The 55,625-nt window shown below is 57.5% G+C and carries 59 protein-coding genes and 1 tRNA gene (2 of these 60 cut by a window edge); 26 read left to right on the top strand and 34 right to left on the bottom strand.

Annotation, left to right across the window (positions count from 1 at the left end; translation table 11 throughout):
* Positions 1-367, bottom strand: partial view of a septum site-determining protein MinD gene (minD, locus tag ACZ3HH_RS15385; protein ID WP_447959858.1) — the 5' portion only. The gene continues 446 nt to the left of window position 1, outside the view; only the first 367 of its 813 coding nucleotides appear in the window; its start codon is at positions 365-367; its stop codon lies off the left edge, out of view.
* 200 nt (positions 368-567) lie between these two features.
* On the bottom strand, positions 568-1,305 hold the full coding sequence (minC, locus tag ACZ3HH_RS15380; protein ID WP_465805680.1) for a septum site-determining protein MinC: 738 nt from the start codon (positions 1,303-1,305) through the stop codon (positions 568-570).
* Positions 1,306-1,423: 118 nt separating this feature from the next.
* Between minC and ACZ3HH_RS15375 the strand changes: the two genes are divergently transcribed.
* Positions 1,424-2,356 carry a lipid A biosynthesis lauroyl acyltransferase gene (locus ACZ3HH_RS15375; RefSeq protein ID WP_465805679.1) on the top strand — a complete coding sequence of 311 codons (933 nt, stop codon included), beginning with the start codon at positions 1,424-1,426 and terminating at the stop codon, positions 2,354-2,356.
* Between the two features lie 35 nt (positions 2,357-2,391).
* Positions 2,392-3,564, top strand: a complete 1,173-nt coding sequence (locus tag ACZ3HH_RS15370; protein WP_465805678.1) for a patatin-like phospholipase family protein — start codon at positions 2,392-2,394, stop codon at positions 3,562-3,564.
* Positions 3,565-3,682: 118 nt separating this feature from the next.
* Here the strand turns inward: ACZ3HH_RS15370 and ACZ3HH_RS15365 are convergent, their stop codons facing one another.
* From ACZ3HH_RS15365 to puuE, 7 genes are all read right to left on the bottom strand, one after another.
* Positions 3,683-4,468 (bottom strand): outer membrane protein OmpK, encoded by a 786-nt coding sequence (locus tag ACZ3HH_RS15365; protein WP_465805677.1) that lies wholly within the window; start codon positions 4,466-4,468, stop codon positions 3,683-3,685.
* A gap of 516 nt (positions 4,469-4,984) precedes the next feature.
* A complete protein-coding gene (locus tag ACZ3HH_RS15360; RefSeq protein WP_465805692.1) occupies positions 4,985-5,128 on the bottom strand; it encodes a hypothetical protein in 144 nt (47 codons plus the stop codon).
* Between the two features lie 165 nt (positions 5,129-5,293).
* A complete protein-coding gene (locus ACZ3HH_RS15355) occupies positions 5,294-6,592 on the bottom strand; it encodes a urate hydroxylase PuuD (RefSeq protein WP_465805676.1) in 1,299 nt (432 codons plus the stop codon).
* 50 nt (positions 6,593-6,642) lie between these two features.
* Entirely contained in the window at positions 6,643-7,146 is a 504-nt protein-coding gene (locus ACZ3HH_RS15350; RefSeq protein WP_007898831.1) for an ureidoglycolate lyase, read from the bottom strand.
* Positions 7,147-7,305: 159 nt separating this feature from the next.
* On the bottom strand, positions 7,306-8,301 hold the full coding sequence (alc, locus tag ACZ3HH_RS15345) for an allantoicase (RefSeq protein ID WP_030131652.1): 996 nt from the start codon (positions 8,299-8,301) through the stop codon (positions 7,306-7,308).
* 88 nt (positions 8,302-8,389) lie between these two features.
* Positions 8,390-8,905, bottom strand: coding sequence for a 2-oxo-4-hydroxy-4-carboxy-5-ureidoimidazoline decarboxylase (uraD, locus tag ACZ3HH_RS15340; protein WP_465805675.1), 516 nt, complete (start codon positions 8,903-8,905; stop codon positions 8,390-8,392).
* Positions 8,902-9,828, bottom strand: a complete 927-nt coding sequence (gene puuE, locus ACZ3HH_RS15335; RefSeq protein ID WP_465805674.1) for an allantoinase PuuE — start codon at positions 9,826-9,828, stop codon at positions 8,902-8,904. Before puuE ends, uraD begins: the two co-directional genes overlap by 4 nt.
* A 435-nt stretch (positions 9,829-10,263) precedes the next feature.
* Here puuE and uraH point away from each other — a divergent pair, with 435 nt between their 5' ends.
* The gene (gene uraH, locus ACZ3HH_RS15330) at positions 10,264-10,617 is read left to right on the top strand and encodes a hydroxyisourate hydrolase (protein WP_258696832.1); all 354 of its coding nucleotides are present in this window, start codon (positions 10,264-10,266) and stop codon (positions 10,615-10,617) included.
* A gap of 182 nt (positions 10,618-10,799) precedes the next feature.
* Here the strand turns inward: uraH and ACZ3HH_RS15325 are convergent, their stop codons facing one another.
* From ACZ3HH_RS15325 to ACZ3HH_RS15315, 3 genes are all read right to left on the bottom strand, one after another.
* Positions 10,800-11,426 carry a LysE family translocator gene (locus ACZ3HH_RS15325; protein ID WP_367372313.1) on the bottom strand — a complete coding sequence of 209 codons (627 nt, stop codon included), beginning with the start codon at positions 11,424-11,426 and terminating at the stop codon, positions 10,800-10,802.
* A gap of 79 nt (positions 11,427-11,505) precedes the next feature.
* Positions 11,506-12,855, bottom strand: coding sequence for an NCS2 family permease (locus ACZ3HH_RS15320; protein ID WP_007940825.1), 1,350 nt, complete (start codon positions 12,853-12,855; stop codon positions 11,506-11,508).
* Between the two features lie 318 nt (positions 12,856-13,173).
* Positions 13,174-13,620, bottom strand: a complete 447-nt coding sequence (locus ACZ3HH_RS15315; RefSeq protein WP_465805673.1) for a MarR family winged helix-turn-helix transcriptional regulator — start codon at positions 13,618-13,620, stop codon at positions 13,174-13,176.
* 82 nt (positions 13,621-13,702) lie between these two features.
* On the opposite strand from ACZ3HH_RS15315, the gene ACZ3HH_RS15310 reads away from it, so the two are divergent.
* On the top strand, positions 13,703-14,869 hold the full coding sequence (locus tag ACZ3HH_RS15310) for an aminotransferase-like domain-containing protein (RefSeq protein WP_465805672.1): 1,167 nt from the start codon (positions 13,703-13,705) through the stop codon (positions 14,867-14,869).
* 196 nt (positions 14,870-15,065) lie between these two features.
* On the opposite strand, the gene ACZ3HH_RS15305 is transcribed toward ACZ3HH_RS15310, so the two are convergent.
* The 5 genes from ACZ3HH_RS15305 to ACZ3HH_RS15285 all read right to left on the bottom strand — a co-directional run bounded on the left by ACZ3HH_RS15305 (position 15,066) and on the right by ACZ3HH_RS15285 (position 17,838).
* Entirely contained in the window at positions 15,066-15,437 is a 372-nt protein-coding gene (locus tag ACZ3HH_RS15305) for a glutathione S-transferase N-terminal domain-containing protein (protein ID WP_048394407.1), read from the bottom strand.
* A 101-nt stretch (positions 15,438-15,538) separates the two neighbouring features.
* Positions 15,539-16,084, bottom strand: coding sequence for a GTP cyclohydrolase I FolE (folE, locus tag ACZ3HH_RS15300; protein WP_007898818.1), 546 nt, complete (start codon positions 16,082-16,084; stop codon positions 15,539-15,541).
* Between the two features lie 77 nt (positions 16,085-16,161).
* Complete coding sequence (locus ACZ3HH_RS15295; RefSeq protein WP_007898817.1) at positions 16,162-16,719, bottom strand: Smr/MutS family protein; 558 nt, start codon at positions 16,717-16,719, stop codon at positions 16,162-16,164.
* 75 nt (positions 16,720-16,794) lie between these two features.
* A complete protein-coding gene (locus tag ACZ3HH_RS15290) occupies positions 16,795-17,115 on the bottom strand; it encodes a hypothetical protein (protein ID WP_460147080.1) in 321 nt (106 codons plus the stop codon).
* 132 nt (positions 17,116-17,247) lie between these two features.
* Positions 17,248-17,838: a cysteine hydrolase family protein gene (locus ACZ3HH_RS15285; protein ID WP_367372312.1), complete on the bottom strand. Its 591-nt coding sequence runs from the start codon at positions 17,836-17,838 to the stop codon at positions 17,248-17,250.
* Positions 17,839-18,076: 238 nt separating this feature from the next.
* Here ACZ3HH_RS15285 and prmB point away from each other — a divergent pair, with 238 nt between their 5' ends.
* Complete coding sequence (prmB, locus tag ACZ3HH_RS15280) at positions 18,077-18,985, top strand: 50S ribosomal protein L3 N(5)-glutamine methyltransferase (RefSeq protein ID WP_123496334.1); 909 nt, start codon at positions 18,077-18,079, stop codon at positions 18,983-18,985.
* A 126-nt stretch (positions 18,986-19,111) separates the two neighbouring features.
* Here prmB and ACZ3HH_RS15275 read toward each other — a convergent pair whose 3' ends face one another.
* Both ACZ3HH_RS15275 and ACZ3HH_RS15270 read right to left on the bottom strand, forming a co-directional pair.
* Positions 19,112-19,903: a hypothetical protein gene (locus ACZ3HH_RS15275; RefSeq protein WP_465805671.1), complete on the bottom strand. Its 792-nt coding sequence runs from the start codon at positions 19,901-19,903 to the stop codon at positions 19,112-19,114.
* 96 nt (positions 19,904-19,999) lie between these two features.
* Positions 20,000-20,998, bottom strand: a complete 999-nt coding sequence (locus tag ACZ3HH_RS15270) for an alpha/beta hydrolase (protein WP_465805670.1) — start codon at positions 20,996-20,998, stop codon at positions 20,000-20,002.
* 84 nt (positions 20,999-21,082) lie between these two features.
* Between ACZ3HH_RS15270 and aroC the strand changes: the two genes are divergently transcribed.
* The 5 genes from aroC (at position 21,083) to mtnC (ending at position 25,403) form a co-directional block, all read left to right on the top strand.
* On the top strand, positions 21,083-22,174 hold the full coding sequence (gene aroC, locus ACZ3HH_RS15265; protein ID WP_465805669.1) for a chorismate synthase: 1,092 nt from the start codon (positions 21,083-21,085) through the stop codon (positions 22,172-22,174).
* Between the two features lie 177 nt (positions 22,175-22,351).
* Positions 22,352-23,497, top strand: coding sequence for an MFS transporter (locus ACZ3HH_RS15260; RefSeq protein WP_465805691.1), 1,146 nt, complete (start codon positions 22,352-22,354; stop codon positions 23,495-23,497).
* On the top strand, positions 23,494-24,135 hold the full coding sequence (locus tag ACZ3HH_RS15255) for a methylthioribulose 1-phosphate dehydratase (protein WP_465805668.1): 642 nt from the start codon (positions 23,494-23,496) through the stop codon (positions 24,133-24,135). Before ACZ3HH_RS15260 ends, ACZ3HH_RS15255 begins: the two co-directional genes overlap by 4 nt.
* A gap of 34 nt (positions 24,136-24,169) precedes the next feature.
* Positions 24,170-24,715: a 1,2-dihydroxy-3-keto-5-methylthiopentene dioxygenase gene (locus ACZ3HH_RS15250; RefSeq protein ID WP_465805667.1), complete on the top strand. Its 546-nt coding sequence runs from the start codon at positions 24,170-24,172 to the stop codon at positions 24,713-24,715.
* A 4-nt stretch (positions 24,716-24,719) separates the two neighbouring features.
* Positions 24,720-25,403 (top strand): acireductone synthase, encoded by a 684-nt coding sequence (mtnC, locus tag ACZ3HH_RS15245; RefSeq protein ID WP_465805666.1) that lies wholly within the window; start codon positions 24,720-24,722, stop codon positions 25,401-25,403.
* A 190-nt stretch (positions 25,404-25,593) separates the two neighbouring features.
* Here the strand turns inward: mtnC and ACZ3HH_RS15240 are convergent, their stop codons facing one another.
* On the bottom strand, positions 25,594-25,872 hold the full coding sequence (locus tag ACZ3HH_RS15240; RefSeq protein ID WP_008005638.1) for a DUF3509 domain-containing protein: 279 nt from the start codon (positions 25,870-25,872) through the stop codon (positions 25,594-25,596).
* A 353-nt stretch (positions 25,873-26,225) separates the two neighbouring features.
* Here ACZ3HH_RS15240 and ACZ3HH_RS15235 point away from each other — a divergent pair, with 353 nt between their 5' ends.
* The 10 genes from ACZ3HH_RS15235 to ACZ3HH_RS15190 all read left to right on the top strand — a co-directional run bounded on the left by ACZ3HH_RS15235 (position 26,226) and on the right by ACZ3HH_RS15190 (position 35,577).
* A complete protein-coding gene (locus ACZ3HH_RS15235) occupies positions 26,226-28,064 on the top strand; it encodes a long-chain-acyl-CoA synthetase (RefSeq protein ID WP_465805665.1) in 1,839 nt (612 codons plus the stop codon).
* 127 nt (positions 28,065-28,191) lie between these two features.
* Positions 28,192-28,710: an ankyrin repeat domain-containing protein gene (locus ACZ3HH_RS15230; protein WP_465805664.1), complete on the top strand. Its 519-nt coding sequence runs from the start codon at positions 28,192-28,194 to the stop codon at positions 28,708-28,710.
* Positions 28,711-28,938: 228 nt separating this feature from the next.
* Positions 28,939-29,469: a hypothetical protein gene (locus ACZ3HH_RS15225; protein ID WP_465805663.1), complete on the top strand. Its 531-nt coding sequence runs from the start codon at positions 28,939-28,941 to the stop codon at positions 29,467-29,469.
* 83 nt (positions 29,470-29,552) lie between these two features.
* Positions 29,553-29,744: a PLDc N-terminal domain-containing protein gene (locus ACZ3HH_RS15220; protein ID WP_038979785.1), complete on the top strand. Its 192-nt coding sequence runs from the start codon at positions 29,553-29,555 to the stop codon at positions 29,742-29,744.
* Between the two features lie 263 nt (positions 29,745-30,007).
* Entirely contained in the window at positions 30,008-30,883 is an 876-nt protein-coding gene (gene speE / locus ACZ3HH_RS15215; RefSeq protein ID WP_052963708.1) for a polyamine aminopropyltransferase, read from the top strand.
* A gap of 222 nt (positions 30,884-31,105) precedes the next feature.
* Complete coding sequence (locus ACZ3HH_RS15210; protein ID WP_038979787.1) at positions 31,106-31,339, top strand: hypothetical protein; 234 nt, start codon at positions 31,106-31,108, stop codon at positions 31,337-31,339.
* 214 nt (positions 31,340-31,553) lie between these two features.
* Positions 31,554-31,895, top strand: a complete 342-nt coding sequence (locus tag ACZ3HH_RS15205; protein ID WP_008005633.1) for a ribonuclease E inhibitor RraB — start codon at positions 31,554-31,556, stop codon at positions 31,893-31,895.
* Between the two features lie 503 nt (positions 31,896-32,398).
* Complete coding sequence (locus ACZ3HH_RS15200; RefSeq protein WP_038979788.1) at positions 32,399-33,808, top strand: circularly permuted type 2 ATP-grasp protein; 1,410 nt, start codon at positions 32,399-32,401, stop codon at positions 33,806-33,808.
* A 12-nt stretch (positions 33,809-33,820) separates the two neighbouring features.
* On the top strand, positions 33,821-34,771 hold the full coding sequence (locus ACZ3HH_RS15195) for an alpha-E domain-containing protein (protein ID WP_030131627.1): 951 nt from the start codon (positions 33,821-33,823) through the stop codon (positions 34,769-34,771).
* Complete coding sequence (locus ACZ3HH_RS15190; protein WP_048394414.1) at positions 34,768-35,577, top strand: transglutaminase family protein; 810 nt, start codon at positions 34,768-34,770, stop codon at positions 35,575-35,577. Before ACZ3HH_RS15195 ends, ACZ3HH_RS15190 begins: the two co-directional genes overlap by 4 nt.
* A 171-nt stretch (positions 35,578-35,748) precedes the next feature.
* Here the strand turns inward: ACZ3HH_RS15190 and ACZ3HH_RS15185 are convergent, their stop codons facing one another.
* Positions 35,749-36,576 carry a c-type cytochrome gene (locus ACZ3HH_RS15185; RefSeq protein WP_465805690.1) on the bottom strand — a complete coding sequence of 276 codons (828 nt, stop codon included), beginning with the start codon at positions 36,574-36,576 and terminating at the stop codon, positions 35,749-35,751.
* A 645-nt stretch (positions 36,577-37,221) separates the two neighbouring features.
* Between ACZ3HH_RS15185 and ACZ3HH_RS15180 the strand changes: the two genes are divergently transcribed.
* The 3 genes from ACZ3HH_RS15180 (at position 37,222) to ACZ3HH_RS15170 (ending at position 41,426) form a co-directional block, all read left to right on the top strand.
* Positions 37,222-38,427, top strand: a complete 1,206-nt coding sequence (locus ACZ3HH_RS15180; RefSeq protein WP_465805662.1) for an acetyl-CoA C-acetyltransferase — start codon at positions 37,222-37,224, stop codon at positions 38,425-38,427.
* Between the two features lie 24 nt (positions 38,428-38,451).
* The gene (locus ACZ3HH_RS15175; protein WP_465805661.1) at positions 38,452-40,596 is read left to right on the top strand and encodes a 3-hydroxyacyl-CoA dehydrogenase NAD-binding domain-containing protein; all 2,145 of its coding nucleotides are present in this window, start codon (positions 38,452-38,454) and stop codon (positions 40,594-40,596) included.
* A gap of 95 nt (positions 40,597-40,691) precedes the next feature.
* Entirely contained in the window at positions 40,692-41,426 is a 735-nt protein-coding gene (locus ACZ3HH_RS15170; RefSeq protein ID WP_465805660.1) for an amidotransferase, read from the top strand.
* A 106-nt stretch (positions 41,427-41,532) separates the two neighbouring features.
* Here ACZ3HH_RS15170 and ACZ3HH_RS15165 read toward each other — a convergent pair whose 3' ends face one another.
* From ACZ3HH_RS15165 to ACZ3HH_RS15155, 3 genes are all read right to left on the bottom strand, one after another.
* A complete protein-coding gene (locus ACZ3HH_RS15165; protein WP_465805659.1) occupies positions 41,533-42,504 on the bottom strand; it encodes a magnesium and cobalt transport protein CorA in 972 nt (323 codons plus the stop codon).
* A gap of 145 nt (positions 42,505-42,649) precedes the next feature.
* Positions 42,650-43,372, bottom strand: a complete 723-nt coding sequence (locus ACZ3HH_RS15160) for a lysophospholipid acyltransferase family protein (protein WP_465805658.1) — start codon at positions 43,370-43,372, stop codon at positions 42,650-42,652.
* 214 nt (positions 43,373-43,586) lie between these two features.
* Positions 43,587-44,276: a crotonase/enoyl-CoA hydratase family protein gene (locus tag ACZ3HH_RS15155; protein WP_008073002.1), complete on the bottom strand. Its 690-nt coding sequence runs from the start codon at positions 44,274-44,276 to the stop codon at positions 43,587-43,589.
* Between the two features lie 308 nt (positions 44,277-44,584).
* Between ACZ3HH_RS15155 and ACZ3HH_RS15150 the strand changes: the two genes are divergently transcribed.
* The 3 genes from ACZ3HH_RS15150 to ACZ3HH_RS15140 all read left to right on the top strand — a co-directional run bounded on the left by ACZ3HH_RS15150 (position 44,585) and on the right by ACZ3HH_RS15140 (position 47,825).
* Positions 44,585-44,674, top strand: a tRNA-Ser gene (locus ACZ3HH_RS15150).
* Positions 44,675-44,953: 279 nt separating this feature from the next.
* The gene (gapS1, locus tag ACZ3HH_RS15145) at positions 44,954-46,549 is read left to right on the top strand and encodes a GapS1 family protein (RefSeq protein ID WP_465805657.1); all 1,596 of its coding nucleotides are present in this window, start codon (positions 44,954-44,956) and stop codon (positions 46,547-46,549) included.
* A 331-nt stretch (positions 46,550-46,880) separates the two neighbouring features.
* Positions 46,881-47,825, top strand: a complete 945-nt coding sequence (locus tag ACZ3HH_RS15140; RefSeq protein ID WP_465805656.1) for a hypothetical protein — start codon at positions 46,881-46,883, stop codon at positions 47,823-47,825.
* A gap of 187 nt (positions 47,826-48,012) precedes the next feature.
* On the opposite strand, the gene ACZ3HH_RS15135 is transcribed toward ACZ3HH_RS15140, so the two are convergent.
* The 10 genes from ACZ3HH_RS15135 to ACZ3HH_RS15090 form a co-directional block, all read right to left on the bottom strand.
* Positions 48,013-48,702 (bottom strand): hypothetical protein, encoded by a 690-nt coding sequence (locus tag ACZ3HH_RS15135; protein WP_465805655.1) that lies wholly within the window; start codon positions 48,700-48,702, stop codon positions 48,013-48,015.
* 291 nt (positions 48,703-48,993) lie between these two features.
* Positions 48,994-49,605, bottom strand: a complete 612-nt coding sequence (locus tag ACZ3HH_RS15130) for a hypothetical protein (protein ID WP_465805654.1) — start codon at positions 49,603-49,605, stop codon at positions 48,994-48,996.
* A gap of 29 nt (positions 49,606-49,634) precedes the next feature.
* The gene (locus tag ACZ3HH_RS15125) at positions 49,635-50,801 is read right to left on the bottom strand and encodes an Arm DNA-binding domain-containing protein (protein WP_465805653.1); all 1,167 of its coding nucleotides are present in this window, start codon (positions 50,799-50,801) and stop codon (positions 49,635-49,637) included.
* A gap of 297 nt (positions 50,802-51,098) precedes the next feature.
* The gene (locus ACZ3HH_RS15120) at positions 51,099-51,365 is read right to left on the bottom strand and encodes a hypothetical protein (protein ID WP_465805652.1); all 267 of its coding nucleotides are present in this window, start codon (positions 51,363-51,365) and stop codon (positions 51,099-51,101) included.
* 77 nt (positions 51,366-51,442) lie between these two features.
* Entirely contained in the window at positions 51,443-51,739 is a 297-nt protein-coding gene (locus ACZ3HH_RS15115) for a hypothetical protein (protein WP_428633207.1), read from the bottom strand.
* A gap of 26 nt (positions 51,740-51,765) precedes the next feature.
* Positions 51,766-54,480 (bottom strand): toprim domain-containing protein, encoded by a 2,715-nt coding sequence (locus ACZ3HH_RS15110; protein WP_465805651.1) that lies wholly within the window; start codon positions 54,478-54,480, stop codon positions 51,766-51,768.
* Between the two features lie 6 nt (positions 54,481-54,486).
* A complete protein-coding gene (locus ACZ3HH_RS15105) occupies positions 54,487-54,720 on the bottom strand; it encodes a hypothetical protein (RefSeq protein ID WP_465805650.1) in 234 nt (77 codons plus the stop codon).
* Positions 54,721-54,795: 75 nt separating this feature from the next.
* Positions 54,796-55,167, bottom strand: a complete 372-nt coding sequence (locus ACZ3HH_RS15100; RefSeq protein ID WP_465805649.1) for a hypothetical protein — start codon at positions 55,165-55,167, stop codon at positions 54,796-54,798.
* Entirely contained in the window at positions 55,164-55,454 is a 291-nt protein-coding gene (locus ACZ3HH_RS15095) for an Ogr/Delta-like zinc finger protein (protein ID WP_305426049.1), read from the bottom strand. The genes ACZ3HH_RS15100 and ACZ3HH_RS15095 overlap by 4 nt, the downstream gene beginning before the upstream one ends.
* Positions 55,455-55,464: 10 nt before the next feature.
* Positions 55,465-55,625: the 3' portion of a hypothetical protein gene (locus tag ACZ3HH_RS15090; protein WP_305426051.1), read on the bottom strand. It continues 31 nt past the right edge of the window; 161 of the gene's 192 nt are visible here — the last part of the coding sequence; its start codon lies off the right edge, out of view; the stop codon is at positions 55,465-55,467.

The following is a 55,625-nucleotide window of genomic DNA, read 5'->3' as shown; positions in this document are numbered from 1 at the left end:
CTGCCGGAGAATCGCAGACCACGAATTCGAAGTCTTCTTTGAGCTGCATCAGGACCTTTTCGACGCCTTCCAGGGTCAGCGCGTCTTTATCGCGAGTCTGACTGGCGGCCAATACGTATAGGTTTTCCAGACGCTTGTCTTTGATCAGAGCCTGTTGCAGGTTGGCTTCGCCGTTTACCACGTTGACGAAGTCATACACCACGCGGCGTTCGCAACCCATGATCAGGTCGAGGTTACGCAAACCAACGTCGAAGTCGACGATTACTGTTTTGTGACCACGCAAAGCGAGGCCGGTACCGATAGCGGCGCTGGTGGTGGTCTTACCCACACCACCCTTGCCGGATGTAACCACGAGAATCTTGGCCAAGGTGTTTTACCCCTAAGGAAAAGGACGTTTAGCCCCTGAAAAACATCTCTTGAAAAACTACTGCAGTCGGACAGCCTTGGCTGGAATCCGGTTCTGAGCGGCGTTTACCCCCGGTAAACACTGCTTTTAGCCTTTTTCCTACTTCGTTTGAGCCGTTTTCGCTACGTTTTAGAGATGCTTGGAAAATGCGGCAGTATCCGTTAAAGCCGAATGATGTTCAACACGTCGCCCGACAGGCTGACTTGTACGCCCGCGCCCCACAATGGATCACGACGCAGATCCTCGGAAACCTTGTAGTGCCCGGCGATGGAGACCAGTTCAGCGGTCATTTGCTGACAGAAAATCCTGGCTTTCGTGTCACCTTTGACGCCGGCCAAGATACGACCGCGCATCGCGCCGTATACATGGATGTTCCCATCGGCGAGAAGTTCCGCCCCCGGGCTGACCGACGAAATCACCACCAAATCGCAACCCTGGGCATAAATCTGCTGGCCACCGCGTACCGGCGAGGTAATGATTTTGGTTGGTTTGATGGTCGGTTCCGGTGGTTTCTCCGGCTTTTTCGTCACGATGCCTTCGTTGGGATCGAGGGGGCGTTCCCGGGCGCCGGACGGCGGCAGCACCGGCAAATCGACGGCAATAGCGGCGGCAATGTCTTCGATGCGGCTGGCCCGGATCGCCAGGGTGCGCAGGCCATGCTGGCGGCAGATGCGCATCAGCCCTGGAAGATCGACCGAGCCTTCGCTGGCCGGAAGTTTGTCCAGGGCCAGTACCAGCGGCGCGTTGCTGAAAAAGTTGGGCGCCTGGGCGACCTTGGCGGCCAGTTGTCGATCAAGGTTCTCAAGGTCGTTACGGGCCAGTTCCAGCACCGTAATGGCGAGCATGCTGCCCTTTAACTGGAACACGGGATCTTGGTCTAGCGGTTCGGTTTGGCTCATGGTCGGCATACAACGGCTTGTCACTAAAAGTGCCGAGACTTATAACGAGAACGCCCGCAGGCCGCAAGCCGGGTCGAACGATGTAGAATGCGCGGCCACTGTCTTGACGGAACCTTTAATGGATCGCCCGCGTTTTCGAACAGCATTTCTTTCTCCACGTTTCTGGCCGCTGTGGTGTGGCTTGGGGCTGTTGTGGCTGATTGTGCAGCTGCCGTATCCGGCGCTGCTGTCGATCGGTCGCGCTTTGGGCGCATTGATGTATCGGGTGGCCGGCGACCGACGGCGCATTGCCAAGCGCAATCTCGAGCTGTGTTTCCCTGAAAAGTCCGCTGCCGAGCGCAAGCGCCTGCTCAAGGAAAACTTCGCCTCCACCGGCATCGCCTTCCTGGAGATGGCCATGAGCTGGTGGTGGTCGCGCAAGCGTCTGGCGAAATTGGCCCATGTCGAAGGTCTGGAGCATTTGAAGCAGGCCCAGCGCGACGGCAAGGGTGTGATTCTGATGGCCGTGCATTTCACCACGCTTGAGATCGGCGCGGCGCTGCTCGGTCAGCAGCACACCATTGATGGCATGTACCGCGAACACAAGAATCCGCTGTTCGACTACATCCAGCGTAGTGGTCGCGAGCGGCACAACCTCGACTCGCTGGCGGTGGAGCGCGACGACGTGCGCGGCATGCTCAAACTGCTGCGGGCAGGCCGGGCGATCTGGTACGCACCGGATCAGGACTACGGCGCCAAACAAAGTATCTTCGTGCCGCTGTTCGGGATTCAGGCGGCGACGGTCACCGCCACCAGCAAGTTCGCGCGGCTGGGCAAGGCGCTGGTAGTGCCGTTCACCCAGCAGCGCCTGGCTGACGGCAGTGGTTATCGGTTGGTGATTCATGCGCCGCTCGAGGGCTTTCCCGGCGAGACGGAAGAGGCTGACTGCATCCGGATCAACCAGTGGGTCGAGAGCGCGTTGCGCGAGTGTCCGGAGCAATACCTCTGGGCACATCGCCGCTTCAAGACCCGTCCACCGGGCGAACCGAAGCTGTACGCCAAACGCGGTTGAGTCACCGATCCCTTTAAGCACCATGGAGTGTTGCGATGAGTTCTGCTGAACCGGTTACAGGGTTGATACTTTCCGGCGGCGGGGCTCGGGCGGCTTATCAGGTGGGCGTGCTGGCGGCGATTGCCGAGCTGCTGCCGGTGGGGGCGGCGAATCCGTTTCCGGTAATCGTCGGCACCTCGGCCGGTGCGATCAACGCGGTCAGCCTGGCCAGCGGGGCAATGGACTTTCGTGGCGCGATTCAGCGTCTGACCGCCTTCTGGCAAGGTTTCCGCAGCCATCTGGTGTTGCGCAGCGACTGGCCGGGGGTGATCCATCAAGCCACCCGTTTTGTCAGTCACAATCTGATGGGGATTGGCGCTCCGGTGCCAGTGGCCCTGCTCAACAGCTCGCCGCTGCGCGGTTTGCTCAACGACAAACTGCACATGTCCGGGATTGCCGAGGCCATCGCACAAAAGCAATTGAAGGCGGTAGCGGTCACGGCGTTTGGCTATGAGTCCGGTCAGGCCGTCACGTTTTATCAGGGGGGCGGCACCATCGAGTCCTGGTTGCGCCATCGGCGAATCGGCGTGCCGACACAATTGAGCGTCGACCATTTGCTGGCCAGTTCGGCGATTCCGTTGCTGTTTGCGCCAGTGAAAATCGGCGAAGAATATTTCGGCGATGGCGCGGTACGCCAATCGGCACCGATCAGCCCGGCCCTGCACCTGGGTGCCAGCCGCGTGCTGGTGGTGGGCGTCAGCGGCAACCCGCGCGGGGTCGACCCGCAACAGCCACTACTACGCGCCTACACCGGTCAGCAGCCGACCTTGGCACAAATCGGCGGGCACATGCTCAACAGTACGTTCATTGACAGCCTGGAAAGTGATATCGAGTTGCTGCAGCGTCTGAATCAGTTCAGCCATCTGCTGCCCGACGGCACACCGAGTCGTGCATTGGGAGCAGCGCCAGTGGAGGTGCTGGTGATTTCGCCGAGTCAGCCGATCGATGAAATTGCGGCGCGGCATCGCCAGGAATTACCGGCGGCCTTGCGTCTGTTTTTGCGCGGGCCGGGGGCGACCAAGACCAGCGGGGCGGGGGTGCTGAGTTATTTGTTGTTCGAGGCGGGGTATTGCAGCGAGTTGATCGATCTGGGGCGGCGCGATGCGTTGGCCAAGCGGGATGAGCTGTGCCGGTTTCTGGGGTTGGTGGAGCCTGCGGTTTCGGCTTGAGATTTGCGGTGCGGCTATTCGCGGGCAAGCCACGCTCCCACAGGTTTTGTGTCGTTCGCCGATGATGTGAACGACACAGAACCTGTGAGAGCGTGGCTTGCCCGCGATGCTTTTGCGATCAGAAGTGGAACTTCACCAGGAAGCTCGTGTTGCTCTGATCGGTCTTGAAGTACTGGCTGTCCTTGATCCCGTACTTGTCTGACCAGTAGTCGTACTCGACACCGACGTACAACTGCTTCTCGCCTATGTTCAGGGCTTTACCCAAGTCGTATTTGACCTGTGGGTTGAAGTGCAGGTTGGCGTGGTAGGTGCCTTTGCTGTTCTGGTCGTTGTCGACTACCCAGTCCATGAAACCATCGATCAGGATGTTCGAATCGCCCACGGGAATGGTGTAGGACCAGACCGGGGTGATCTGCCAGACGTTGTCACCCGGGCGACTGCCTTCGGTGTGACGCTGGTAGAAGTTCAACTGGAAGTAGTCGAACCCGGGAATTGCCAGGTCGAAACCCGGACCGATCAGGTAGGACTCGGTATCGCCTTCACCGAACTCGTACGTCATGGCCAGCAGCACGTCTTTGACCGGGCCGAATTCGATCTTCTGGTCGAGGACCTTGCCCAGCGAAATACGTGGCTGGAACTCCCCGTAATAGGTGTTTGGGCCGGCGTTGAAGTCCTTCTCGCCGTTGTAGAAAATCTTGTCGACGAAGAAGAAGTTATCCCCGTACTTCCAGGCATCGGCGTGCTCGAAGGTGACGGTTTGCTGAATGCGCGGGTTGACCTGGAAGTCCTTGCCATAGAGGTAGGTCAGGCTGTTGTTCTGCCATTGCAGCAAGTCGCCGGCCATTGCCTGGCCCCCGGCCAGCAAGGATCCCGCGAGCATCAGGCTGGTGCACGTACGTTTCATTCGGTTGCTCCCAAAAAGTAGGTGGTTCCACGTTATTTTTCTAAGGTCGGCGCTCTGGTGTGGCGCCTTTTCTTGCTGCTGTAAAAAATCATCCAGTCGGTCAGCTTTGATGCTGTTAGCAAGAGCTGAGCCAAGGCTTTCGAAAAGCAAAAAAATGCCCGTTCGGCTGTTCGAAAACAGTCGATTGAGCGTCATTTCAGGGTGCCTTGGTACGGTCCAGAGCCGGGGTAAGTTGGCTTTCTGGTCAGGAATTAATTTCGCGCTTTTTTTTAGACCGAACTCGAGCGGGCGCGGAGAATACTGACTCCCGCGCCATGGCTCAAGTGCCCCGCAACAGAGCGTCGGGGACAGGTTTGGGGCATGGTTGTCGGCGATCAGCCTGGCGTCGCTAAACGACAGGCTTGTCTGGGTACGAATCATCTGTTGCTCCCTCTTGTTTTTATTGTTTGAGGCGCAGGCAGCCACCCCTGTGGGAGCGAGCAGGCTCGCTTCCACAGGGGGTGTGTCTTTACGGTGTCAGTGCGGGTGGGCGTGGCAGTGGTTGATGGCCGCGCCGTACATCAGTAGAACGTGTTGCAGACCGACCAGGATCAGTTGCAAAAGGGGTAAGCGCTGAATGGCGGGTGCGTCGGGGATGCGGGCTTCGGATAGCTCGGACATGCAACACCTCGGATCTTTTTTATTCTTGTGATTTACAGCTGCAGTGCTGCTGGCAGCTGTTTTCTAATCAGGTGGACCGCGTTGCGGCCAATCGCAGGCAAGCCAGCTCCCGCACAGGCAATGCAAACCCTGTGGGAGCGGGCTTGCCCGCGATGCTTTTGCTACTTAGTGGGTTTGGGCTCCCTGAACAATCCACGCACCGATCAGGTCACGCTCCTGCTGGGTCATCTGGGTGATGTTGCCCAGTGGCATGATCTGGCTGGCAACAGCCTGGGCCTGGATGCGCGGGGCCTGGAGCTTGATTTGTTCAGGCGTATCGAACATCACCCCGGCCGGCGCCGCGCTGAACAGCGGGCTGGTCGGTTTGGCCGAATGGCACACGGCGCAACGTTCCTGGATCACGCTGTGAACCTTGTCGAACGATGGCCCCTGATTGGACGCCTGAGCCGGTTCAGCAGCCGGCGCCGCTTTTGCCGCTTCAGGTTTGGCGCCACCCCCGAGGGCGGTTTCCGGCAGCGGCTGGTACTCGATGGTCCCAGGCGCCTTGGCTACTTCAGGTGCGCTGGACATCGGCGCCGGCCCGGTCACGTAGGCCAGACAAATCATGCCGACCGCCGCAACGGGCAGGGTCCAGGCAAACTTGTGGCTGTCGTGACGGGTGTTGAAGTAGTGACGCACCAACACCGCCAGCACCGCGATCCCGGCCAGGATCAGCCAGTTGTATTGGCTGCCGTAGGTGCTCGGGAAGTGGTTGCTGATCATGATGAACAGCACCGGCAAGGTGAAGTAGTTGTTGTGACGCGAACGCAGCAAACCTTTGGCCGGCAGGGCCGGATCGGGCGTGCGATTCTCGGCGATCGCCGCCACCAAGGCGCGCTGCGCCGGCATGATGATGCGGAACACGTTGCCGACCATGATGGTGCCGATGATCGCGCCGACGTGCAGGTATGCGCCACGACCGCTGAACACTTTGCTGAAGCCGTAAGCAGCGCCGATGATCAGCACGAACAGGATGACGCCGAGCAGGGCAGGGCGTTTGCCCAAGGCCGAGTCGCAAAGGAAGGAGTAGACAAACCAGCCGACGAACAGCGAACCGATGCCCAGCAGAACACCTTCAGGGCCGGTCAGGCTGCTGCCCGGAGCCAGCAAGTACAGCGTCGGGTTGGAGTAGAACACCACGCACAGCAGCGCGACCCCCGACAGCCAGGTGAAGTAGGCTTCCCATTTGAACCAGTGCAGGTTGTCCGGCATGGTCGGTGGAGCCAGTTTGTATTTTTCCAGGTGGTAGATACCGCCGCCATGGATCGCCCACAAATCGCCCGCCAGCCCGTTTTTCGGATTGACCCGATTGAGGTTGTTTTCCAGCCAGACGAAATAGAACGACGCGCCGATCCAGGCCACGCCAGTAATCATGTGAACCCAGCGCACGCTCAGGTTCAGCCATTCCAACAGATGTGCTTCCACAGTCTTTACCTCTCGCCTGTCACTCTGTTGTCGAGTGATCAGACCTTCTCTTATTGGTGGGGGGCGAGGATCAAACGCTCATCCTCTTTGAAAAAATGCTCATCGCAGTTATTGCCTGTGCCACTGCGATCAACCACCAGGAAGTCATCCCGCTTTTCGATCGTCAGCACCGGATGGTGCCAAACGCCGCGATGGTAATTAATGCCCTGCCTGCCGTTGGTGACGAAGGCGCGGACCAAGCCTGATACAGGTTCATCGCCAAGTGGCGCGACCACGATCAGAAAGGGGTTGCCGAGCAGTGGAATGAAAGCCTGGCTGCCCAGCGGGTGACGCTCCAGCATGCAGACGGTCAGCGGCATGTCCTGCGCGTCGGCGCGGAAGATGCTGATGATCGCCTTGTCCTCTGGCGTAGCGGTTTCCACCGTCGCCAGTTTGTGAAAGCGCATGGTCGAACCGTTGTTGATCATGAAGTGATCGCTGCCGTCGGTTTCGATCACGTCACCGAAAGGGGCGAAGGCTTCTTTGGTCAGCGGTTCAATCGTCAATGTGCGCATGCTGGTCTTCTTTTCCGAATTCTGTGTTGTTTGTTCTGCTTTTGTGGCGAGGGAGCTTGCTCCCGCTGGAGTGCGCAGCACTCCCAATTCTTTTTAAACAAAGAGCGGGGCCGCTTCGCAGCCCAGCGGGAGCAAGCTCCCTCGCCACAGGTTCAGCGCTTATTTCGCGACCTTGCCCAATACCCGCAGGCGACTCACACCACCGTCCGGGAACACATTCAGGCGGATGTGGGTGATCGGGCCCAGCGCCTTGATCTGCTCGGCGAAGGTGTGTTCGGCGTGCATTTCCAGCTTCTGGCTTGGCAGCAGTTCGCGCCAGAACAGCGATTGGGTTTCGATCTGGCTGTCGGTGCCGCCCTTCACGAACGCGCCCTGGATCGAACAGGTGTCCGGGTAGTTGCCTTTGAAGTGCAGGGTGTCGACGATGACTTTCTCGATCTCGCCCGCATGGCCCAGCGCGACGATCACCCAGTCATTGCCCGGCGTACGACGACGCGCAGTTTCCCAGCCGTCGCCCATGTTGATGCCACGACCCGGGTTGAGGATGTTGCTCATGCGGCCGAAGTGTTCGTCGGAGCAGGCCAGCGCACGGCCACCGTTCAGGGCTGCGGCCAGATCGACTTGTTCGTTGTCGCCAACAGCTGACCAGTCGCGGAACGGAATGCCGTACACACGCAGACGGGCCACGCCACCATCCGGGTAGATGTTGAAGCGCAGATGGCTGAACGCCTGATCGTTGTTGATTTCGTGGTAGTGGTGGCTGTTGCCTTGCAACTCGACGGCCGACAGCACTTCAGTCCACTGGGTGTTTTCGTCCGGCTCGCCCGAGGCCAGGAAGCAAGCTTCCAGCGAAGCCGACGGCGGGAAGTTGCCGGTGAAGAATGAAGTGTCGATGTCCACGCCTTTGATCGAGCCCGGTACACCCAGGCGGATCACGGCGCTGTCGTAGCCTTCGAAGCGCTTGCGGCGCGACTCCCAGCCGTCCATCCACTTGCCGTTGTCATCGAACACGCCCTCCTTCCACACGGCCGGGGTCGGTTGGAACAGACGGTTGGCGTCTGCGAACCAGTCATCGGTGACCGAGATGATCTTGGTGCCCAGACGGGCGTCGGCCAGGTTGACGAACTTCTCGAAAGGTACGGCGTAAGCTTTCATTCTTCTTGTCTGCCTTTAATAAGTTGGCTTGGGATGCTCTCAGGGCCCTGGGCGATTTGTGCGTTCAATTCCGCTCGGGCCAAGGTCGCTATAGGGTCAGTAATCGGAACAACGCGATCTTGTTGATCTCCGCCAGCGCGCATTTGAATTCGGTATCTGCCGAGTTGTGAATGCGCGTTTCGAACGCCGCGAGGATCTGATGCCGGTTGCTGCCTTTTACCGCCATGATGAAGGGAAACTTGAACTTGGCTTTGTAGGCGTCGTTCAGCTCGGTGAAGCGAGAAAACTCTTCGGCCGTGCATTGGTGAATACCCGCGCCAGACTGTTCTTCAGTGCTGGCAGCGGTAAGCTGGCCCTGGACGGCGGCTTTGCCGGCCAGGTCCGGGTGAGCGTTGATCAGGGCCAGTTGGCTTGTGTGATCAGCGCTCAACAAGATGTCGCTCATGCGCTGGTGCAGGGTTTCGATCTCGTCGATCGAAGCGTCCTGACCCAGGTCGAAGGCCTTCTCGGCCACCCATGGCGAATGTTCGTAGATGTCGGCGAAGGCGGCGACAAACGCGTCGCGGCCCAAGGTCGATGGCTTCAGGGTTTGGAAGTGGCTCATTTCGCGGCCCCTTGATACGGGTGGGTTTGGTGCCAGTGGCGAGCGATGTCGACGCGACGGCTGAACCACACCTGTTCATGACTTTTAGCGTATTCGATAAAGCGTTTGAGCGCGGCCAGACGCGCCGGACGGCCGATCAGGCGGCAGTGCAGGCCGATCGACAACATCTTCGGTGCTTCGGCGCCTTCGGCATACAGCACGTCGAAGGCGTCTTTGAGGTATTCAAAGAAATCGTCGCCCTTGTTGAAACCCTGGACCTGGGTGAAGCGCATGTCGTTGGTGTCCAGGGTGTAGGGGATCACCAGATGCGGCTTGCCAGTCGGGTTGTTCGGTTCCCAGTAGGGCAGGTCGTCGTCGTAGGTGTCGCAGTCGTAAAGGAAGCCGCCTTCTTCCATCACCAGCCGACGGGTGTTCGGGCCGGTGCGGCCGGTGTACCAGCCCAGTGGGCGCTCGCCGGTGATTTCGGTGAGGATGCGAATCGCTTCAAGCATGTGCTCGCGTTCCTGCGCTTCGTCCATGTACTGGTAGTCGATCCAGCGATAGCCGTGGCTGCAGATTTCATGGCCAGCATCGACCATGGCGCGGATCACGTCCGGGTGGCGCTGGGCGGCCATGGCCACGGCGAAGATGGTCAGCGGAATGTCGAACTCCTTGAACAGTTTCAGAACCCGCCAGACGCCGGCACGGCTGCCATACTCGTAAAGGGACTCCATACTCATGTTGCGCTCGCCTTGCAGCGGCTGCGCCGAGACCATCTCCGAGAGGAAAGCTTCGGACTCTTTATCGCCGTGCAGGATATTGCGCTCGCCACCTTCCTCGTAATTGAGCACGAAGGACAGCGCGATGCGGGCATTGCCCGGCCAGTGTGGGTGAGGAGGGTTACTGCCGTAACCGATCAGGTCGCGTGGATAGTCAGCGCTCACTGCAGTCTTCCTTCTTGTTCGTGTCGACTTATTCAAAGTCAGGGTGTGTGTGGCGGCCTGGCGATGAGAGGGCCGGCTGGCGTCACAGCGATGGAGTGATTGTATACAACTTTATATTCACTTTGTAAGCCTGATTTTTTGCATTTTTCACTGACTGCCCACTTTGAAGGGGCCTGCAAGAAACCTGCCTGACTGGTCAGCTAATGGATATAAGGTCCTCTGATCTCATGGTTCGGCGCAAGATTGGCTGGTAAACCCTGAATGACGACGGTAGCGGTAAAAATGTCGTTTTTATTGTGTACAATTTTTATGAAAAGTGTCTTAATCAGTCGCTCGCCGCAGCTTTTCGTGCTCCGAAACGGTGCGGCCTCCTTTTCAACTGACTTCGGGAGGCGCGAGGTCTGACTGCTCCACGCAGGCAGGCGCGCAGAATCAATGGGACGTTTGACTACACACGTTTTGGACGCTGCACACGGTTGCCCGGGCAGTTCGATCAAGGTCGAGTTGTACCGCGTTGAAGGTTCGCAGCTGGAATGGGTCGCCACGGCGATTACCAACAGCGATGGCCGTGTCGATGCGCCGCTGCTGCAAGGCGATGACTATCGGTCCGGGGTCTATCAGCTTCAGTTTCATGCGGGTGATTACTACCGCGCCCGTGGGGTTCAGCTGCCTGAGCCTGCGTTCCTGGATGTGGTGGTGCTGCGGTTTGGCATCTCTGCGGAACAGGATCACTACCATGTGCCGTTGTTGATTTCGCCGTATAGCTATTCGACCTACAGAGGAAGCTAGGACTTTCCCCCCCAAAAATCCTGCGCATATAGCTTCTTTGGTCTTTCGCCCGCTCACACTGCGGGCTTTTTTTTGCCTGTAGAAATGTGGCGTTGCCAATGACGCCTTCGCGGGCAAGCCCGCTCCCACAAGAATTTCTGGCCCTCACAGAACCTGTGGGAGCGGGCTTGCCCGCGAAGCTCTTAGCGGCTCAACAGGGATGCTGCGCCCGCACCACTGAACAACCCCGCACTCACCCGGTTAAACCAACTCTGCCCCTTGCCGCTGCGCAGATACCGCGCCGCGCCGTGAGCACCCAGCCCATAAGCCAATTTGCACAGCAAATCCAGCACGGTCCAGGTGGCAATCATCACCAGCAACTGCGGCAAGAAGGGTTGCTCAGCACTCAAAAACTGCGGCAGGAAAGCGGCGAAGAACAAAATGTCTTTCGGATTGCTCGCGCCGAGCATGAACGCGCGCCCGAACAGTGCGCGAAAGCGCGGCACCGGTGCAGCCTGGGGCACTTCGGCGCCTTGGGATGGCTGACGCGATTGCTGCCAGCTCTGCCAGGCGAGGTAGAACAGGTACAGCGCACCGACGATTTTCAGGGCGCTGAACAGCTGTTCCGACGCCAGCAACAATGCGCCCAAGCCAAGCGCCGAAGCGCTGAGCAGGCAGATCGACGCAATCACGCCTCCCAGAAACGCCGGGTAAGAGCGGCGCAATCCGTAATTCAGACTGTTGCTGATCATCAGCAAAGACAGTGGCCCCGGGATCAGGATCACCACCAGCGCAGCGCCGCTGAACAGCAGCCAGGTTTCCAGACTCATCACTTTCCTCCATTTGCACAAAAGCCTCACCCGACGGGGTGAGGCTGTTTTGAAGCACTGCTTTTGAATCGTAAACGGCTTACAAGAAAATGAACTTGGCGATGAAGATCGCGCAAAGCACCCACAGGCTGACGGAAATTTCCTTGTACTTACCGGTGCCGGCCTTCAGCGCCACATAAGTGATGAAGCCCAGCGCGATGCCGTCGGCGACCGAGAAGGTCAGCGGCATCATGATCGCGGTAACGATCGCCGGAATGCTGTCGGTTGCTTCGTCCCATTCGATGTGCGCCATGCCGCCCATCATCAGCATCGCCACATAAATCAGCGCACCGGCGGTTGCGTAAGCGGGGATCATGCCAGCCAGCGGTGCGAAAAACATTGCGGCAATAAATAGCACACCTACGGTCACGGCGGTAAGACCAGTCCGACCACCCGCTGCTACACCAGCGGCACTTTCCACATAGCTGGTGACTGGCGGAACACCGACCACCGCACCAAATACGCTGGAAGCACTGTCGGCTTTCATGGCGCGGGAAAGGTTTTCGATCCGGCCGTCAGCGTTCACCAGGTTGGCGCGTTGGGCCACGCCCATCAGGGTGCCGGCGGTGTCGAACATGTGCACAAAGAGGAAAGCGAGTACCACGCTGATCATGCTGACGTTGAATACGCCGGCGACATTCATGGCCATCCAGGTTGGTGCCAGGCTCGGCGGGGCAGACATGATGCCCTCGTAGTGCACCAGGCCCAGGCCCCAACCGGCCAGGGTCACGGTGATGATGCTGATGAGAATCGCGCCGAACACTTTGTGATAGCTGAGCACGGCAATCATCAGGAAGCAGATGGCCGCCAGCAGCGGACCAGGCTCGCGCAGGGAACCAAGCTTGATCAGAGTGGCCGGGCTATCGACAACGATGCCAGCGGTTTTCAAACCGATCAGCCCCAGAAACAAGCCCACACCGGCGCCCATGGCAAAGCGCAAACTCACTGGAATGCTGTTGAGTAGCCATTCGCGAATCCGGGAAAAGGTCAGGAACATGAACAACACACCGGAAACGAACACCGCACCGAGCGCGGTTTCCCAGTTGTAGCCCATGGTGCCGACCACGGTGTAAGTGAAGAACGCGTTCAGGCCCATGCCCGGTGCCAGGCCGACCGGCCAGTTGGCGTAGAGGCCCATCAGCAGGCAACCCAGCGCGGCGGCGATGCAGGTGGCGACGAACGCCGCCCCGTGATCGATGCCGGCATCGGCCATGATGTTCGGGTTGACGAAGATGATGTAAGCCATGGTGATGAAGGTTGTCAGACCGGCAATCAGCTCGGTCTTCACCGTGGTGCCGTGCAAGCTGAGTTTGAAGATGCGCTCCAGCCAGCCATTGCGTAATGGCGGCGAGAGTTCCAGCGTCGAGGCTTCGGATTTGCGGCTTTCCACAGTGAGTACTCCTCAAGAGTTTTATTGTTATTTCCAGGGCCGGACCCATGAGGGTGGCAGCGGCCCTTTGAGGCATTCGCGAATTTGTTGACCGTGTGGTCAGGAAGTCGCACGAAGCGAATTATGCTTTTGTATACAAATAAAGCAAATAATGTTTTTGATTTTGTAGACGAAAAGTTTGGCAATAGGGATATATCGCCAGGAAGGACGCCTTCGCGGGCAAGCCTCGCTCCTACAGGTGAGCGCATTCCCCTGTGGGAGCGTGGCTTGCCCGCGATAGCTTTAGATCAGTCGATACACATGTCGCGGGCAGAGCGTTCAGTCAGCTGCCACCTGACTTTTCCCCAGCGCCAGATTCACCGCCAACCACCCATTCACCGCCGCCTCTCCGGCCTCGGCAAACACCCGCTCCAGCAATTTCACCTGCTCGCGCCGCAGCGACTGCTCGAACCGCGCGCCATCGTCGGTCAGCTCCAGCAACCGCTTACGCTTGTCGGTTTCGGACGCGACGCTGTTCACCAAGTGCATTTCCACCAACTGACGCAGCGGAATGTTCAGCGCCTGCTTGCTCACACCCAGTAACGCCAGCAACTCCTTGACGCTGAGGGCGGGGTAGCGGGCGATGAAAAACACGATGCGTTGATGCACCCGGCTCAAGCCGCGACGCTCGAGCATTTCGTCGGCCTTGGCAGTGAAGGCCTGGTAACCGAAGAAAAACGCTTCCATGGCTTGTTGCTGAGTACTGGGGTTTTTAAGGTCAAGCATGTTGACGTATCCGCTCGGTCTGTCGTAATTTCGGTCAACCAGTTTGACTCATTTTCCTCAGGCCTCGCTACCGGTGACCCCCATGGCTTTTTCCGAACGTGTCTCGCGCCTTAAAAGTTCTTTGATCCGTGAAATCCTCGCCGCCGCCCAGCGCCCGGAAGTGATGTCGTTCGCCGGCGGTTTACCGGCCGAAGCCATGCTGCCGAAAGTCGAGTGGGCTGACATGCCGCTCTCCGTGGGGCAATACGGCATGAGTGAAGGCGAGCCGGCGCTGCGTGAGGCGCTGGCTGCCGAAGCCCGAGCATTGGGTGTGCCGTGCGAGGCGAGTCAGGTGCTGGTGGTCAGCGGTTCCCAGCAAACCCTCGATCTGGCGGCCAAGCTCTACATCGACAAAGGCACCGAGATCCTGCTTGAAGCGCCGACCTACCTGGCAGCGTTGCAGATCTTTCAGTTGTTCGGCGCCGACTGCATCACCGTCCCGCAGGAAGCCGACGGCCCGAACCTGGCGCAATTGCGCAGTTGTCTGGAAACACACAAACCAGCGTTCATCTACCTGATTCCAACGTTTCAGAACCCATCGGCAGTGCGCTACAGCGAGGCCAAGCGAGATGCAGTGGCGGCATTGCTCGACGAGTTCGGCGTGACCCTGATCGAAGACGAACCCTACCGCGAACTGACCTTCGACGGCGGCAGTGCCACGCCGATCGTCAGTCGCTTGAACAAGGCGAGCTGGATCTACACCGGCACCGTGTCGAAAACCCTGTTGCCGGGTCTGCGGGTCGGTTACCTGATCGCCAGCCCAGACCTGTTTCCGCACTTGTTGCGGCTCAAGCAATCGGCCGATCTGCACACCAACCGCATCGGGCAGTGGCAAGCATTGCAATGGATCGGCACTGAGAAATACCAACAGCACCTGGGTGAGTTGAGGGGCTTCTATCGGGGTCGTCGGGATGCGTTTCAGTCAGCATTGGAAACGCACTTTTCCGATCTGGCGCAGTGGAACGTGCCGCAGGGTGGGCTGTTTTTCTGGCTGACGCTCAAGCAGCCGCTGGATACCCGCACGCTGCTCAAGGCTGCGCTGGCGGCGGATGTGGCCTTTATGCCGGGCGAACCGTTTTTCCCTGAGCCGGACAAGAACCCCGGCCATCTGCGACTGAACTTCAGCCACATCGACCCGGCGCGGCTGGACGAAGGGCTCAAGCGGCTGGCAGCGGTGGTGCGTCAGGCCCAGGCGGCAGAAGCGGCTTGAGGGGATGCAGAAACAAATAAACCGGCCGATGGGCCGGTTTATTTTTGTCTGAAGTTTGTGGTGGCTGGTCTGGCCTCATCGCGGGCAAGCCCGCTCCCACAATGGATCTGTTTTAAACACAGATCGCATCTACGCTACAAATCCCTGTGGGAGCGGGCTTGCCCGCGATGGCGCCGGTCGAAACACCACAAAACCATCAGGCAGCAGCAAACCGTTTATCCAGATAATCAATGATCACCTTGGACTCATACATCCAGGTGGTCTGGCCATTCTCTTCGATGCGCAGGCACGGCACCTTGATCTTGCCACCTTGCTCCAGCAGAGCCTGGCGATCCTGTTCGTTGTTCTTCGCATCGCGCAACGCCACCGGAACGTTCAGGCGGCGCAGGGTGCGGCGGGTTTTCACGCAGAACGGGCAGGCGTGGAACTGATACAGGGTCAGGTCCTTGGCGGCGGTTTCGACCTGGGCCTGAGCGGCGGCGGGGCGCTGCTTTTTGCCTGGACGAGTAATGAAATCGATGAAGATGATCAGTTGGCCGAGGCCGATACGAAGCGCTTTAACGAACACGGTATAAGCCTCACAAGGCAAACAGAAGGCGCGCAGCTTACCTGATTTTTCGCAGGCGAAAAAAAACCGGCGATCAGTGCCGGTTTTCTTCGTGCTGCGAGTTACTTGATCAGGCTGAGAAACTCGCTACGGGTGGCCGCGTTTTCGCGGAACTCGCCGAGCATCACCGAGGTGATCATCGTCGAATTCTGTTTCTCCACACCGCGCATCATCATGCACATGTGCTTGGCCTCGATCACCACCGCCACGCCCAGGGCGCCGGTGACTTGCTGGACCGCATCGGCGATCTGGCGGCTGAGGTTTTCCTGGATCTGCAGGCGGCGAGCGTACATATCGACAATCCGCGCGACTTTCGACAACCCCAGAACCTTGCCGCTCGGGATGTAGGCAACGTGGGCCTTGCCGATGAACGGCAGCATGTGGTGCTCGCACAACGAGTAAAGCTCGATGTCCTTGACCAGCACCATCTCGCTGTTGTCGGAGCTGAACAAGGCACCATTGGTAACCTCTTCCAGTGTCTGTTCATAACCGCGGCAAAGGTACTGCATGGCTTTGGCGGCACGTTTTGGCGTGTCGAGCAGGCCCTCGCGGGAGGCGTCCTCGCCCAATTGGCCGAGAATCTCGGTGTAATTCTGTTCCAGGGACATGAAACTACCTGTGGGATTTTACGCAAAGGGCAAGGGTACGGTGACGGACACGGCGCTGCAAGCGTGAAGCGACGGCATCACTCGTCGCGACCTTCCATCATGGTGCGTTTGAGCATCACATAAACCGCTCCGGCGCCGCCGTGTTTCGGTTGGCACGAGGTGAAGCCGAGCACCTGTGAATGCTGGCGTAGCCACGTGTTGACGTGACTCTTGATCATTGGCCGCTTACCGTCCAGACGCACGGCCTTGCCGTGGGTGACGCGTACGCAGCGGATTTCGAATTTGGTCGCTTCGGCCAGAAAGGCCCACAGGGTTTCACGGGCCTTTTCCACGTTCATGCCATGCAGATCGAGGCTGCCTTCGAACGGAATCTGTCCGATCTTGAGCTTGCGCATCTGGCTTTCCTGGACGCCGTCGCGAGCCCACATCAGCTCATCTTCGGGGCCGACATCGATGACGAACTGATCGGACAGCCCGTCAACGGTGGTGGCGTCGGTGCGCACGGTGGCGGCCTGGCGCAGCTTGGCGATTTGCGCGCGGTCGGCCTTGGGTTTGCCGGTTTCGGCGCGATCGTGCTTGATCGGCTTGACGCCTTGAATCGCGCTTTTGAACAGGGAAAAATCGTCGTCTTGCATGTCAGCCTCCGCGAAGGGCGGCCAGTTTACCCAAGTCGGGACGAATCGGGCGCGACAAAACGTCCGGCGTTGGGCTTAGTCGTGTTTTTTCATCAAGTGTGGAGACATGTTCAGCTCCCGTGACTGGCGCGAGCGGCGACGGCAGCGGCGCCATAGCCACACGCCGATGTACAGCACGAACAGGCCAATCGCCAGAATAACTGCCGAACCGACCCGGTTGGTATTCAACTCACCCAGGGCGGGTGCGTGGCCGAGCAGGCTGGCAGCACCTGCCATGGCGAGCAACACACCGCACATCGCCAGCAAGGCAGCAATCGCTGCGCCGAAGCGAAAACGCCAGTTGCGTTGGCCTTTGGGCCGCAAGCGGCGTGCATCAAAACCATCGGATAACTTCATTCCGACCTTCCTCAATGGGTATCGGCCCTTCGACCGGGAGTTGACCGGGATGTTCCTGAGGCTAGGGCAATTACAGCAAATGAGAGGCTTTTGCGGATGAGCGGCGGCATGGACCGCTCATCGAAGGGGTGATCAGATCAGTTCGTGGGTCTGGGCGAGGGTGGCGAAATTGTCCGCCATAATCGCCATCTCGGTGTGCTGAACGTGCTCGGCGCTCAGGACGCCACCCTTGTAGGGCAGGTCGCGAGTCGCGCAGGCGTCTTCAACCAATGTGCAACGAAAGCCCAGGTTCTTCGCGGCGCGCACGGTAGTGCTGACGCTGGAATGGCTCATGAAGCCGCAGACGATAAGGTCCAGCGAGCCGAGATTCTGCAGGCGCTCCAGCAGTTCGGTGCCATGAAACGCACTCGGCAGCAATTTGCCGATGATGGTTTCGTCACCCTGTGGCTCGAGCCCGGGGATGAACTCGCCGCGCTCGCCTTGCGGGTCGAACAGCCCACCGACGGTGCCGAGGTGGCGCACGTGCACGATCGGCCGACCGGCTGCACGGGCAGCGGCCACCAGTTGCTTGATGTTCGCGACGGCAGCATCCATGCCGCTCAGTGCCAAGGGGCCGCTGAGGTATTCTTTCTGGGCATCGATGATGACAAGGGTCGCATGACCCAGATTGGCCGCTGCATATCCACGGCCGCTGAGTTGAAACATCGTTTTTGGAACGGACATTCTGGGGCTCCTTCGGGTGGGGCTTTTGCGACATTCTCCTCTGGCTGAGCGCTTCTGTGAATCGCTACCATCGTAGGCACCGCCGTTGTTGGGTCGCAGCCTCGTTAAGATACTCGTTCTGTTCAATAGCTTGCTGAAAAAATAGAAGAGTCCTACATCTGATCCGGTGTTTTTCCTGCGTCGTCGCGGCGCCTTTTGGCTGTTAGAATCGTCAGTCGTTTTTTCTGGAGTTTGCCCCGTGATCACTTCCCGACTTCGTACCCTGCGTGACCATATCCGTTGGGCCGTCAGCCGCTTCCATGGGGAGGATCTGTTTTTCGGCCATGGGACCGACAACGCCTGGGATGAAGCCCGTCAACTGGTATTGGGTGCGCTGCACTTGCCGTGGGAAATCGCCGACAGCTATTTGGATTGCCGTCTGGAAGATGACGAGCTGGTCAATTTGCAACGCTTGCTCAAGCGCCGCATCGAAGAGCGCATTCCGACAGCTTACCTGCTGGGCGAAGCCTGGTTCTGTGGAATGTCATTCATTGTCGACGAACGCGTGCTGATCCCGCGTTCGCCAATTGGCGAGCTGATCGAAAAACGTTTCGAACCGTGGTTGGGTGCCGAACCTGCGCGCATTCTCGACCTATGCACCGGTTCCGGTTGCATCGGCATCGCCTGTGCTTACGAGTTCCAGAACGCTGAAGTGGTGCTGGCCGATCTGTCGTTCGAAGCGCTGGAAGTGGCGAATCAGAACATCGAGCGCCACGGTGTCGATGAGCGCGTGTTCACCGTTCAGGGCGATGGTTTCGATGGCTTGCCGGGTCAACGTTTCGACCTGATCGTGTCGAACCCGCCTTACGTCGATGCGGAAGATTTCGCCGACATGCCGGACGAGTATCAGCACGAACCGGAGCTGGGCCTGGCCTGTGGCGATGACGGTTTGAACCTGGTGCGTCGCATGCTCGCCGAAGCGGCGGATCATCTGACCGAGAAGGGTTTGCTGATTGTCGAGGTAGGTAACAGCCAGGTTCACGTCGAGGCGTTGTACCCGGAAGTCGACTTCGCCTGGCTGGAGTTCGAGCGCGGTGGGCATGGGGTGTTCATGCTGACAGCGCAGCAGTGCCGCGATCATCAGGCGTTGTTCGCTTCTCGCGTCTGACGGTAGAAAGCCTTCGCGGGCAAGCCACGCTCCCACAGGTTTTGTGTGTGCCACATCATTTGGACACGACACAAAACCTGTGGGAGCGTGGCTTGCCCGCGATGGCGGCGCCGCGGTCTCAAGCCTTCAACGGTGCGTAGCAATCCAGATCAACAACCCCGCCTGAAACACCGCAAACGCCACCAGACAGGTAATGGTAAAACGCAGCCCTGCGTCTTCGCGTTTGTACTTGCTGACTTTTTCTTCGTGCTTCTTCAGTTTGACTTCCTGTTCCGCCAGGTTCTGCTCGGCTTGCTGGAGCATCTGCGCGGCTTCGAGGATTTCCACCTGCTGCAACTTTTCGCTGTTCCAGTCGCCCAGCAAATCACCGACCTGTACCTCTTTAACGCTGCCCTTCAAATGCTGGGCGTCGGCGTAGACCACGTCAAAACCGTGCACCCGCAGAAAGTGATCGCGGCGCAGGCGAGTGTCTTCGTTCAGCGCATCCTTGTTGTTCAGATCGGTGGCGTCGACGGTGTAGGCGGGCCATTTCTTCTTCGCCCAGGTAATGCCCTGAGCGGCCATATAGCGCCCGATTCCGCGGTTCATCGGCTCGATCTGCAAACCGCTTTCCGGCTCGAAATGCATGCGTTTAGTCGTGTGATTGACCCACACGTCCAGATGATTCTGTTCTTTGCGCACACGCTGGCCCGGCAGCTTGATGGTCATGCGCAGCAGGCTGTGTTCCTTGCTATTGCGTTCGGCGTAACCAAATTCGACAAAGCGCAATGGCCGTCCGCCAGTGTTGCGGTCGGTTTTCAGCGGCGCCAGGCGGAGCATTTTGTGGTGCTCGACGTGGACATCCGCCCACGGCAGCTCGACCGCTGGCGGTGCGTCTTTTTCAGCGGTGGTGTCGGGTGAAGTCTGGGTATCAGTCATAACGGCGAGATCCTGTCCAAGCCCTGCTTGCCGCCAGCCAATGCGCTGGCGACAAAGGCTTATCGGCCGTTTTTTTCAGGACTGGAGGGCTAGGGCTTAACGGGTGCGAAGTCCGTCAATAAAACCGAGGATTCGTGCACCGAGTTCGGCCGCCAGTGGCAATTGCGGATCTTTATAGGAAGCCAATTGCCGCTTCACGTCGTTGGGCACGATACGCATCACGTGGTTCATGCCTTCGATCAGCGCCAGTTCGGCGTCCGGTTTGGCCGCCTTGAGCGTCTGGGCGTCACCCACGCCGACCTGAATGTCGTTGCTGCCCTGGATAATCAGCGCCGGCATCTTCAGTTTGGCGAAGGCTGCTGCCGGGTCTTGGCGGAACAACGAAATCAGGTACGGCTGCACGCTGGGACGGAAAATCACCTGCAATTGCGGGGGCACGTTGTCGTCGGTGTGGCCGGCCTTGAGGCTGTCGAGCAGTTCATTGCTGCGCAGCATCAACGGCGGCGGCAGGCGATTACTCAACTGCTGGCGCAGGACCTGATCGATCGGCCGGGCGCTGCCAGACATGGAAATCACCGCTGCGGCATCGACGTTTGGCGCCGCCAGGCTGGCGATCAATGCACCTTCGCTGTGACCCAGCAAAATCAGTTTGCCAAAGCGCGGATCGGTTTTGAGCTTGTGGCCCCAGGCTTCGGCGTCGGCCACATAGGCCTCCACCGACAGATTGCGTTCATCTGGAGTCGCAGCCAGGCTCGCCGCCACGCCGCGCTTGTCGTAGCGCACGCTGGCGATGTTGTGTTTGGCCAGCACCCAGGCCAGCCGTTTGAGGCTGTCGTTGCGTCCGCCGTCGGGGTTGTTTCCGTCACGATCCGTAGGACCGGAACCGGAAATGATCAGGACAACCGGCACCGGCGTGTCGGACTTGGGCAGCAACAGCGAGCCGAAAAGCTCGCCGCTGCCCGTGTCCAATGTGATCGGGCGTTGCAGGACAGTGGCCTGTGCAAAGCCGGTAAACAAGGTAAGGCTCAAGGCTAGAACTCGCAGCATCATCACGCCATCATCAACAAGGTGCCGGTTGGACTCGCAAGCACCCATAAGGTTCGAGGATGAACTAGTCGGGTAGCCTGCGTATACTGGCGCGCATTACGTATTTCAGTTCGATTTCACGGAGCGTCCCGCATGTCCGGCAATACCTACGGCAAGCTGTTCACTGTCACCACCGCGGGCGAAAGCCATGGTCCGGCGTTGGTCGCCATTGTCGATGGCTGCCCGCCGGGCCTGGAGATTTCCCTTGAGGACCTGCAGCGCGACCTGGACCGGCGCAAACCCGGCACCAGCCGCCACACCACCCAGCGCCAGGAAGCCGACGAAGTCGAAATCCTCAGCGGCGTGTTCGAAGGCCGCACCACCGGTTGCGCCATCGGCCTGCTGATCCGCAACACCGACCAGAAGTCCAAGGACTACTCGGCGATCAAGGATCTGTTCCGCCCGGCCCACGCCGACTACACCTACCACCACAAATACGGCGAGCGCGATTACCGCGGCGGCGGTCGCAGTTCGGCCCGTGAAACCGCCATGCGCGTGGCGGCAGGGGCGATTGCGAAAAAGTACCTGGCCACCCAGGGCATCGTCATTCGTGGCTACATGAGCCAGCTCGGCCCGATCGAAATCCCGTTCAAAACCTGGGATTCGGTGGAAGAAAACGCTTTCTTCAGCCCAGACCCGGACAAAGTGCCGGAGCTGGAAGCCTATATGGACCAGTTGCGTCGCGACCAGGATTCGGTAGGCGCGAAGATCACCGTGGTTGCCGAAGGCGTTATGCCTGGCTTGGGCGAGCCGATTTTCGACCGCCTCGATGCCGAACTGGCCCACGCGCTGATGAGCATCAACGCGGTCAAAGGCGTGGAAATCGGCGCCGGGTTTGCCAGCATCGCCCAGCGCGGCACCGAACACCGTGATGAAATGACCCCGGAAGGTTTCCTCAGCAACAACTCAGGTGGCATTCTCGGTGGCATCTCGTCCGGTCAGCCGATCGTTGCACATCTGGCACTCAAGCCAACCTCGAGCATCACCACACCTGGCCGTTCCATCGACATCCACGGCAACCCGGTTGAAGTTGTCACCAAAGGCCGTCACGACCCGTGCGTCGGCATCCGCGCCACGCCGATTGCCGAAGCGATGATGGCCATCGTGCTGATGGATCACCTGCTGCGTCACCGCGGGCAGAACGTCGATGTACGCGTGAGCACTCCGGTGCTGGGTCAGCTTTAATGGCTGACGCAGGGGCTGTACGAAAACTCGCCGAGCGGCGATCAGGCAAGGCAAAAACAGGCGAGCAAGCGGAGTGTAGGGACCTACATGAGCATTGCGAGCCTGTTTTTAACGCAGCATGATCGTCGCGCAGGCAGTTTTTGTGCAGAACCTTACAGCCGCTTTGGTTTGACGACCGTGGCGGCGCTCCCGTACTGGCGGCTCTCCAGTTTCTATCTGTTCTATTTCGCCTTGCTCGGTTCGACGGCGCCGTTTCTGGCGCTGTATTTCGATCATCTGGGCTTTTCCAGTGCGCGCATTGGCGAACTGGTGGCGATCCCGATGCTGATGCGCTGTGTGGCGCCGAACATCTGGGGCTGGCTCGGTGACTACACCGGGCGACGGCTGGCCATCGTACGGTTCGGTGCGGTTTGTACGCTGTTGACCTTCTCACTGATTTTCGTCAGCAAAAGCTATGCGTGGCTGGCGATGGTCATGGCCTTGCACGCGTTCTTCTGGCACGCGGTATTGCCGCAGTTCGAAGTCATCACTCTGGCGCATTTGAACGGCCAGACGTCTCGCTACAGTCAGATCCGCCTGTGGGGTTCAATCGGTTTCATCATCACCGTGGTCGCGCTCGGCAGATTGTTCGAATGGCTCAGCCTGGACATCTATCCGGTGGCGCTGGTGCTGATCATGGCCGGTATCGTCGTCAGCAGCTTGTGGGTGCCCAACGCGCAACCTGTTCAGAGTGAACGGTTGGCGGGGGAGGGATTCCTCCAGCAATTGCGCAATCCCGGAGTGTTGGCGTTCTACGGTTGCGTGGCGCTGATGCAGATGAGTCACGGGCCGTATTACACCTTTCTGACCCTGCACCTTGAGCGACTCGGTTACAGTCGCGGGTTGATCGGCATACTCTGGGCGGTTGGCGTGGTTGCCGAAGTCTTGATGTTTCTGGCCATGAGCAAGATCCTTACGCGTTTCTCGGTGCGCCGGGTGCTGCTGACGAGTTTTCTATTGGCGGCGTTGCGTTGGTTGTTGCTCGGTTCGTTTGCTGAATTCCTCTGGGTGCTGCTGTTTGCCCAAGTGCTGCACGCCGCAACCTTCGGCAGCTTTCACGCGGCTGCCATCCAGTTCGTGCAACGTAGCTTCGGCGCGCGTCAGCAAGGGCAGGGGCAGGCGTTGTATGCCGCGCTGGCCGGCACCGGCGGCGCATTGGGTGCGCTGTATTCCGGCTACAGCTGGAATGCCCTCGGCGCCACATTGACCTTTAGTATTGCCAGTCTCGCAGCCTTCGCTGCTGCCGTTATCATTGCCACATGTATGCAAGAGGACAGGCCATGAGCCTTACCCGTGAACACCTCGCCCAGGAAATTATCGACGCCGGGCGTTTTCTGTATGGGCGCGGCTGGTCGCCGGCCACCAGCAGCAATTACTCGACCCGCCTGTCGCCAACCGAAGCCTTGCTGACGGTCTCTGGCAAGCACAAAGGCCAGTTGGGCATCGACGATGTGCTGGCCACCGACCTGTCGGGCAACAGCCTGGAACCGGGCAAAAAACCGTCCGCCGAAACCCTGCTGCACACTCAGCTCTATAGCTGGCGCCCGGAGATCGGCGCGGTGCTGCACACCCATTCGGTGAATGCCACGGTGCTGTCGCGCCTGACGCCGGAAGACTTCATCGAGTTCGAAGACTACGAACTGCAAAAAGCCTTCAGCGGCGTCTCGACCCACGAGTCCCGGGTGCGCGTGCCGATTTTCGACAACGATCAGGACATTGCACGGCTGGCCGCCAAGGTGCAGCCTTGGCTCGACGCCCATCCTGATTGCGTCGGCTATCTGATCCGCGGCCATGGCCTCTACACGTGGGGCGCGCGCATGAACGACGCACTGCGGCAGATCGAGGCCTTTGAATTTTTGTTCGAGTGCGAGTTGAAGATGCGCTCACTCTTGAACCATAAAAAGCTGAACCGTCAAGCATGAACCGCAAAGCATGAATCGTTAAGGAGTTGCCCCGATGAGCAGCCTGTCCGTTTACCACGTCAGCAGCCCAGACTTGCCGAACAAGGTGTTGACCCACTTCGAAGACATCGCCTCGACCCTGGCCGAACAGGGCGTGCGTTTCGACCGTTGGCAAGCTGCGGCGAAAATCCAGCCCGGCGCCAGCCAGGAAGAAGTGATCGCCGCGTACCAGGCGCAAATCGACCAACTAATGACCGAGCGCGGCTACATCACCGTTGACGTGATCAGCCTGAATAGCGACCACCCGCAAAAAACCGAACTGCGCGCCAAGTTCCTCGATGAGCACCGCCATGGCGAAGACGAAGTGCGATTTTTCGTCGCCGGCCGTGGCTTGTTCACTCTGCACATCGGCGATTACGTCTACGCCGTGCTCTGCGAGAAAAACGATCTGATCTCCGTACCGGCCGGTACGCCGCACTGGTTCGACATGGGTGAAAACCCGCATTTCGTCGCGATCCGCCTGTTCAACAACCCCGAAGGCTGGGTGGCCAATTTCACCGGCGACAACATCGCCAGCCGCTTCCCGCGTCTCGAGGACTGAGCCGATGCCGATCAAAGCGATACTCACCGACATCGAAGGCACCACCAGCGCGGTGAGTTTTGTGTTCGACGTGCTGTTTCCCTACGCCGCCAAACACCTGCCGGATTTCGTTCGAAAAAACGCCGAACGCGCCGACGTTGCCGAGCAGCTCGCCGCTGTTCGGCGTGACAGCGATGAACCGCAAGCCGACGTCGAACGGGTCATTGAAATCCTCCTGGGCTGGATCGCCGAAGACCGCAAGGCCACGCCGCTCAAGGCATTGCAAGGCATGGTCTGGGAGCAGGGGTATCAGGCCGGGCAGTTGAAAGGCCACGTGTACCCGGACGCCGTTGAAGCGCTCAAGCGCTGGCATCAGGAAGGCTATCAACTGTTTGTTTATTCCTCGGGTTCGATTCAGGCACAAAAACTGATTTTCGGTTGCTCGGACGCGGGGGATTTGTCGCCACTGTTCAGCGGCTATTTCGATACCACTTCAGGGCCAAAGCGGGAAGCGCAGTCCTACGAGCGCATCACCCAGGTGATTGGTGTCGAGGCGTCGCAGATTCTATTTCTGTCTGACATCGTTCAAGAGCTGGACGCGGCGCGCACGGCCGGGATGGCAACCTGTGGCCTGGCTCGTGAGGGCGGGGAATTGGCGGGGCATGTGACTGTCGACAGCTTTGCCCGGATCGATCCTTCCACTTTTTAAAGATCAATGCACATAACCTGTGGGAGCGAGCCTGCTCGCGATAGCGGTGTGCCAGGCGACATTTCTGTTAACTGATCCACCGCTATCGCGAGCAGGCTCGCTCCCACATGGATCGGCGTACCGTCAGAAACAACTCAGGCCGTGAAGCGAAAGCTCTCACGGCCTGTTTGTTTTGTAGCGTTGTAACGGTTTAAACCGAGTGATAGGTCGGCAAGGCAAACCGTTGCTGGCTTTGCAGCATGGAGATCTGCGGCAGTTCGCTGGCCTGTTCGGCGATGTCACGGCGAATTGCGCTGATCACCCACGACAGCTGATCGCCGGCATGCAATTGCTGGTAGGAAATCGAACGTTTGAAGACTTTGCCGTCCGTACTACGCAGGGTCAGCAGAATGCCGCCGTCCGGCCGGGGCTGGGTGGTCACTTCGAAGTTGGAGAACAGCGACGAAAATTTTTCCTGGATCAGGCTCATGTCTATCAGCTCCGTTTGTGCTTGAAGGGCAACATGGAGAGGTAGTTGCAGTGATTGTGCCAGCACCTGATTTTTTAAAAATACCTATAAATCAATAAGTTAGCATTTAAGCGTTTTTATGCTTTCGTGCAATCTGCATGAATGGCCATCGTGCATCCTGCATTTTGCGTGGTCGGCGTCGATTCGATGGAACCAATCCCGACGCCAGGGTTCCGCTTTTCGATCTCCGGTCCGATCGCTTCAGTCGCGGATACAAAACATTTCAAAAACCGCGTGTACAGCTCAAGAACCGCTGACGTATTTTCGGTCTCAATCAACGCCACCCGACAATAAGAAGATCGAACGGGAGCACCATGAGCCGCACGCTGAACGACACGATTACCTGGGGCATGATGCTCCGCAAGCTGCCTTCCATTGCCAAAGCCATTCCCCGTGTGGTGAAGGGCATGAAAGCCGCCAACGTCAAGGACCCGATCCAACCGTGTGGTCTCGGCTGGAGCTTCGAGCAGGCGACGTTGCGCAATCCCGATGGCCCGGCCTTGCTGCAGGGCGAGGTGGTGCTCACTTATGCACAGGTCAATCAATGGGCCAATCGCATCGCCCATCATTTGATAGCCCAAGGCATCGGCAAGGGCGATGTGGTGGCGATCTTTATCGAGAACCGTCCGGAACTGCTGGTGACGATACTGGCGGTGGCCAAGGTCGGCGCGATCAGCGCTTTGCTCAATACCTCCCAGACCCGCGATACCCTGGCCCATAGCCTTAACCTGGTGGCGTCCGTGGCGATCGTGGTCGGAGAAGAGCTGGTACCGGCCTTCAATGCGGTCCGTGAGCGGGTGGCCATCGACGCGGCGCGCACCTGGTTTGTCGCCGATCAAGACACTTATCGCCATCCGGGCAATTCGCCCGATGGTTTCATTAACCTGATGACGGCCAGCGCCGAAGCGTGCAGCGATAACCCCGCCAGCAGCCAAAAGGTTTTTCTCGACGATCCTTGTTTCTACATTTACACCTCGGGTACCACCGGGTTGCCCAAAGCCGGGGTGTTCAAGCACGGGCGCTGGATGCGCAGTTCTGCAAGTTGTGGCCTGATCGCCCTGGATATGCAGCCCCAGGACGTCGTTTATTGCACCTTGCCGCTGTACCACGCCACCGGGCTCTGCGTGTGCTGGGGCTCGGCAATCAGCGGGGCGTCGGGGTTTGCCATCCGTCGCAAGTTCAGCGCCAGTCAGTTCTGGAGTGACGTGCGCAAATATCGGGCGACTACCCTCGGTTACGTTGGCGAATTGTGCCGATACCTGGTGGATCAACCGCGCAGCATCGACGACAGTCGGCACGGCGTGACGAAGATGATCGGCAATGGTCTGCGCCCCGGTGCGTGGAGCGAGTTCAAAACGCGCTTTGCCGTTGACCATATCTGCGAGCTGTACGCCGCCAGCGACGGCAATATCGGCTTCACCAACATCCTCAATTTTGACAACACCATCGGTTTTTCCCTGATGGCCTGGGAACTGGTGGCATACGAGCACGACAGCGGCGCGCCCACCCGTGATGCCAACGGCTTCATGCGCAAAGTGGCGAAGGGCGAGCAGGGTCTGCTGCTGGCGAGAATCGACGACAAGGCGCCGCTGGACGGCTACACCGATCCGCAGAAAACTGCCAAAGTCGTGCTCCACGATGTGTTCAAGAAGGGCGACCGTTACTTCAATACCGGTGACCTGCTGCGTAACATCGGTTTTGGCCACGCGCAGTTTGTCGATCGCTTGGGCGATACCTACCGCTGGAAAGGCGAAAACGTCTCGACCACCGAGGTTGAAAACATCCTGCTGCAACACCCGCAGATCGCCGAAGCCGTGGCCTATGGCGTAGAAATCCACAACACTAATGGGCGTGCCGGGATGGCGGCAATCACCCCGGCTGAATCCCTGGCGACCCTGGACTTCAGCGAGTTGCTGGCGTTTTCCAGGCAGCACATGCCTGCCTATGCGGTGCCACTTTTCCTGCGGGTGAAAGTGAAAATGGAGACCACCGGGACCTTCAAATACCAGAAGACCCGGCTCAAGGACGAAGCCTTCGACCCGAATAAAACCGGCGATGACCCGATCTACGCCTGGTTGCCGGGTACCCAGACTTACGTGCAAGTCACCGAACAGGTGCTGGCGGATATTCGCGGCGGCAAGCACCGATATTGAAAGTGTCGCTATTGAATGTGGCTCTTATTAAGTGTGGCTATGGCTTTCCATGAGAAAAAAGAAGTGACAGGTTCCGGACTGCTCGGGAAACTATCGGCTTTCCGATTGACCGAATGTGGAGTCCCCAATGTCAGACAAAAGCCGCCAGATGACGCCCGAAGAGGCTGCTGAATTTGCCGAACAGGTGTTCAACAAAGCGCGCGAGGGCGATGCGGCCATGATGGCTGCGCTGCTGACCAAGGGCTTGCCGCCGAACCTGCGCAACCACAAGGGCGACACCTTGCTGATGCTCGCCGCGTACCACGGCCATGTCGAGACGGTAAAAGTGCTGCTCGAGCACAAGGCCGACCCGGAAATCCGCAATGACAACGGCCAGAGCCCGATTGCCGGCGCGGCGTTCAAAGGTGATCTGGCGGTGGTCAAGGCGCTGGTGGAAGGTGGCGCGCAAGTGGAAGGTTCGTCCTTCGACGGTCGTACTGCGCTGATGATGGCGGCGATGTTCAACCGCGTCGAAATCGTCGACTACCTGATCAACAAAGGCGCCGATCCGAAAGCCAAGGATGCCAACGGTGTGTCCGCGCTGGATGCGGCCAAAACCATGGGCGCGGTGGATACCACCGCTCAGCTGGAAAAACTTCTCGGCTGATTCCCTGTGTGGCCGCGGGGCTTTTGTGGCGAGGGAGCTTGCTCCCGCTGGGTTGCGAAGCAGTCGTAAACCCGGCGAGTGCGGTCTGTCTGAATGACTGCGGTGGCTGATTTTGGGGCTGCTTCGCAACCCAGCGGGAGCAAGCTCCCTCGCCACAGGTTTATGCCAGGTCCCGCAAATACGCTATCCTTCGCGCCCTCAAATCTCCCTCGCTACAGGATCCACCTCATGAAAGCCGCACTCGTCGAACTCATCAGCAAAATCAGCTCCGGGTGCATGAGCGATGACGAAATTCTGAAAATCGCAGACGAAGCGGCTCAGGCCTACGCCGATCCCGAGGCTTTTCTGACGGCCAATCCGGACATCAACTACGACGACACCTTCCCGATCCCGTTGGGCGAGTGGATTGTCGTCGGCAGCCTGCCGGAAACCGTGCTGTTCCAGGCCGACACCTACATGGACCTGTTTGCGCAGATCGTCGCTTCGTTCGGCCCCGGCGTTGAATTCAACATCAAGCCCAAGCAACTGGCCAAGACCGAAGCCCTGACGGCGCTCAATCGTATTCAGGTGCAGATGAGCAGCATGAATAAGGAAAACGGCGGTTACACGCTGATGAACTTCAGCCAGTTGCTCGACGACGAGCTGCAAGTGGTGCTGGTCTACGGTAACGACGTGCCACGGGTTCTCGAATTGTGCGCCGAAACCGGCATCGCCGCCGCGCCCTCCCTGGAAGCCCTGAAAGTGGCGATCCACGTCTGAAACCGTCTACGACGGTAATAAAACGGAACCCTCGCAACACCCGGCTATCCTAAGAGTGCATACCACTCTTCGGGAGCGTCACCATGGGTTCCACGTTCAACAGCCTGGTTGGCCTGATTATTCTTGCTCTGGATATCTGGGCCATCATCAACGTACTTAAAAGTGGCGCCGAGACCGGGATGAAAATCATCTGGGTGCTGTTGATCCTCCTGCTGCCGGTCCTGGGCCTGATCATCTGGGCCATCGCCGGGCCAAGGGGCGATGTGCGGATCTGACCGGTTTCCCGCAAGCAACACCGAACCTGTGGGAGCGTGGCTTGCCCGCGATGCAGGCGCTGCGGTCAGTCAGATACATCGCAGCGATCCCATCGCAGGCAAGCCAGCTCCCACAGAGGATTGTGTCGAGTCGTCAACTGAGGTTCGACCTGTCATGTTCCGCAACGTAGAATGCGCGCCTTTCCCGGTCAATCGAACGGATCGATTGGCCATCATGGGCGGGTAACCGTCCGTTGCCACCCGCATTCATCGGAGCACTTCCCATGAGCAATACCCCAACCAGCGAGTACCTGGAAACCCTCTACGAAGGCTATGGCCAGCGTTTTCGCATGGAAAAACTGCTGCACGAAGTGCGCACCGAACACCAGCATCTGGTGATCTTCGAGAACCCGCGCATGGGCCGGGTAATGGCGCTGGACGGCGTGATCCAGACCACCGAAGCCGACGAATTTATCTACCACGAAATGCTCACCCACGTGCCGATCCTTGCCCATGGCACCGCCAAACGCGTGCTGATCATTGGCGGCGGCGATGGCGGCATGCTGCGTGAAGTGGCCAAGCATCGCAGCATCGAGCACATCACCATGGTCGAGATCGACGGCACCGTGGTCGACATGTGCAAGGAATTCCTGCCGAACCACTCCAAGGGGGCATTCGATGATCCACGCCTGAACCTGGTGATCGACGACGGCATGCGTTTCGTCGCCACCACCACCGAAAAGTTCGACGTAATCATTTCCGACTCCACCGACCCGATCGGCCCGGGTGAAGTGCTGTTCTCCGAAAACTTCTACCAGGCTTGCCGTCGCTGCCTGAATGAAGGCGGTATTCTGGTGACCCAGAACGGCACCCCGTTCATGCAAATCGAAGAAGTCAAAACCACCGCCGGTCGACTGCGCAGCCTGTTTCCGGACTGGCACTTCTATCAGGCGGCCGTGCCGACCTACATCGGTGGCGCGATGACCTTCGCTTGGGGCGCAACCAATACCGCCTATCGCAAATTGTCCCGCGAAACCCTGCAACAGCGGTTCGCCGGCAGCGGCATCATCACCCGCTACTACAACCCGGAAATCCACATCGGTGCCTTCGCCTTGCCGCAATACGTGCTGCAAGCAGTGAACAAGCCAAGCAACGACTAAACTCAAGATGTACGCATAACCCCTCGTGGGAGCGAGCCTGCTCGCGAAGGCGGTCGACCAGTCGATAAATATGTCGATTGATACACCGCTTTCGCGAGCAGGCTCGCTCCCACAGGATCTGCGTTTTTCATGCTTCTACGCCGTAATCCGTTTGAACGATCACTCAGGGCAAAAGTCCAGATACTTGTAAGCCCATCCATGGGTCTTATCGAGGAGGCACCGATGCAAAAGTGGAAAATCACTTTCGTGGATGATCACGGTGAAACAGTGGACGAACTCTTCGAGTGCGAGGAATGCCCGAACAGCGAGCAGGCCGCCAAACTCATTCGCGCCCGGTGCCTGCCGGTCGCTGCCGAACTGGATCTCAATGATCTGGAGGGGCGTACCGATGATCCGACCGTCAAAAGCCTGAAATCCCAGAACAGCATTGAAATCATCAGTATTACCCCGATCTGATACACCTCTTGTCACATTCACAACCAGACCTTGGCAGCGCCTCTGTCTTAAGGCTACTCTGCAAGCGAGATCAGCGAACGGATCGCTAAGGTCTGGTCTTGTCAGCTACATGCTTGCTTCCCACCGGCAACGAGGTTGCCGCATCGCGCGCACCACTCGGTTGCGCGTGCAGGGAATACGGAAAGTCTATCCATCAGTCTGAGGGGGACGTTTCATGAGCACAGCCTATCAAGAAGACATCAGCAGCAGCGTGCTGCGCCGCATGAAAGAAGGCGGTTTCGACTTTTCACGATTCCATCCCATCGAGTTCTACGCCATTTTTCCGGACGAGGAGCGGGCACGCAGGGCGGCAGGTCATTTCAGTGGTGAATCCTTGAATGCCCAGATCAGCGTGCGCGACGACGGCGCGTGGCATCTGGAACTGAGCAAAGTGATGTACGCCACCTACGACGGGATCGGCGACTTTGAGCAGGACTTCGAGGCGGTGGTCGAGCCTCTGGGCGGTATCATCGAAGGATGGGGCGTCAAGCAGGAGGTACGAGGGTTACTCGCATAACTTTATGAACAGTGACAACACTCAGCAACGGCTGACCTATGGGTCGGCCGTTTTCGTTTGTGGGTTTTAGAAAGCAGGATCAAAAGATCGCAGCCTGCGGCAGCTCCTGCGTTGGGATGGCGTTTCTCAATTGGGAGGGCATGCACCCCCAAGGAGCTGCCGAAGGCTGCGATCTTTTATCCTGCTTTTATTTCACAACATTTCAAACGGACAAAAAAAAGCCGCCTGAACAGGCGGCTAAAAGGGAAGTTCGGTCATCTTTCCAGCGAATGCGCCGATTATCCACATCGCCTCCCGGGCAGTGAAATCAACTCTGGCTATGCTGCTGATAGGCGACAGCATTGCTTCGCCATGAAGCGGGGGCGATCAGGTTGGGGCATTTACCGCACAGGATTGGTGCGGTGCGTGCAGCGCCATTCTCCAACTGATTGATATCAAAGCGTTTATGCCGATGGCACGGGCCTTGCGAAGGCCTGGATGTCCGGAGTGACAAGGAGTACGGCATGATCCGCACCTATTTTGATGAGATGTACGATGCCGGCGGCCAGGTCCGCCCGCATTATCGGGAGTTTGCCCGTTGGCTGGCCGAAACGCCTGACGAGCTTTTGGCACAACGGCGACGCGAGGCCGATCTGTTATTTCATCGTGCCGGGATTACATTCACGCTCTATGGTGATGAGCAAGGGACAGAGCGCCTGATTCCCTTCGACACCATTCCCCGCAGTATCCCCGCCAGCGAATGGCGGATTGTCGAGCGCGGCTGCATTCAGCGGGTCAAGGCATTGAACATGTTCCTTGCCGACCTCTATCACGAGCAGCGCATCATCAAGGCCGGCATCATCCCGGCCGAGCAAGTGCTGGCCAATGAGCAATATCAGTTGGCGATGCAAGGGCTGGATCTGCACCGCGATATCTATTCGCACATTTCCGGCGTCGACCTGGTGCGCGATGGCGACGGCACGTACTACGTGCTCGAAGACAATCTTCGTACACCTAGCGGCGTGAGCTACATGCTCGAAGACCGCAAGATGATGATGCGATTGTTCCCCGAGTTGTTCGCGGCCCAGCGCATCGCGCCGATCGACCACTATCCGAACCTGTTGCTCGACACCCTGAAAAGCTCCAGCCCGATCGACAACCCGAGCGTGGTGGTGCTGACGCCGGGGCGCTTCAACAGTGCGTTTTTCGAGCATGCGTTTCTGGCCCGGGAAATGGGCGTTGAATTGGTGGAAGGCGCGGACCTGTTCGTGCGCGATGACAAGGTGTTCATGCGCACCACCGACGGGCCGAAAGCCGTCGATGTGATTTACCGTCGCCTCGACGATGCCTTCCTCGATCCATTGGCGTTCAACCCGGACTCGATGCTTGGCGTTCCAGGACTGTTGTCGTCCTACCGTTCCGGCAATGTGGTGCTGGCGAATGCCATCGGCACCGGGGTCGCGGACGACAAGTCGGTGTATCCCTTCGTCACGGACATGATTCGTTTCTACCTGGATGAAGAGCCGATCCTGAAGAACGTGCCAACGTGGCAGTGTCGTAATCCCTCTGAACTGTCCCACGTGCTGGCCAATCTTCCAGAGCTGGTGGTCAAGGAAACCCAGGGCTCCGGTGGTTACGGAATGCTGGTGGGGCCGGCGGCGACGGCGGCGGAAATCGAATCTTTCCGTGAGCGGATCAAAGCCAAGCCCCACGCGTACATCGCCCAACCGACGTTGTCTTTATCGACCTGTCCGACCTTTGTCGAAAACGGCATCGCGCCACGCCATATCGACCTGCGTCCGTTTGTATTGTCTGGCCGCGAAACCCGGGTTGTGCCCGGCGGTTTGACCCGTGTCGCCTTGCGCGAAGGCTCCCTGGTGGTGAATTCCTCCCAGGGCGGCGGAACCAAGGACACCTGGGTGGTCGAGGATTGAAGGAAGCCTGCCATGTTAAGTAGAACTGCCTCGGATCTGTATTGGATGTCGCGTTACCTGGAGCGGGCGGAAAACCTCGCACGGATGCTCGACATCAGTTATTCGCTGTCATTGATGCCTCAGGACGGTCGTGGCGACGGCTTGCACGAACTCGCCATGCCGTTGCTGATCACCGGCACTCTGGACGATTACCTGGAACGTCACGGCGATCTGCATGCCGAACGGCTGCTGCATTTTTTTGCTTTGGATGCGGCCAACCCGGCGAGCATCTACAGCTGCCTCGGTGCCGCGCGAGCCAGCGCCCATGCGGTGCGTGGGCGAATCACCGCGGACATGTGGGAAAACATCAACTCTACCTGGCTTGAGATTCGCGGGATCGCCGAGCAAGGCTTGAGTCGCTACGGCATGAGCCGTTTCTGTGAGTGGATCAAGGAACGTTCCCACCTGTTCCGCGGCGCGTCCTACGGCACCATCATGCGTAACGACGCGTTCCGCTTCATTCGTCTGGGTACCTTTATCGAAAGGGCTGACAACACTTTGCGCCTGCTCGACGCCCGTTACGAAATGGCCGGCGATCAGGCCGAAGCAGTCAGCGACGGCACGGCTCACGCCTATTACCAATGGAGCGCCTTGCTGCGGGCCTTGTCGTCGTTTGAGGCTTACACCGAGATTTACCGCGACGCCCCTGGCGCCCGGCATGTGGCCGAGTTGTTGCTGCTGCGCGCCGACGTGCCGCGATCCCTGCGCGCCTGCACCGAAGAAATCGACCAGATCCTCGCCCAATTGCCGGGGGCCAACGGCCGTCCCGCGCAACGCCTGGCCGCGGAAATGGACGCACGCCTGCGCTACACCGGTATCAACGAAATTCTCGACGAAGGCCTGCACGCCTGGCTGACCGAGTTCATCCCGCTGGTGCGCCAGTTGGGCAACGCCATACACAGTTCCTACCTGGAGGCTGCATGAGACTTTCCATTAGCCACGAGACCACCTATCACTACGAAGATCAGGTGCGGGCGAGCATCCAGTACCTGCGACTGACCCCTCACGACAGCGAGCGCCAGCACGTGCTCAGCTGGCAGCTCGACCTGCCACGCCCGGTGCGTGCGCAACTCGATCCGTTCGGCAACATTCTGCATGTGCTGACCCTGGACGAACCCCACGAGGCAATCATCATCGGCGCCCGTGGGCAGGTGGACATTGATGAGTTGCGCGAAGCCGAGCATGAAAGTCAGTCGGCGCTGCCGTTCCTGCGCTTCACGCGCCTGACCGAGGCCGACGAAGCGCTGCGCGCGTTTGCCGAGAAGGCCTGCAAACAACGCCGGGATCGTACGGCGCTGATCGATTTGATGCATGGCCTGAACCAGCACATGACCTACACGCCGGGTTCCACCGAAGTGGACACCAGCGCCGCCCAGGCCTTCGCCGGGCGTTCCGGTGTCTGCCAGGACCACACCCATGCGTTCCTCGCCTGCGCCCGCAGTCTGGGCATTCCCTCGCGTTATGTGTCGGGGTATTTGTACAGCGAGAACAGCGAACACTTGGCCAGTCACGCCTGGGCTGAAGCCTGGCTGGATGACGCCTGGTACAGCTTCGACGTAACCAACGAACTGGCCCGCCCGGAGCGTCACCTGAAACTGGCCGTGGGTTTGGATTACCTGGACGCCTGCCCGGTGCGCGGCATGCGTCGTGGCGGCGGGTGCGAGCAGATGCATGCGAAGGTGTTTGTTTCGCCGACGCCTGCGCCGGTGATCTCCGTCCAGCAGCAGTAGCAGCGATTCACTGTGGTTAGGGCTTACCTGTGGCGAGGGAGCTCGCTCCCGCTCGGCTGCGCAGCAGTCGCAAACCCGGCGAATGCGATTTGCCTGACGGATCGCGTCGCCTGATTTGAGGGCCGCTTCGCGCCCCAGCGGGAGCAAGCTCCCTCGCCACAGGTGGGTTATTTACTTGGCCGAAGACACCTTCCGTCCCGCCATATGCTTCAAATACCCCACCAACAATTTCAGATCCTCCTCCGGCAACACCGTCGTGGCAAACGCCGGCATCTTCGCCTGCGGCCACTGGCGCAAGCTCTGGGGATCACGAATGTAGCGCTTGAGGAAATCCGCGCCGAAGTACTCGGTCGGGTTGAACGGAATATTCAGGTCCGGCCCGAACTGCGCATCCCCCGCGCCATTCAATCGATGGCAGGCCAGGCAGTTCTTCTGAAACAGCGCAAAACCCTTGTTCACCGGATCGTCCGCCTTCAGCGCAGGATCGGGCAGCAGGGCAGGGAAGCGCTCGGTCACCGGGGCCATGCGCTTGATGCTCGCTACTTCGAACGGCCATTGCTCGGGGCTGATATTGCCTGCCTGCGGATCGGTCCAGACCAGATAAAACGGCCCCGCACTGGGCTTGCCCTCTGACAGCGGCGGCCACGGCTTGGCCGGGTCTTCAATCGCTAGCCAAGCCTGCGCCCCTTGGGTATTGAGCAATGGCGCGGCAGCCAGTTCGGCGGCAAAACCGTCCAGGGCAACGGCTTGCAGGTGATCGTCAGGCTTGATGCCCGTCAACAACGCCGCCAACGGCACGGCGCGATAGCTCATGTCCCGTTTGTAGGAAACATCGTTAGTGATCGTGATGGTCTGAACCTGAGGATGCTTGAGCAATTGCTCGGTCTGCCTGGTGCGGGAACTCGCGCCCAGCTCCAGATTCAGCTGTGCGGCAGACAGAGGCGTGCTGAGCAGCAAGGCCCCAAACAGAATGAGCGTTTTCAAATGATCGCCGTCCATGTCGTGGTAGTGCCGCAAAGGTTGGCACAGCCACGCTGACCCGGGTAGCGAGCCAATCATATTTTTATCAGGCGAAATGAAAACCCTGATGCTCGATCAGCCAATCACCTTGGTCAGGTTCGGCAAAATCAACAACAGTGTAGTGGCGAATAGAATGAGCCCGGCTTGACGAACTTTCGAATGCTTGAACATGGCTTGACCGCCTTTTTTGTTATTTCCTGATGCCTGCCTGCCTATCTCCATGACGGCAGAGCGCTGCACTTCCTTGTAGGACGAGTGCCTCGGCAAAACCCGACGACAACTTCGTACAGGTTTACCTTAGGGCCCGTGTCACGATTGGCTTAGATCCATTTCGTATGTGCTGAGCACTCATTGCTTTTAAAAAGGTATGAGGCTTATGGCCAGCTTCTTGGGCGCCCGTTTGCTAGACAGCTTGGTGACTTGAATCGGTTTATCCGATAGCAGACTACCGTTCGTCTGAGCGTGACCGTCAACGCCAATGAGCACTGTGGTCATTGAATCCACGGCTGCTCGGCATAAGGTGAGGGCATAAAGATCAGGGGCACACGGTCTCCTGTAGGAGCTGCCGAAGGCTGCGATTTTTTGATTTTTTGATCTTCATTCACCGTCAGGTTCGAGGACGTCATGACCCAAGCTTTGATATTCGACGCGCTACGCACGCCCCGTGGCAAAGGCAAGGCCAATGGCGCCTTGCACAGCGTCAAGCCAGTGAATCTGGTGGCCGGGCTGCTGACGGCGCTGCAGCAGCGCACGTCCCTGGACACCAGTCAGGTCGATGATGTGGTGCTCGGCTGCGTGACGCCCATCGGCGATCAGGGTTCCGACATCGCCAAGACCGCCACGCAGGTGGCCGATTGGGACGTCAGCGTGGCCGGGATGCAGCTCAATCGCTTCTGCGCGTCGGGGCTGGAAGCGGTGAACCTCGGTGCGATGAAAGTGCGTTCCGGCTTCGAAGACCTGGTGGTGGTCGGTGGCGTCGAATCGATGTCCCGCGTGCCCATGGGCAGCGACGGCGGGGCCTGGGCGCTGGACCCGGAAACCAATTTGCACAACCACTTCACGCCCCAGGGTGTGGGTGCCGACCTGATCGCCACGATTGAAGGCTTCAGCCGTCAGGACGTCGATGCCTTCGCGTTGCTCTCCCAGCAGAAGGCCGCACGGGCGCGGGCGGACGGTTCGTTCAACAAGTCGCTGGTGCCGGTGCAAGACCAGAACGGCATCATCCTGCTCGATCACGATGAGTTCATTCGTGCCGAATCGACGATGGAAGGTTTGGGCAAACTCAAGCCGAGTTTCGAAATGATCGGGCAAATGGGCTTCGACGCCACGGCATTGCGGGTTTACAGCCAGATCGAGCGGATAAACCACGTTCACACGCCGGGCAACAGTTCCGGGATCGTCGATGGTGCGGCGCTGATGCTGATCGGCTCCGAGGCCAAGGGCCGGGCGCTGGGCTTGCAGCCACGGGCGCGAATCGTCGCCACGGCGGTTACCAGCACCGACCCGACGATCATGCTCACCGGCCCGGCGCCGGCCACTCGCAAGGCGCTGGCCAAGGCCGGGCTGCGAGTTGAAGACATCGACCTGTTCGAAGTCAACGAAGCGTTCGCTTCGGTCGTGCTCAAGTTCATCAAAGACATGGCCATCGACCCCGACAAGGTCAACGTCAACGGCGGCTCCATCGCCATGGGCCACCCGCTCGGCGCCACCGGCTGCGCGATTCTCGGCACGCTGCTCGATGAACTGGAAACCCGGCGTCTGCGCTATGGCCTGGCGACATTGTGTGTCGGCGGCGGCATGGGCATTGCCACCATCATCGAACGCCTCTGAACCCCGACTTCAAGGAAAATTGCCATGAGCGAAGCCATCCGTTACGAAAAGGGTCAGGACCAGATCGTCGTCCTGACCATCGACATGCCGGGCCAGAGTGCCAACACCATGAACGCGGTCTACCGCGACGCCATGGCCACCTGCGTCGCCCGACTGATCGCCGACAAGGACGCCATTGCCGGCGTGATCATCACCTCGGCCAAGAAGACCTTCTTCGCCGGCGGCGACCTCAATGAACTGATCAAGGTCGGCAAACCCGAAGCCAAAGCCTTTTACAACATGGTGCTGACACTCAAGGGCCAACTGCGCACCCTGGAAACCCTTGGTAAACCGGTGGTCGCCGCCATTAACGGCGCGGCACTCGGTGGCGGTTGGGAAATCTGCCTGGCCTGCCATCATCGCGTCGCGCTGGACAACCCGTCGGTGCTGTTGGGTCTGCCGGAAGTCACTCTGGGCCTGTTGCCGGGCGGCGGCGGGGTGGTGCGCATGGTCCGCATGCTGGGCATCGAAAAAGCCCTGCCGTATCTGCTTGAAGGCAAGAAAATCCGTCCGCAACAGGCGCTGCAGGCGCGGTTGATCGACGAGTTGGCAGCCGATCGCGATGAGTTGATGGCCAAGGCACGGGCGTGGATTGTCGCTCACCCGGTCGCTGTGCAGCGCTGGGACGTGAAGGGTTATCAGATTCCTGGCGGCACGCCGTCGGATCCGAAACTCGCGCCGATGTTGGCCATCACGCCATCGATTCTGCGCAGCAAAACCCAGGGCTGCCTGCCCGCGCCGGAGAAAATCCTCTGCGCTGCGGTAGAAGGCGCCCAAGTGGATTTCGACACGGCGCACCTGATTGAAACCCGCTACTTCACCGAACTGACCACCGGCCAGGTGTCGAAAAACCTCATTGGCACGTTCTGGTTTCAGCTCAATGAGATCAATGCCGGCGGCTCGCGGCCCCAAGGCATAGCGCCTTATGTGACGAAGAAAGTCGGCGTGCTCGGCGCCGGGATGATGGGCGCGGGCATCGCGTTTGTCAGCGCATCGGCCGGCATCGACGTGGTGCTCAAAGACATCAACCTCGCCGCGGCAGAGAAGGGCAAGGCTCACTCGGCGGCGTTGCTGGACAAGAAGGTTGCGCGGGGCCAATTAACCCGGGAGCAGCGAGAGGAGATTCTGGCGCGAATCCATGCCACCGAAAACGATGCTGATCTGGCCGGTTGCGATTTGATCATTGAAGCGGTGTTTGAAGATCGCGAGCTTAAAGGGAGGGTTTCATCGGCTGCTCAAGCAGTTGTTGGCCCGGACGCGGTCATCGCCTCCAACACCTCGACCTTGCCGATCAGCGGCCTGGCCACGGCAGTGCCGGACCAGACGAAATTCATCGGTCTGCATTTTTTCAGTCCCGTGGAGAAAATGCCGCTGGTGGAAATCATCAAAGGTGTCCACACCAGCGACGAAACCCTGGCGCGCGGGTTCGATTTCGTCCTGCAAATCAAGAAGACTCCGATCGTGGTCAACGACAGTCGCGGCTTCTTTACCTCGCGGGTGTTCGGCACCTTCACCAATGAAGGCATCGCCATGCTCGGCGAAGGCGTGAGCGCGCCAATGATCGAGACCGAAGCGCGCAAGGCCGGCATGCCTGTCGGGCCTCTGGCGATCTCCGACGAAGTTTCCCTCAGCCTCATGAACCATATCCGCGAGCAAACCGCCAAAGACCTGCGAGCGGAAGGGAAAACCCTGATTGAGCACCCGGCGTTCGCCGTGATTGACTTGCTGCTCAAGGAATACAAGCGCCCGGGCAAGGCTGCTGGGGGTGGTTTCTACGATTACCCGGCCACAGGGCAGAAGCATTTGTGGCCTGAGCTGAAAACCCGTTTCGAGAAAGCTGATGGGCAGATTTCGCCGAAGGACATACGCGATCGACTGCTGTTCGTACAAACCATCGAAACCGTGCGCTGTATGGAAGAGGGCGTGCTGACCTCGACGGCGGATGCCAATGTTGGCTCGATCTTCGGCATTGGCTTCGCGGCCTGGACCGGCGGTGCGCTGCAATTCATCAATCAGTACGGCGTGAAAGACTTTGTCGCTCGCGCCCAGTACCTGGCCGAGCAATACGGCGAACGCTTCACACCGCCTGCGCTGCTGCTGGAGAAAGCCGCCAAAAACGCGCTGTTCTAAGGGACCGATGACGCGCTCCGGGGCTTGCCTTGCCACTGTGTTTCAAGGCAGGCTCTGGGGTGTGCATTATTCCCTTCATGTGTCAGGTATTTTTTATGTCGTTACGCATCTGCATTCTGGAAACCGACATCCTGCGTCCGGAACTGGTCGATCAATATCAGGGTTACGGGCAGATGTTCCAGCGCCTGTTTTCGCAGCAACCCATCGCGGCCGAGTTCACCTTGTACAACGTGATGCAGGGCGATTATCCCAGCGATGACCTGACCTTCGATGCGTATCTGGTCACCGGCAGCAAGGCCGATTCCTTCGGCACCGACCCGTGGATTCAAACCCTCAAGACGTACCTGCTGAGCCGCTACGAACGCGGCGACAAACTGCTGGGCGTGTGCTTCGGCCATCAATTGCTGGCGCTGTTGTTGGGCGGCAAGAGCGAGCGGGCGACCCAGGGTTGGGGCGTCGGCACCCACAAGTACAAACTCGCGGCCAAGGCGCCGTGGATGAGCCCGCTGAGGGAGGAGCTGACGCTGCTGATCAGTCACCAGGATCAGGTCACCGCGCTACCGGAAAACGCTACGGTCATCGCCTCGAGCGATTTCTGCCCGTTCGCCGCGTACCACATCAACGATCAAGTGCTGTGCTTCCAGGGACATCCGGAGTTCATTCACGATTACTCACGGGCGTTGCTGGATATTCGTCAGGAAGCACTGGGCGAGCAGATTTACTCGAAAGGTATGGCGAGTCTTGAACACGAGCATCACGGCACTACCGTCGCAGAGTGGATGATGCGGTTTGTGGCGCACAAGCCTGAGGGTGAGTCGGTTAAGCCTTAAAAGCTTCGCGGGCAAGTCGTATCGCCGCACCGCTCGCTCCTACAGGTACGCCGAAACCCTGTGGGAGCGAGCCTGCTCGCGATTTTCGCAGACGACTCGGTCCTGACTACAACCACCCCGACCGCTTGAAACTCGTCCACAAACCCACACACCCCACCGCAATAAACCCCAACACCCCGAAATACCCGTAATGCCAGGTCAACTCTGGCATGTCCTCGAAGTTCATCCCGTAAATCCCCGCCACCGCTGTCGGAAACGCCAGAATCGCCGCCCATGCCGCAAACTTGCGCTGCACCACACTCTGCCGTGACGCCTCCAGCAACACCCCGATTTCGATGGTCTGGCTGGCAATGTCCGCGAGAGTCGTCAGGTCTTCCATCTGCCGCGTGACATGAATCTGCACATCGCGGAAATACGGGCGCATGTTCTTGTCGATGAACGGAAAGCTCAGTTTCTGCAGTTCCTCACCGATTTCCACCATTGGCGCCGCAAACCGGCGCAAGCGCAAAACATCACGGCGCAGACTGTGGAGTTTCTGAATGTCGCGCTCGTTCAAAGAGCCGAACATGACGTTGCGTTCCAGCTCATCGATCTCGGCGTGGATCGCTTCGCCCATCGGCTGGTAGTTTTCAATCACGAAGTCGAGGATGGCATAAAGTACGAAATCTTCCCCATGCTCCAACAACAGCGGCCGCGCCTCGCAACGCTGTCGGACGTACGCGTAGGACGCCGAGTGACCATTCCGAGCGGTAATGATGTAACCCTTGCCGGCGAAGATATGAGTCTCGATGAACTCCAGTTTGCCTTCATTGCGGATTGGCGAATACGTGACGATAAACAGTGCGTCGCCGAACGTTTCCAGCTTCGGTCGGCTGTGTTTTTCCAGGGCGTCTTCGATGGCCAGTTCGTGCAGGTTGAACTGGCGTTGCAGGTTGAACAGCTCCTGGGCGTTCGGCTCTTCGAGGCCAATCCACACAAAGTGGCCAGGCTTGGCAGCCCAAGCAGCGCCTTCGTCGAGGGTGATATTGGTGACTTTCTTACCAGCGCTGTAAACCGCAGCAGCAACGACTCTACCCATGATGGTGATTCACTTCTTATTAGCCGCTTTCTGTAAAGACTGGCGGTGCCAGGCAGGATTCAGCTTAACCTTGTCTGCTGCTTGAGAGTCAGCAAAATCTGTAGAGTTCGCAGGTAAAAGAAAACCCGCACAGGGCGGGTTTCTTTCAGGCGGCTTGCAGTTGCCGATCCATCGAGTCGATACACTCGCGCATCTGCTCGCGGCACTGGGCAATTAGCATGGGCATGTCATCCAGGCTCAATCCAGCCGTAGGAATCGCCGGCAGCGAACGGATCAGAATCTTCCCACTGCGCCAGCGGTTCAATCGCATGTGTTTGACGTAACTGCTGACACACACCGGCACGATTGGCACGCCCGCGGCAATCGCCATCTGGAACGCGCCTTTCTTGAACGGCAGCAACTCTTCGCCGAGGTTGCGCGTACCTTCCGGGAAGACCCAGATCGAGGTGTCTTCATGTTGCAAGGTGCGAGTAGTGGTCAGCATCGACTGGCGTGCCTTGTGCGCATTGCCACGGTCAATCAATACATTGCCGGCCAGCCAGAACAACTGCCCGAACAGCGGCACCCACTTCAGGCTCTTCTTACCGATGCACACGGTGCGGCGGGGCACCACGTTTCCGAACACAAACAGATCGTAGTTAGACTGGTGGTTGGCGATGATCACGCAGCTGTCAGGCTTAGCCATCAACGGCCCGACGTCAGCCTTCACCCGCAAACGCAAAATGCACATCGCCGGCCACGCATACAGACGTGCGCATAAACGGCTGTTGTCCGGATTAAACGGCCGGCATAGACCGAGGATCACTCCAAGCACGCCGGCCAGAATAAAGTGCAAGCCTATCAATAACATACGAAACACAAACAGCATTTAAAGGGCCCACCGGGACAAAAGGTGGCGCAGTGTACGGATGTGCACTGTTTTCGGCAATTGCCGCTATAAAAGTGGGAGATAGCCGATGTTTGAGCGCATGTTTCCGACTTGTGGGTCAGATGCGGTCTAGAGCGGTTGTAAGGTTTTAAACCAAACACGCAAGAAAAAGCCCGACACGACGGTCGGGCTTTTCAGTGCAACGCGTTCGGGCTTAACCCATATGCTCCTGATCCAGGATGATCGCGTTGTCCAGCGTCTCCAGCAGTGCTTTGCGCACTTTCAGCTTGGTGTTCTTGTGGGCGGTCATGTTGAGCTTCTTCAACTGACGAGCCGCCGCCAGCGCCGCGCCTTGCAGCTCTTCGGCCGACACCACCACATCAAGGAAACCGGCATCCACAGCACTCTGCGGATTGAACATCTCGGCATTGATCACCGCACGATGAAACGCCGACTTGCGTAGACGATCACGCGCCAGCTCGATACCGGCGTGGTGCATGGTCATGCCGATCTGCACTTCGTTCAGGCCAATGCTGAACGGGCCATCGACACCAATGCGGTAGTCAGCCGACAACAGAATAAACGCACCCTTGGCCACCGCATGCCCAGGACACGCCACGACCACCGGGAACGGGTGCGACAGCAGACGACGAGCCAGCGTCGAACCGGCAGCAACCAGTGCTCTGGCTTCGTTAGGGCCGGCCGTCATCACCTTCAAGTCATAACCACCCGAAAAAATGCCCGGCTGACTGGTAATGATCACCACCGCCCGATCCGCCACCGCCCGATCCAGCGCAGCGTTAAACGCAACAATCACATCCGGCGAGATGGCATTGACCTTGCCATTGCTCAAGGTCAGGGTCGCGATACCGTCTTCGAGATGGTAGGAAATCAACTCACTCATGACGCCAATCCTTCTAATAAAGTAGGGCAGACGTTACCCACCGCCGTAGGCCAGGTAAAGCGCCGTGACTGACTCGCCAGTCACCCTTTCGCCGCCCGCCAGGCGTAGTCAGCCACGTCCGCCGCGCCTCCCCTTCTATATAGAAGGGGAGGCGAAGCCGGAGATTGGCAGGTTTGCCATACCCTTGAACGGCACGAAAGGGTTAACGGAGTTAACCGCATGAAAATTCTGAAAAAAATGTTTGCCATCAGAAAAGCTTTCGACTACATTAGCGCGCCTCGACAGACAGAACATGTTTGAAGAGATACGGTGAAGTGTCCGAGTGGCTTAAGGAGCACGCCTGGAAAGTGTGTATACAGGAAACTGTATCGAGAGTTCGAATCTCTCCTTCACCGCCACATTCTGCAAACACAAACCCCTGATTTTCCTAGAGAAAGTCGGGGGTTTGTGGTTTCTGGCGTCTGAAAAAGGGCGATATGGGAACAATTTGGGAATACGGATAGGTTTTGACCCTGTACCTATCTCTACAGGAATCGGTATCTGATGCTTGGTGGACAGCTACGTCGCCTAAGCGGCAGATCTGACGAGCGCCGCAGTGGCACAATTAGGTAGGATCACTTCAGGTCTGCCATCTCACCTGCGTGATGATATCGCCCCTGCTCTAAAGGATGAAGAACATGACGGCCGAAAAATATGATGTAGAAATAACAAAAATTAGGCGCGAGTTGAGCGTGTACCAACCTGATTCATTTCTTCAACATGTTCTAGATCATCTTCACTGGTCACAAACACTCGAAAGGCCTGCTAGCGGAATGCCCTGGATTTGCCTTTTCTTGCTCAAACTTGCTATGCAAGAAAGCAAGGGAGGAGGACGTGATATGGTTAAGGCTGAATTCAGCATCCTCGCCAATAAATTATTCCATATGCAGCATTTAGCCTGTCCAATTGAACTTGGCGAGGTGCATTTGATGTTGCGCCCAATGATTCTCCAGCAGGCTTGGTATCAGGGTGATGTGGTTTCAGATGTTAGAGCTATGACGCGTCAAATGATCTGGTATTCCGATGAGGGAACTCCGTATGCTGAGAAGTTTGAAGAATTCTATGGTCTGTCGCTAAAAGAGTTTTATCTGATTAGCTTGTACTTGGATATTATTGTTGCGAACAATGCGCAGGGAATCGTTGGCATAAATTTGTATGAGGTTATTTTTAATCTCACGCCAACTATTTCATTGAAGAAAATTATTAGTTATTTCTTATTGGTTTCGGTGCGGAGCCAGGACCTACCTGATTTCTTTAAGGCGCACAGCGTTAAAGGTGAGCTGCATCAGCAGAGCGAGTACTTTCAAACTACTCCGCTTAGAAAAAAGCCAGTGTTGCTGGATGGCGACAATCTATTTATTTACAATGCCAAATTGTTCTCCAATGCAGCTGGTATGTTGGTCCCTGATCTGTTGAAGAGAATTCCAAATTGGGGGTTTAAAGATTACTTTGGCCCAACCATGGAGAAGTATGTTGGATCTCTTTTTGCTGCTTCTTCGGTTGCGTATTTTTCGGAAGATGAGCTTAATCAGTGTTGTCGAAAAAGTAGTGTGGTAGGAGGCAAAATGGCTGACTATTTGGTTCCAGGTGATCTTAATATTATTTTTGAATCTAAAGCGATTGAACCTGGCGATATAGTCTCATCTGTTTTTGATCCTGAAATCCTTCGTGCTCATTTAAAAAGTAGCTTCATTAAAGGGATCGAGCAGTGTCAAGAGAGTGTTCATAGATTGCATCTGACTAAGGAATACGCACAGGCTGACTTTGCGTGTGTTGTGGTCACTCATGAAGACTTCTGGTTTGCATCGGCGGATGATGTGGTTAATTACATTGATCCGGATTTGAAAGCCAGGGTGGAAACGAAGTATGGGTGTATACCTGTTCCATTTGGCAATGTCTTGTTTATCACTATTGATGCAGTAGAGCGCATTTTGGAAACTGTATCGAAGAAGGAGATTAATCTTGAGTCCTTCATTCAAGATTGCATAGAAACTCTAACAACTCCTGAAGGCAAGCGCTTCACAATGAGTCATATGATCCAGGATAAGCTTGCAGGGAAAAAAAGCGGTCACTCAGTCATCATGCAGAAAGCTGACGAATGGCTTAAGTATTTTCAAGCCGAATTGGCCGCAAATAAAGCTGCTTGGCAAGGGCAAGCCGCAGAGCTGATCCGGCAGCGTATGGTGGTGGTTGACGTGCTGCACCGCCAGTTCAATCGGCTTAGCGCCGTTTAATCGAGAGATTTCGAGTTTCTCCTTCACCGCCAAATTCGATACAGACAAAACCCCTGATTTTCCTAGAGGAAATCAGGGGTTTTGTCGTTTCAGAGGGTAAAAAAGGGCCGTATGGGAACACGGCCAGCATTTCTGATTTTTTTCGCAACCCCTCACACAATCAAAATTGGCCTACGCTGCTCATTTTACGCAGGAGTCATGAGGCCAAACTCAGACCTGCTGCTGTCCCTGCAAGATCAACGAAAACACTGGCTTAGTGTTTTGCGTACACTCTCTCTATATTTATATTGTTGAATATCCTATCCATATTTTACCCGGAATTACGAGATACATGGAAAACACTAAGACCATTTACGGCATAGTTGAACTTCCAGATCCAGTTGTTTGTTCGGCTGATGTGCTTGGTTGTTCAATAAAAATTTACATTGGAGGAGTGTCAGGGAGCTTAATGTTTCCGAGTCTCCCCGTACTTCCACGCATCGAAGACAGTAAATATCTAGTGGCTCCTGGTGATGCTGTCCGATGGTATCAAGAGTATGATCAAATATGGGGAAAAATCGCGATGCAACCGCAAGGCGTTTCATATGTTTACAAGTTGCTTCTTTGTTTTGAAGTTGTCCCGTCAGAGCTTCATTCCATAGGCTCGAAAATTTATTCCGGTTTCGGAAGCTGGTACGGTTATTGGTTCGATCATTTATGTTTGCAAACTAAGCAACTCAAGAATCAAGAGGTCTATACTAAAACCAAAGAAGATCATCTTGATCTCTTTTATTTTGGCGAAAAATCTGAAAATCTAAGACCCTATGCGGCACCTCCACGCCAGCTCTATTTTAACCTCCCTCGTGAATCTAGCGCATTGACACTCCGCCATCTAACACGCATTTCCAACCTTGCCTCTGAAGGAATTCCGCCGGATGCGGAATTTGAGTTTCAACTCGCTGCTTACAGAGCGCTAGGACAAGGGGATTATCGAAAAGCAATTGTAGAGTCAGCTGTCGCTGCAGAACTGTATTTGACCAAAAAAATCATTGAAAAACTAAAGGGAGAAGATTGCCTAGATATACCAAAAGAATTGAAAAATAACCGCATGCTGGGAAATCTTTTTAAATTTGCGATCATTAAAAATGTTGACCTCCCGGCCGAAGACTGGGATTTCAAAGCCGACGTCATCGTTCCCAGAAATGAGGTCATTCACGATGCGGATTACGTTAACAGGGACACAGCCGAAAAAGCTGTTTACGCAGTGGACAAACTACTAAAACTCCAAAATTTTTAAAGCGTTTCCACCTGATGCCCATATTGTAGATCCGACTTTTTGATCTGTAGTTTCATTTTGATATGCAGGCACTTCGGGTGCTGGTATTGCATGGGGAGCATATCCGAACTGGCGCCAATACGATTCCCGCAAGAGGCAGCGGTATGTCTGAGTTATGCGCCAGGTAGCTTGACTTTGTAGGCGTGGATTACGGGACAATATGGCGCGCCAAATCCTCAAACATAGATGCGAAGGCCTGAAAGTGGTTGAGTTTCTGTTGGATGGGCGGTCCTGTAAAAATTCTTTGTGCGGGGGCTAAAAGAAATATCCCAGGTGAGTAGCCACTGCTTAGCGAAGTTTTCGCAGGCCCAAGAAAATCTAATGCGGTGGTTTTGAAGTCTGAACGACACTTGTCGGAGCTATGGGCGACTCTATTACGTATCGCGGACGCGTGCCTTATTAGGTCAGTTTTGGGGTTTAAAGAACCATACGGGTGAGTTTTGAAGAAAAAATCGGCCGTACGATAGACCCATCTTGGATCACTTACCTTCAGATAATGTTTCAGTGTGTCGTATTTTGAGTCCTGCGAGAGCAGCTCATATGCGTGGGAAATCGAGTCGGCCGAACCATATTTCGGTGTTGGGGAGTAGTTTCTATCAGTAACGGCCCCGGCGAGATAGCGAACGAGTGAGCGTTCGACAAATTCCTCCCATGACGCCACAAGCCCCATAAAGGCAAGCTCCACTACCTGGTTCACGTGCTTGGTGTGTATTGCTGCACCGGTCGACTTTGGCGACCACCGTGGTAGCCCTTGTATGGCCGTCACCAAGTTTCTTGCGGTGTTGATCTCGGCAATGAAGTCATCGCGGACGTGGTCAACCTTTGGCTTAGCGCCCATTGTTCAACTCCCTGTCAAAGAAAAAACCGGGCGCTGCCACACCTGGTACACCACGAACTTAGGATTGGAGACCCTAGCAGGGGTTGTCCATTCGATCGGCAGAGATTATAGGAGCAAACCAACGGCCGGAGCACCCTCGAACTCGACAGTCAGCAAGTCCTGGATATTGTCAGCGCAGCGGCGAATGCGTAGGTGAGTCTTGAAGCAATGTTGCGAGACATGAGTCCTTGTCAAGATACTGATGAAGGTGGAATGCAAAGGGACGAAGGTAGGGGGCGGCGCTGTCCGGAGCTAATCGAATGCGAAGGGAAACTCCCATGCGCAATCGTCCTTCAAGCGGTTATAGAGTCGCTGCTGATCACTCAACTCCTTATGGTTGGCCAAGTCCAAGTAGTAGTTCAGCCCATTATGTACATAATAAATCAGCCATTCCCCCGTCAGAGCCCCTCTCTTTTTTCTCGCTTCAATACCTCCATAGACAAAGGAGTGTGATATTCGATTGGACACAGTCTCTCGGTACTTCTCAATGTCTGCATCATCTTCCCCCAAGAGAATTTCTCGGAACATCTCTCCCAATAATCCCTGTTTTTGGGCGTAATCTCCGAACCATTTGTTGTGTATGTTTTGGGGCAAATGGCATGCGTCAAAATAATGCTTGTGCCAAAAACGCCCCAGAACGGGTCCTCTGAATTTCTGAGCTGCTTTTGTACCCGTAGGGCGACTGGTCGGTGTTTTTTCAAGGAGCGCGATCTCATCCAACACCGAAAATTTATTGATTCGCCTGAGCAATGAGCCGTTGTGTAGCCGCAATGTCAGGTACTCACTCATGCGGGGCCAGTAGGCTTGCGCTAGGGTTACGTCTTTTTTTAGCAGAAGTGCTTCATATCGATGCAGCAAGGGCATTGGGTTCCCCTCAAGGATGCTCGCGATACCTATAAACCAAGTGCGTGCTGAAGCAAACCAATAACGTCTGGACCGTCCTCGTTGATCCAGGTCCCATAGTGCTGCCGGATCATGTTCCCATTGGTATGTCCCATCTGCTCGGCGATCCAATCGACTGAAGCCACACCTGTGGTCAGTAACTGGCTGGCATAAGTGTGACGACATTGCCCCGGCCCGCGATAGCGAACGCCGGCTTTGTGTAAGTGCGCCTTGAAGAACCGATCCCGCACAACGAAGTCGCTCACATGCGGCAGGCCACTTTTGCTGTTCAGGAAAATAAAGTGCAATTTGTGCGGCCGCACCGTCTTGTTGTCCCGTTCAACGATGTCGACCATTTCCGCTTTCTTCTTCTGATTGATTGCGTTGAGCTTTCTCAGTGCATCCCATGCCGGCTCCAGCAGCCGTACCTTTCGTGTCGAGCGCCGGGTTTTCGTCACTCGGTACGCCCCGCGCACCTTCGAGCGGCGAAACGTCACCGTCCCTTGCTCCAGGTCGACATCCTCCCAAGCCAGGGCAATGGTTTCTGACACCCGTGGCCCGGCCCATATCATGAATTGCACCATCAACAACTCCTGTGTGCGGCTGGTTGGCGTTTCGAGGATCTGTTTGATTTCCGCCCTGGTGAACGGGTCCGGGGCTTCCGGGTCTGGCAGGCGAACGAACAGCCCTTCGGTTGGGTCATGAGCGACCTTCTTCCGGGTGCGGTACAGCCTGAAGACCTGCCGCACATTGCTGATGATGTCGCGAATGGTCTTGTTCTTGAGCCTCTTCGATAGTGTGTCCTGCACCCACTCCTGCAAATCCAAATGATCAATCTGGTCGATCTGAACCTTGCCCCAGCGCGGCCGCACATGAACCTCTGCCTTGTTCGCATAACCCCGATAGGAAGTGGCGGCAACGCTGTTGTGCTTGATCTTCAGCCACAAATCCAAGTAATGGCCAAAAGTGTTTTCGACCAGCCTAGGCGAGTTGGGAAAGTGCCGACTGTAGTCGAAGGTGCCGGCCTGTATCTCGTATTCGATGATGTTCACCAGGCGCGCGGCATGCTCCCGGTTGGCCGCTGTGTTGCCGCCGGGTACAAGCTCCCGGCACAGCTCGCCATTGAAACGAAAATAAACCCGTACTGAATTGCCACGGGCCTCTACGCCATCTGCCATGTGCGTCCCCACGCAATGTATTGAACAACCGACCAGCTTCCTAGAAGAGGAAAGGCCAGTTACCGGGCCTTTCGAGTTCAAGTGTTGCCGATCACTCCTGGCGAAGTAACCAGAACAATCCGGCGCTTTTTCTAGGTCTTTGAGCTAACCCGGCGCGTTCTTCTTCATCCCTACGTCGTGCGTTGATCGCCTGGCGTGCTTTGCTGCACTTCCTGTGGTTGCCATGGGCGCGGGATTTGCCGCATTGGTCGCAGATGCCTGTCAACTCGAGGTTCCAGGGGAAGGATTTCCCGTTGTTCATTCCGCATCCCCCAACAGAGCACGGGTCAGGGCATTGCGTTGGCCTTTGCGAGTGAGCTTGTGCAACGGTTGCACACTGCTGTGGCCGTTACGGGATTTTACGGTGGCCACACGGTTATTGATCACGGCGATTTTTCCTTCGCGAACGCTGAAGCTAACGCTATGCCCGGTACTGCGACCAACGACATAGGTAACGTCATCCCCGACTTTCAAGACGTTCGTGGTAGCCTTTGTGCCGCTGCTGCTTGGGTGTTGTGCTTGCATGGTGCTGCTCCTTGGTGGTGGTCGGTGTCGGGGAGGTGCAACTCCTCGACACCACTTTCAATTTCCTGCGACTGGCATCAACTGGCTTTTCGCACTAGGTGAACAATCAAGTCGTCGTATTGCGTGTCCTCTTCGACGGTTGATTGCCATTCCAGAACCGCATCGATCTGTTGGCGCGTGCAGTCGTCAACCAATAGCGTTCGCTGCCCTTTGTGAACCCGGACTTCCATAATTCGAAGCAGTCCGGATGCTGCGTAAGATTCCGCATGGATGATGCTGGCATCTCTCCCTTCGCTTAAAAGCGCTGCCTCAATCGTTCGCAACTTGGTGGTTTTGCCGGTGGCCATTTCGCCGGTGATGACTTGGATTTGCATGGTGCTGCTCCTGTGGTTACTGCGGTTCATGCGCTCTGAAACACCCAGCAGCGCACGGTTAAGGGTTTGCTGAACATCGCGTTGCCGGCGCTCTGCGAAGCGCGCACCGCGCTGTACGTGGGCTTGTTGGTTTCCACCAATTTGTGGCTGCGGCTCTCCGTCAGCAGAGTGCGCAAGGTCTTCAGGTCGGCCAGGTTCTGGCGGTGCACGCTGGCCAGCTCGGCGAACTCGTTGAGGTTGATGGCGATCAATCTGGGGTCGGTGCTGTGATTGACCTGCGGCCCTTCGCCCAAGCTTTCCAGGTACTCGTAGACCTCCCAGAATTCAGCCACCAACGGGTGGTCAGCGCTGATTGCGGCCTGGCGTTCCAGGGCCATGGCTGTCAGAGCCTGGTGGGTCGTTACCACCTGGTTTTCATTGAGCGGGCAGACCAGGCACAGGCAATCGACCAGGGCCATCAACTGGCTGTGGTTTTTAATGATTCGCTCGACGCGGATGTCCTTGAGCTTGCGTAGACGTTGTTCGTGGACAAGTACACGCTCGGCGAACTTCGCCATGACCTGCGTTTCTGCGCGCACAGCCAGCAGCAGAAAGTGGCTCAGGTGCTCGACCGGGATCAGGTTCAGATTGTCAGCCGCTGCGCGGCTCTCGGTGGTGACTTCCGGTCGCGCAAAATGTGATTTGATAATCCGGGTCAGGATTGCTTCGGACGCGCTGACATCGGCGTTCTGGCTGATCGCAATGGCGCCACGAAACGGCGGCTCGTAGGTTTCGTTACCGCTGGTTTTCATACCCTTGGTACCGAGGGTGCCACCGCCGTAGAAGTCTTTCAGCTCGTCCCAGTCGAAGCCCTTCGCGTGAGCCTTGTCCGGTTCATTGCGGTCACCCTCGATCAGCACCACCGGCATGTTGGAAACCTGACCCATGGCCCGCTGTCGGCCGGCGCGTGTAGATTTCGACGGGTCAAAACCTTCATGTTCGCGGCCCAGCAGTTTCCAAAGGAAGGTGAGAAGCGTGGTCTTGCCGGCGCCGGCTTCGCCCGTGACCTCAAGGAACGGAAACGACTTGTACTGCGCGCGGATCTGTTCGGCGAACAGCGAGCCGAACCAGAACGCCAGGGCAACAATGCCTTTGGCGCCAAAACACAGCCACAACATCGGCAGCCAATCGCTGCGATACACCTTGCTGTCGCGCTGAATGTGCATGGCAATCGACTTCTGCAGCGTCTTGAGCCGCAGTTTGCCGAACTCGAAAAAGTCCTCCTTGTTCACTTCGCTGACGATACCGCTGCGCACAGCGATGTCGCCGAACACGTAGCAGCTGTGCTGTTTGCTGTAGCCAATGAAGTCGATGGTCTCCACGGTTTTCAGGCCGAAGAGCTGGTCTTTCATGATCTTGTCGAGTTGTTGACCACTGCCGGTGAATACGGCACCGGCGGCCATGCTGAGCAGTCGCTTTTTGAATTCGCTGGCGGCGGCAACCTGGCCACCGGTGAAGGTGTTTTTGACGCTGCCACTGTCGTGTGGGAAATCAACGCGGAAGTAGTACCAGGATTCGTCGGTCACTTCGTTGCGCTGGAAATACAGTGCCTGCGGGTAGCAGTTGGCGATCTCGACCACACCGCCACATTGACGTAGAGCTTTGTCGCGGCGCTGCTTGTCGTTGAGCAACTGGTCTTCATGGCGCTCGGAAGACTCCAGCGCTTGCATGGCCTTGTTGAACTTCTCCAGGTCCATCTTGAACCAGTACAACCGACTGTCGAAGCCGAAGTGAAATTCATGGCGTTCGCGCCAGTCGTACATCAGCACGCCTTTCTCTGACGCGCTTTCGGCGATCAGAAGGGAGCCATGGTAGCGAGCCGTGGCCAGGTCTTTTTCGACTTGCTCGGTGCGTTGGGTTTCGTCATCGATGAAGTTCCACCGCTGGTGCAGGTCATTCCAGTCAACCTTGCGGCTATCTGGTTGGAGGATCTGCGCCGCTTCGCATTCGTAGCCCAATGCGCGGGCCTGACGTACCCAGCGCTTAGTGTATTTATGCGCGCCTGGTTCGTTGTCCAGTGCCCACACCAACTTCGGTAGTTTGCCGCCTCGCTGCCGTGCCAGCTCTTTCAACGACTCTTCGGGATAGGCGCCGGATGACATCGCCGATACTGCTGCGATGCCGTTGTGGACCAGAGCAATGGCATCGAAAATGCCCTCTACGATCCATAGTTCGGTGACATCCAACAACTCGACGCAGGGCGGGCACCACCAAACACCACGGGGACTATCGCCGGGTTTGAAGCGGGCTTTCATCTTGCCGAAACGGTGCGGCCGGTCGATCAGCCGTTCCCAGTAGCCGCCCTTGTCTAGGGCGAAACGCACTGTCGCGCTGCCGGCATTCAACTCGCCAGAGAAATACGTTTCCTGGGTGAACCAGCCTTGAATCAGATCCAGACGAAAGCCGCGAGCAAACTCCAGGTAGGCACGCGCCGTGGCGTTGGGATGCTGCTCGGTCGCCGGAGCACGTTTGCTCCAGTCGTCGAACAGGTCTTCGTAGATCTCCTTCACGTGCCAGGTCTGGCCGCACTTGCCCCGGCCACAACGGATCATCCACGGGTCATCGTGGAAGGCGTACAGCTCCTTTTTCTTGCACGCTGGGCATTCGCCTTCGCGCATGTATTTGCCCGCTTTATGCTTGAGGCCGTAATCGGACTGAAGGCGTTGCAGGATGTCGGCGCGTAGATCGTGTTTCATGTTCATCGGGGCTTACTTCACTTCGCCGAGACTGTGTTTGAGGGCGCCAATCAGGCGTTTTTGCGCGGCCATCACGGGGAAGGCGGTCAGCAGCGAGCCGTGCCGTAGACCCTCGGGGATCAAGCGAAATCGATCGTCGTACCAGTGCTCGTTGAACTGCATCGCGTACTGGCTGCGTAGCGTTTCGAGCAATGCTTCGGCCTGCGAACGACTCAGTTTTGCGGTGATGGCAACGTCGATTTCCATGATCCACCTCGGATTTCGGGCAAAGCTCACCCAAACCCACGGGAGGCGGGGGCAGGGCAGGGAGTTAAAAAAGGATTACTGAGGGTGGTGCTTGTGCGCGGAATCGCGCTGAGCGAGTAATGTCTGCGGTAGCAGCCTCGCCGGGACGGGATAACGTAGGTCAGCCCGTGTATCGATCAAGTGCACGACCGTGCAATCCGGGCTGGAGCCCCAGTCCACACCAATCCACTTGCGCTGATTGATCACCTGCAACTCGGTCCAAGCGTTGTGCACCAGCTGCTGAGCCATGAACACCGGCACCTCCAGCGATGTGGTCAGGTGCCGAACGCAGTTGTCGTACAGCAGATCGGAATCCACCAGGTACTGAGCTTCGTGTCGTTGTAGGTAGGCAAACGCCGCCCGTTGCATGCTGCTGCGGTAGTCGTGGGTCAACTGTTCATGGTTCATTGCGCACACTCCATTTCCATTTGGTCGAGCAGGTCGGGTTGATCGTTGGCGGTCTTCATCGCGGCTCGGCGCAGAGCGATGTCAGCAACCGGAAGCCTCACGGATGGGTTGGCCATGCCGCTTGGGCTCATCTCGTGAGTCATTTCGAATTGGGCACGCACTGACCAACCGCAAGCCTCGTTGGTGCATTGCAGGTAGGCCACGCGCAGGAAAATGTGGGTGCCTTCGCTGGTGCGTATGCGCATGCGGCCTTGGCAGTGAGGGCAGACCAGTTTGTAAGTACTCATGACCGATCCTTTAGAACGTTTCTGCCGCTTCATGAGCGATGTTCAGCGGAGTGATTGCATCACCGATGGCAATCCTGATGTCAGTGCCTGAGAGCGAATCGTTGGTGGTTGCTGCAATTTCTTTTAATGTGTCCAGTCGCTGCTGGGCGATGACCAGTAGATCCAGTAAGT

Source organism: Pseudomonas sp. PME37.24/025 (assembly GCF_055556615.1).
The sequence above is the reverse complement of the archived record's forward strand: the minus strand, read 5'-3'. Positions and strand labels throughout refer to the sequence as shown.

Coding starts and splice junctions, on each gene's coding strand:
- ACZ3HH_RS15225 (WP_465805663.1), top strand. CDS start 28,939: ATGAAAGCCGCACTCGTCGAACTCATCAGCAAAATCAGCTCCGGGTGC.
- ACZ3HH_RS15140 (WP_465805656.1), top strand. CDS start 46,881: ATGGAAAACACTAAGACCATTTACGGCATAGTTGAACTTCCAGATCCA.
- ACZ3HH_RS15230 (WP_465805664.1), top strand. CDS start 28,192: ATGTCAGACAAAAGCCGCCAGATGACGCCCGAAGAGGCTGCTGAATTT.
- ACZ3HH_RS15175 (WP_465805661.1), top strand. CDS start 38,452: ATGAGCGAAGCCATCCGTTACGAAAAGGGTCAGGACCAGATCGTCGTC.
- alc (WP_030131652.1), bottom strand. CDS start 8,301: ATGAAAGCTTACGCCGTACCTTTCGAGAAGTTCGTCAACCTGGCCGAC.
- ACZ3HH_RS15130 (WP_465805654.1), bottom strand. CDS start 49,605: ATGCCCTTGCTGCATCGATATGAAGCACTTCTGCTAAAAAAAGACGTA.
- ACZ3HH_RS15135 (WP_465805655.1), bottom strand. CDS start 48,702: ATGGGCGCTAAGCCAAAGGTTGACCACGTCCGCGATGACTTCATTGCC.
- ACZ3HH_RS15095 (WP_305426049.1), bottom strand. CDS start 55,454: ATGAGTACTTACAAACTGGTCTGCCCTCACTGCCAAGGCCGCATGCGC.
- ACZ3HH_RS15105 (WP_465805650.1), bottom strand. CDS start 54,720: ATGGAAATCGACGTTGCCATCACCGCAAAACTGAGTCGTTCGCAGGCC.
- ACZ3HH_RS15195 (WP_030131627.1), top strand. CDS start 33,821: ATGTTAAGTAGAACTGCCTCGGATCTGTATTGGATGTCGCGTTACCTG.
- minC (WP_465805680.1), bottom strand. CDS start 1,305: ATGAGCCAAACCGAACCGCTAGACCAAGATCCCGTGTTCCAGTTAAAG.
- ACZ3HH_RS15255 (WP_465805668.1), top strand. CDS start 23,494: ATGAGCCTTACCCGTGAACACCTCGCCCAGGAAATTATCGACGCCGGG.
- ACZ3HH_RS15310 (WP_465805672.1), top strand. CDS start 13,703: ATGGCTTTTTCCGAACGTGTCTCGCGCCTTAAAAGTTCTTTGATCCGT.
- ACZ3HH_RS15290 (WP_460147080.1), bottom strand. CDS start 17,115: ATGAAGTTATCCGATGGTTTTGATGCACGCCGCTTGCGGCCCAAAGGC.
- uraD (WP_465805675.1), bottom strand. CDS start 8,905: ATGAGCCACTTCCAAACCCTGAAGCCATCGACCTTGGGCCGCGACGCG.
- ACZ3HH_RS15250 (WP_465805667.1), top strand. CDS start 24,170: ATGAGCAGCCTGTCCGTTTACCACGTCAGCAGCCCAGACTTGCCGAAC.
- ACZ3HH_RS15100 (WP_465805649.1), bottom strand. CDS start 55,167: ATGAACCATGAACAGTTGACCCACGACTACCGCAGCAGCATGCAACGG.
- ACZ3HH_RS15170 (WP_465805660.1), top strand. CDS start 40,692: ATGTCGTTACGCATCTGCATTCTGGAAACCGACATCCTGCGTCCGGAA.
- ACZ3HH_RS15235 (WP_465805665.1), top strand. CDS start 26,226: ATGAGCCGCACGCTGAACGACACGATTACCTGGGGCATGATGCTCCGC.
- ACZ3HH_RS15165 (WP_465805659.1), bottom strand. CDS start 42,504: ATGGGTAGAGTCGTTGCTGCTGCGGTTTACAGCGCTGGTAAGAAAGTC.
- ACZ3HH_RS15200 (WP_038979788.1), top strand. CDS start 32,399: ATGATCCGCACCTATTTTGATGAGATGTACGATGCCGGCGGCCAGGTC.
- aroC (WP_465805669.1), top strand. CDS start 21,083: ATGTCCGGCAATACCTACGGCAAGCTGTTCACTGTCACCACCGCGGGC.
- ACZ3HH_RS15155 (WP_008073002.1), bottom strand. CDS start 44,276: ATGAGTGAGTTGATTTCCTACCATCTCGAAGACGGTATCGCGACCCTG.
- ACZ3HH_RS15360 (WP_465805692.1), bottom strand. CDS start 5,128: ATGTCCGAGCTATCCGAAGCCCGCATCCCCGACGCACCCGCCATTCAG.
- ACZ3HH_RS15240 (WP_008005638.1), bottom strand. CDS start 25,872: ATGAGCCTGATCCAGGAAAAATTTTCGTCGCTGTTCTCCAACTTCGAA.
- ACZ3HH_RS15370 (WP_465805678.1), top strand. CDS start 2,392: ATGAGTTCTGCTGAACCGGTTACAGGGTTGATACTTTCCGGCGGCGGG.
- ACZ3HH_RS15275 (WP_465805671.1), bottom strand. CDS start 19,903: ATGACTGATACCCAGACTTCACCCGACACCACCGCTGAAAAAGACGCA.
- ACZ3HH_RS15375 (WP_465805679.1), top strand. CDS start 1,424: ATGGATCGCCCGCGTTTTCGAACAGCATTTCTTTCTCCACGTTTCTGG.
- ACZ3HH_RS15185 (WP_465805690.1), bottom strand. CDS start 36,576: ATGGACGGCGATCATTTGAAAACGCTCATTCTGTTTGGGGCCTTGCTG.
- ACZ3HH_RS15350 (WP_007898831.1), bottom strand. CDS start 7,146: ATGCGCACATTGACGATTGAACCGCTGACCAAAGAAGCCTTCGCCCCT.
- ACZ3HH_RS15285 (WP_367372312.1), bottom strand. CDS start 17,838: ATGTCCGTTCCAAAAACGATGTTTCAACTCAGCGGCCGTGGATATGCA.
- ACZ3HH_RS15365 (WP_465805677.1), bottom strand. CDS start 4,468: ATGAAACGTACGTGCACCAGCCTGATGCTCGCGGGATCCTTGCTGGCC.
- mtnC (WP_465805666.1), top strand. CDS start 24,720: ATGCCGATCAAAGCGATACTCACCGACATCGAAGGCACCACCAGCGCG.
- ACZ3HH_RS15115 (WP_428633207.1), bottom strand. CDS start 51,739: ATGCAAATCCAAGTCATCACCGGCGAAATGGCCACCGGCAAAACCACC.
- ACZ3HH_RS15270 (WP_465805670.1), bottom strand. CDS start 20,998: ATGGGTGCTTGCGAGTCCAACCGGCACCTTGTTGATGATGGCGTGATG.
- folE (WP_007898818.1), bottom strand. CDS start 16,084: ATGTCCCTGGAACAGAATTACACCGAGATTCTCGGCCAATTGGGCGAG.
- ACZ3HH_RS15180 (WP_465805662.1), top strand. CDS start 37,222: ATGACCCAAGCTTTGATATTCGACGCGCTACGCACGCCCCGTGGCAAA.
- ACZ3HH_RS15125 (WP_465805653.1), bottom strand. CDS start 50,801: ATGGCAGATGGCGTAGAGGCCCGTGGCAATTCAGTACGGGTTTATTTT.
- ACZ3HH_RS15110 (WP_465805651.1), bottom strand. CDS start 54,480: ATGAACATGAAACACGATCTACGCGCCGACATCCTGCAACGCCTTCAG.
- ACZ3HH_RS15120 (WP_465805652.1), bottom strand. CDS start 51,365: ATGCAAGCACAACACCCAAGCAGCAGCGGCACAAAGGCTACCACGAAC.
- ACZ3HH_RS15205 (WP_008005633.1), top strand. CDS start 31,554: ATGAGCACAGCCTATCAAGAAGACATCAGCAGCAGCGTGCTGCGCCGC.
- gapS1 (WP_465805657.1), top strand. CDS start 44,954: ATGACGGCCGAAAAATATGATGTAGAAATAACAAAAATTAGGCGCGAG.
- ACZ3HH_RS15325 (WP_367372313.1), bottom strand. CDS start 11,426: ATGAGTCTGGAAACCTGGCTGCTGTTCAGCGGCGCTGCGCTGGTGGTG.
- speE (WP_052963708.1), top strand. CDS start 30,008: ATGAGCAATACCCCAACCAGCGAGTACCTGGAAACCCTCTACGAAGGC.
- ACZ3HH_RS15315 (WP_465805673.1), bottom strand. CDS start 13,620: ATGCTTGACCTTAAAAACCCCAGTACTCAGCAACAAGCCATGGAAGCG.
- ACZ3HH_RS15295 (WP_007898817.1), bottom strand. CDS start 16,719: ATGCAAGACGACGATTTTTCCCTGTTCAAAAGCGCGATTCAAGGCGTC.
- ACZ3HH_RS15210 (WP_038979787.1), top strand. CDS start 31,106: ATGCAAAAGTGGAAAATCACTTTCGTGGATGATCACGGTGAAACAGTG.
- ACZ3HH_RS15160 (WP_465805658.1), bottom strand. CDS start 43,372: ATGCTGTTTGTGTTTCGTATGTTATTGATAGGCTTGCACTTTATTCTG.
- ACZ3HH_RS15190 (WP_048394414.1), top strand. CDS start 34,768: ATGAGACTTTCCATTAGCCACGAGACCACCTATCACTACGAAGATCAG.
- uraH (WP_258696832.1), top strand. CDS start 10,264: ATGGGACGTTTGACTACACACGTTTTGGACGCTGCACACGGTTGCCCG.
- ACZ3HH_RS15220 (WP_038979785.1), top strand. CDS start 29,553: ATGGGTTCCACGTTCAACAGCCTGGTTGGCCTGATTATTCTTGCTCTG.